The sequence below is a fragment of the Sphingorhabdus sp. EL138 genome (genome assembly GCF_945862485.1).
GTDB lineage: Bacteria > Pseudomonadota > Alphaproteobacteria > Sphingomonadales > Sphingomonadaceae > Sphingorhabdus_B.
The window spans coordinates 1-57,671 of record NZ_CAMAYF010000002.1 but is presented as its reverse complement, the minus strand read 5'-3'; the positions used below and the strand labels follow the sequence as shown (position 1 = coordinate 57,671).

Annotated in this window: 47 protein-coding genes and 3 tRNA genes (1 of these 50 running past the window's edge); 25 read left to right on the top strand and 25 right to left on the bottom strand. The window is 53.6% G+C overall.

Annotated features, from left to right (window positions below):
* From gspF to Q0O33_RS01400, 7 genes are all read right to left on the bottom strand, one after another.
* Positions 1-926: the 5' portion of a type II secretion system inner membrane protein GspF gene (gene gspF / locus Q0O33_RS01430; RefSeq protein ID WP_295495078.1), read on the bottom strand. It extends 292 nt beyond the left edge of the window; 926 of the gene's 1,218 nt are visible here — the first part of the coding sequence; it begins with the start codon at positions 924-926; the stop codon falls past the left edge of the window.
* Positions 919-2,475, bottom strand: a complete 1,557-nt coding sequence (gspE, locus tag Q0O33_RS01425; protein ID WP_295495075.1) for a type II secretion system ATPase GspE — start codon at positions 2,473-2,475, stop codon at positions 919-921. The genes gspF and gspE overlap by 8 nt, the downstream gene beginning before the upstream one ends.
* Positions 2,475-4,658 carry a type II secretion system secretin GspD gene (gene gspD, locus Q0O33_RS01420; protein ID WP_295495329.1) on the bottom strand — a complete coding sequence of 728 codons (2,184 nt, stop codon included), beginning with the start codon at positions 4,656-4,658 and terminating at the stop codon, positions 2,475-2,477. Before gspD ends, gspE begins: the two co-directional genes overlap by 1 nt.
* 2 nt (positions 4,659-4,660) lie before the next feature.
* A complete protein-coding gene (locus Q0O33_RS01415) occupies positions 4,661-5,410 on the bottom strand; it encodes a type II secretion system protein N (protein ID WP_295495072.1) in 750 nt (249 codons plus the stop codon).
* A 245-nt stretch (positions 5,411-5,655) separates the two neighbouring features.
* Positions 5,656-8,337, bottom strand: a complete 2,682-nt coding sequence (locus tag Q0O33_RS01410; protein WP_295495068.1) for a TonB-dependent receptor — start codon at positions 8,335-8,337, stop codon at positions 5,656-5,658.
* Positions 8,338-8,417: 80 nt separating this feature from the next.
* The gene (locus tag Q0O33_RS01405) at positions 8,418-9,998 is read right to left on the bottom strand and encodes a hypothetical protein (protein WP_295495066.1); all 1,581 of its coding nucleotides are present in this window, start codon (positions 9,996-9,998) and stop codon (positions 8,418-8,420) included.
* A gap of 283 nt (positions 9,999-10,281) precedes the next feature.
* On the bottom strand, positions 10,282-10,761 hold the full coding sequence (locus Q0O33_RS01400; RefSeq protein WP_295495063.1) for a hypothetical protein: 480 nt from the start codon (positions 10,759-10,761) through the stop codon (positions 10,282-10,284).
* Between the two features lie 121 nt (positions 10,762-10,882).
* On the opposite strand from Q0O33_RS01400, the gene Q0O33_RS01395 reads away from it, so the two are divergent.
* From Q0O33_RS01395 to Q0O33_RS01380, 4 genes are all read left to right on the top strand, one after another.
* Positions 10,883-13,096 (top strand): TonB-dependent receptor, encoded by a 2,214-nt coding sequence (locus tag Q0O33_RS01395; RefSeq protein ID WP_295495060.1) that lies wholly within the window; start codon positions 10,883-10,885, stop codon positions 13,094-13,096.
* Entirely contained in the window at positions 13,096-14,430 is a 1,335-nt protein-coding gene (locus tag Q0O33_RS01390; RefSeq protein ID WP_295495058.1) for an ectonucleotide pyrophosphatase/phosphodiesterase, read from the top strand. The genes Q0O33_RS01395 and Q0O33_RS01390 overlap by 1 nt, the downstream gene beginning before the upstream one ends.
* A 246-nt stretch (positions 14,431-14,676) precedes the next feature.
* Entirely contained in the window at positions 14,677-15,447 is a 771-nt protein-coding gene (locus tag Q0O33_RS01385; protein ID WP_295495326.1) for a UDP-2,3-diacylglucosamine diphosphatase, read from the top strand.
* The gene (locus Q0O33_RS01380; RefSeq protein WP_295495056.1) at positions 15,444-16,502 is read left to right on the top strand and encodes a glycosyltransferase family 1 protein; all 1,059 of its coding nucleotides are present in this window, start codon (positions 15,444-15,446) and stop codon (positions 16,500-16,502) included. The genes Q0O33_RS01385 and Q0O33_RS01380 overlap by 4 nt, the downstream gene beginning before the upstream one ends.
* 77 nt (positions 16,503-16,579) lie before the next feature.
* Here Q0O33_RS01380 and Q0O33_RS01375 read toward each other — a convergent pair.
* Positions 16,580-16,656 (bottom strand) — tRNA-Pro (locus tag Q0O33_RS01375).
* A gap of 65 nt (positions 16,657-16,721) precedes the next feature.
* Positions 16,722-16,798 (bottom strand) — tRNA-Ile (locus Q0O33_RS01370).
* 278 nt (positions 16,799-17,076) lie between these two features.
* Here Q0O33_RS01370 and Q0O33_RS01365 point away from each other — a divergent pair.
* On the top strand, positions 17,077-17,553 hold the full coding sequence (locus Q0O33_RS01365) for an Lrp/AsnC family transcriptional regulator (protein WP_295495053.1): 477 nt from the start codon (positions 17,077-17,079) through the stop codon (positions 17,551-17,553).
* A gap of 47 nt (positions 17,554-17,600) precedes the next feature.
* On the opposite strand, the gene Q0O33_RS01360 is transcribed toward Q0O33_RS01365, so the two are convergent.
* A complete protein-coding gene (locus Q0O33_RS01360; RefSeq protein ID WP_295495050.1) occupies positions 17,601-18,929 on the bottom strand; it encodes a hypothetical protein in 1,329 nt (442 codons plus the stop codon).
* A gap of 128 nt (positions 18,930-19,057) precedes the next feature.
* Between Q0O33_RS01360 and Q0O33_RS01355 the strand changes: the two genes are divergently transcribed.
* Together Q0O33_RS01355 and gyrA are read left to right on the top strand one after the other, a co-directional pair.
* Complete coding sequence (locus Q0O33_RS01355; RefSeq protein WP_295495048.1) at positions 19,058-19,753, top strand: SDR family NAD(P)-dependent oxidoreductase; 696 nt, start codon at positions 19,058-19,060, stop codon at positions 19,751-19,753.
* A 125-nt stretch (positions 19,754-19,878) separates the two neighbouring features.
* Positions 19,879-22,605, top strand: a complete 2,727-nt coding sequence (gene gyrA, locus Q0O33_RS01350) for a DNA gyrase subunit A (protein WP_295495046.1) — start codon at positions 19,879-19,881, stop codon at positions 22,603-22,605.
* Between the two features lie 83 nt (positions 22,606-22,688).
* Here the strand turns inward: gyrA and Q0O33_RS01345 are convergent, their stop codons facing one another.
* Positions 22,689-23,372: a lysoplasmalogenase family protein gene (locus Q0O33_RS01345; protein ID WP_295495043.1), complete on the bottom strand. Its 684-nt coding sequence runs from the start codon at positions 23,370-23,372 to the stop codon at positions 22,689-22,691.
* On the bottom strand, positions 23,365-24,204 hold the full coding sequence (locus tag Q0O33_RS01340) for an NAD(P)H-hydrate dehydratase (RefSeq protein ID WP_295495039.1): 840 nt from the start codon (positions 24,202-24,204) through the stop codon (positions 23,365-23,367). Before Q0O33_RS01340 ends, Q0O33_RS01345 begins: the two co-directional genes overlap by 8 nt.
* 58 nt (positions 24,205-24,262) lie before the next feature.
* Between Q0O33_RS01340 and trmFO the strand changes: the two genes are divergently transcribed.
* Positions 24,263-25,600 carry a methylenetetrahydrofolate--tRNA-(uracil(54)-C(5))-methyltransferase (FADH(2)-oxidizing) TrmFO gene (trmFO, locus tag Q0O33_RS01335; protein ID WP_295495036.1) on the top strand — a complete coding sequence of 446 codons (1,338 nt, stop codon included), beginning with the start codon at positions 24,263-24,265 and terminating at the stop codon, positions 25,598-25,600.
* Here the strand turns inward: trmFO and Q0O33_RS01330 are convergent.
* The 6 genes from Q0O33_RS01330 to eno form a co-directional block, all read right to left on the bottom strand.
* Entirely contained in the window at positions 25,597-26,061 is a 465-nt protein-coding gene (locus tag Q0O33_RS01330) for a hypothetical protein (protein ID WP_295495033.1), read from the bottom strand. The two genes, trmFO and Q0O33_RS01330, sit on opposite strands and share 4 nt — an antisense overlap.
* A gap of 43 nt (positions 26,062-26,104) precedes the next feature.
* Entirely contained in the window at positions 26,105-26,704 is a 600-nt protein-coding gene (locus tag Q0O33_RS01325) for a hypothetical protein (protein WP_295495029.1), read from the bottom strand.
* A 75-nt stretch (positions 26,705-26,779) separates the two neighbouring features.
* Complete coding sequence (locus Q0O33_RS01320) at positions 26,780-28,138, bottom strand: pyruvate dehydrogenase complex E1 component subunit beta (RefSeq protein WP_295495026.1); 1,359 nt, start codon at positions 28,136-28,138, stop codon at positions 26,780-26,782.
* Positions 28,138-29,214: a pyruvate dehydrogenase (acetyl-transferring) E1 component subunit alpha gene (gene pdhA / locus Q0O33_RS01315; RefSeq protein WP_295495023.1), complete on the bottom strand. Its 1,077-nt coding sequence runs from the start codon at positions 29,212-29,214 to the stop codon at positions 28,138-28,140. Before pdhA ends, Q0O33_RS01320 begins: the two co-directional genes overlap by 1 nt.
* Before the next feature lie 119 nt (positions 29,215-29,333).
* Positions 29,334-29,615, bottom strand: a complete 282-nt coding sequence (locus tag Q0O33_RS01310) for a septum formation initiator family protein (RefSeq protein WP_295495020.1) — start codon at positions 29,613-29,615, stop codon at positions 29,334-29,336.
* Between the two features lie 76 nt (positions 29,616-29,691).
* Positions 29,692-30,966, bottom strand: coding sequence for a phosphopyruvate hydratase (gene eno, locus Q0O33_RS01305; protein WP_295495016.1), 1,275 nt, complete (start codon positions 30,964-30,966; stop codon positions 29,692-29,694).
* A gap of 201 nt (positions 30,967-31,167) precedes the next feature.
* On the opposite strand from eno, the gene Q0O33_RS01300 reads away from it, so the two are divergent.
* The 5 genes from Q0O33_RS01300 to Q0O33_RS01280 are packed head-to-tail and all read left to right on the top strand — an operon-like array spanning position 31,168 to position 33,175.
* On the top strand, positions 31,168-31,677 hold the full coding sequence (locus Q0O33_RS01300; RefSeq protein WP_295495013.1) for a hypothetical protein: 510 nt from the start codon (positions 31,168-31,170) through the stop codon (positions 31,675-31,677).
* A 51-nt stretch (positions 31,678-31,728) separates the two neighbouring features.
* Entirely contained in the window at positions 31,729-32,130 is a 402-nt protein-coding gene (locus Q0O33_RS01295; RefSeq protein ID WP_295495010.1) for a phage holin family protein, read from the top strand.
* Positions 32,111-32,446 carry a hypothetical protein gene (locus tag Q0O33_RS01290; RefSeq protein WP_295495007.1) on the top strand — a complete coding sequence of 112 codons (336 nt, stop codon included), beginning with the start codon at positions 32,111-32,113 and terminating at the stop codon, positions 32,444-32,446. Before Q0O33_RS01295 ends, Q0O33_RS01290 begins: the two co-directional genes overlap by 20 nt.
* A gap of 14 nt (positions 32,447-32,460) precedes the next feature.
* On the top strand, positions 32,461-32,946 hold the full coding sequence (locus tag Q0O33_RS01285; protein ID WP_295495004.1) for a hypothetical protein: 486 nt from the start codon (positions 32,461-32,463) through the stop codon (positions 32,944-32,946).
* 10 nt (positions 32,947-32,956) lie between these two features.
* Positions 32,957-33,175, top strand: a complete 219-nt coding sequence (locus Q0O33_RS01280) for a DUF4170 domain-containing protein (protein ID WP_295495001.1) — start codon at positions 32,957-32,959, stop codon at positions 33,173-33,175.
* A 19-nt stretch (positions 33,176-33,194) separates the two neighbouring features.
* Here Q0O33_RS01280 and Q0O33_RS01275 read toward each other — a convergent pair whose 3' ends face one another.
* The 4 genes from Q0O33_RS01275 to carA form a co-directional block, all read right to left on the bottom strand.
* Positions 33,195-33,857 (bottom strand): rhomboid family intramembrane serine protease, encoded by a 663-nt coding sequence (locus tag Q0O33_RS01275; protein WP_295494998.1) that lies wholly within the window; start codon positions 33,855-33,857, stop codon positions 33,195-33,197.
* Between the two features lie 36 nt (positions 33,858-33,893).
* The gene (gene greA, locus Q0O33_RS01270) at positions 33,894-34,370 is read right to left on the bottom strand and encodes a transcription elongation factor GreA (RefSeq protein WP_295495323.1); all 477 of its coding nucleotides are present in this window, start codon (positions 34,368-34,370) and stop codon (positions 33,894-33,896) included.
* Positions 34,371-34,468: 98 nt separating this feature from the next.
* Entirely contained in the window at positions 34,469-37,789 is a 3,321-nt protein-coding gene (carB, locus tag Q0O33_RS01265; RefSeq protein WP_295494995.1) for a carbamoyl-phosphate synthase large subunit, read from the bottom strand.
* A gap of 109 nt (positions 37,790-37,898) precedes the next feature.
* Positions 37,899-39,056 carry a glutamine-hydrolyzing carbamoyl-phosphate synthase small subunit gene (gene carA, locus Q0O33_RS01260; RefSeq protein WP_295494992.1) on the bottom strand — a complete coding sequence of 386 codons (1,158 nt, stop codon included), beginning with the start codon at positions 39,054-39,056 and terminating at the stop codon, positions 37,899-37,901.
* 210 nt (positions 39,057-39,266) lie between these two features.
* On the opposite strand from carA, the gene Q0O33_RS01255 reads away from it, so the two are divergent.
* The 5 genes from Q0O33_RS01255 to Q0O33_RS01235 all read left to right on the top strand — a co-directional run bounded on the left by Q0O33_RS01255 (position 39,267) and on the right by Q0O33_RS01235 (position 45,941).
* Positions 39,267-39,719, top strand: a complete 453-nt coding sequence (locus Q0O33_RS01255) for a GatB/YqeY domain-containing protein (RefSeq protein WP_295494989.1) — start codon at positions 39,267-39,269, stop codon at positions 39,717-39,719.
* A gap of 1 nt (position 39,720) precedes the next feature.
* Positions 39,721-41,586: a DNA primase gene (gene dnaG, locus Q0O33_RS01250; protein WP_295494986.1), complete on the top strand. Its 1,866-nt coding sequence runs from the start codon at positions 39,721-39,723 to the stop codon at positions 41,584-41,586.
* A gap of 18 nt (positions 41,587-41,604) precedes the next feature.
* Positions 41,605-43,665, top strand: a complete 2,061-nt coding sequence (rpoD, locus tag Q0O33_RS01245; RefSeq protein ID WP_295494983.1) for an RNA polymerase sigma factor RpoD — start codon at positions 41,605-41,607, stop codon at positions 43,663-43,665.
* Positions 43,666-43,847: 182 nt separating this feature from the next.
* Positions 43,848-44,693, top strand: a complete 846-nt coding sequence (locus tag Q0O33_RS01240) for a MoxR family ATPase (protein ID WP_295494980.1) — start codon at positions 43,848-43,850, stop codon at positions 44,691-44,693.
* A 63-nt stretch (positions 44,694-44,756) separates the two neighbouring features.
* A complete protein-coding gene (locus tag Q0O33_RS01235) occupies positions 44,757-45,941 on the top strand; it encodes a VWA domain-containing protein (protein ID WP_295494978.1) in 1,185 nt (394 codons plus the stop codon).
* Here Q0O33_RS01235 and Q0O33_RS01230 read toward each other — a convergent pair.
* Both Q0O33_RS01230 and Q0O33_RS01225 read right to left on the bottom strand, forming a co-directional pair.
* Positions 45,938-47,137 (bottom strand): DUF1343 domain-containing protein, encoded by a 1,200-nt coding sequence (locus Q0O33_RS01230; RefSeq protein ID WP_295494975.1) that lies wholly within the window; start codon positions 47,135-47,137, stop codon positions 45,938-45,940. The genes Q0O33_RS01235 and Q0O33_RS01230 overlap by 4 nt on opposite strands.
* Positions 47,134-47,694, bottom strand: coding sequence for a DOMON-like domain-containing protein (locus Q0O33_RS01225; protein WP_295494972.1), 561 nt, complete (start codon positions 47,692-47,694; stop codon positions 47,134-47,136). The genes Q0O33_RS01230 and Q0O33_RS01225 overlap by 4 nt, the downstream gene beginning before the upstream one ends.
* A gap of 32 nt (positions 47,695-47,726) precedes the next feature.
* Between Q0O33_RS01225 and tyrS the strand changes: the two genes are divergently transcribed.
* Positions 47,727-48,953, top strand: a complete 1,227-nt coding sequence (tyrS, locus tag Q0O33_RS01220; protein WP_295494969.1) for a tyrosine--tRNA ligase — start codon at positions 47,727-47,729, stop codon at positions 48,951-48,953.
* A 10-nt stretch (positions 48,954-48,963) separates the two neighbouring features.
* Here the strand turns inward: tyrS and recG are convergent, their stop codons facing one another.
* On the bottom strand, positions 48,964-51,024 hold the full coding sequence (gene recG / locus Q0O33_RS01215; protein WP_295494967.1) for an ATP-dependent DNA helicase RecG: 2,061 nt from the start codon (positions 51,022-51,024) through the stop codon (positions 48,964-48,966).
* A gap of 60 nt (positions 51,025-51,084) precedes the next feature.
* Here recG and Q0O33_RS01210 point away from each other — a divergent pair, with 60 nt between their 5' ends.
* The 6 genes from Q0O33_RS01210 to Q0O33_RS01185 all read left to right on the top strand — a co-directional run.
* Positions 51,085-51,372 carry a succinate dehydrogenase assembly factor 2 gene (locus tag Q0O33_RS01210; RefSeq protein WP_295494964.1) on the top strand — a complete coding sequence of 96 codons (288 nt, stop codon included), beginning with the start codon at positions 51,085-51,087 and terminating at the stop codon, positions 51,370-51,372.
* Entirely contained in the window at positions 51,369-54,839 is a 3,471-nt protein-coding gene (gene mfd / locus Q0O33_RS01205; protein ID WP_295494962.1) for a transcription-repair coupling factor, read from the top strand. The genes Q0O33_RS01210 and mfd overlap by 4 nt, the downstream gene beginning before the upstream one ends.
* Positions 54,840-54,967: 128 nt before the next feature.
* On the top strand, positions 54,968-55,954 hold the full coding sequence (gene moaA / locus Q0O33_RS01200; protein ID WP_295494959.1) for a GTP 3',8-cyclase MoaA: 987 nt from the start codon (positions 54,968-54,970) through the stop codon (positions 55,952-55,954).
* The gene (locus Q0O33_RS01195) at positions 55,951-56,727 is read left to right on the top strand and encodes an NAD kinase (protein WP_295494956.1); all 777 of its coding nucleotides are present in this window, start codon (positions 55,951-55,953) and stop codon (positions 56,725-56,727) included. Before moaA ends, Q0O33_RS01195 begins: the two co-directional genes overlap by 4 nt.
* A 74-nt stretch (positions 56,728-56,801) precedes the next feature.
* Positions 56,802-56,876: transfer RNA gene (locus Q0O33_RS01190), tRNA-Asn, on the top strand.
* 574 nt (positions 56,877-57,450) lie between these two features.
* Positions 57,451-57,671: hypothetical protein (locus Q0O33_RS01185; protein WP_295494953.1), on the top strand; the 221-nt coding region annotated here is incomplete at its 3' end.

The window sequence follows — 57,671 nt, the reverse complement described above, 5'->3', positions numbered from 1 at the left end:
CCGTCATTGGCCGCAGATAACACTTTATTGCGAATGGTGCCGCCTGTCAGGCGTAAGCCTTCCAACAAGGGCAAGCGGCTTGCAACCATTGTGGCAAGTGTCCGCGCCATGCGCGCGGCATGCAGGTTGCGCAAAAGCTTTCCAAGCACCGGAATGCGCAGGATATTGCGGTCGACCGCCAGACGAAAAGCGGGTTGCTTCAACGCTTGCGCAAAGACGATTGCACCAAGCACAAAGACAATGATCAGCACCCAATAATAGCTCGCCAAAAATGCCGAAATGCCAATCACCACCCGCGTGATCAAAGGCAGTTGTTGATCCACATTGTCGAATTGTTCGACCACGCGCGGCACGACAGACACCATCAACCCCATCACCACCAGCATCGCGACGAGCGACAAAATTGCCGGATAAGCAAGCGCGCCAATCAACTTACCGCGCATCTCCGCTTGCCGTTCGAGCAACACAGCAAGCCGTTCGGTGATCAGCGGCAATGTACCAGCGCCCTCACCTGCCGCGATCATTGCGCGATACAAGGGTGGAAAGCTGTGGCTTTCGCGTCGCATAGCGTCGGACAAGCGCTGGCCTTCTACCACGCCCGTGTGAACACCGATCAATATTTGACGTACATGGGGTTGTTCGCTTTGCCGGCTAATTGTTCGTAGCGCCTCTTCCAAGGGCGATACTTGCGCCAATGAGGACAATTGCCGCGTGAACAACGTTAGCTGCTTTGCGTTCAACCGTGGCTGCCGTTTCAGCGGCAGACTAGCAAAGGCCGACGCACGCACTTCGGCAGGCGCAACATGAACAATATAAAGTTTTTTTGCCACTAAGGCTTCGCGCGCCAGATCATCATTGGCGGCGGATATCCGTCCGTGCCGCTCGCGCCCGTCAGGATCAATAGCGTGATAGGCAAATTCAGGCATCAACAATGTCTTCACGGCGGGAAATGCGGATAGCCTCCTCTGGGGTTGTGTCCCCGCTACGCACCAATTTGCGCGCGGCGGCACTCAAATTGGGTTGGTTCACAAAAGCATGTCGCGCCAATATGGCTTCATCACCGCCGTCATTGATTAACCGGCGGATGGTGTCGTCTACACGAACGGCCTCAAACACACCGATGCGGCCCAAAAAGCCAGTGTTGTTGCATTCAGGGCAACCGACTGCTTTGTAAACAGCCGTGCCCTTATCAAAACCAAGCAAGGATGCTGCGTTGCCATCTGCCTGAACCGTCTGGCGGCAATGCGGACACAGGCGGCGCACAAGCCGCTGCGCGATGACGGCACGCAGGGTCGAGGCCAGCAGGAAGGGCTCCACCTTCATATCGCGCATACGCGTGATGGCACCCAGCGCATCATTTGTGTGCACCGTTGTCAGTACCAAATGGCCGGTAAGCGCCGCTTGCACGGCAATATCGGCGGTTTCACGGTCGCGGATTTCGCCGACCATGACGACGTCAGGATCCTGCCGCAAAATCGCCCGCAGACCAGCGGCAAAGGTCATACCGACTTTCGCATTCACCTGCGTCTGGCCAATGCCTTCAACGGCATACTCCACCGGGTCTTCGACCGTCAAAATGTTGCGGGAACCGTCATTGAGCCGCTTCAGGCCAGCATATAACGTGGTAGTCTTCCCCGATCCGGTGGGGCCCGTAACCAAGATGATACCATTGGGTTCAGCCAATGCCTTGCGCAAGATTTTTAGGGTCTCGTCGGACATGCCCAGCAAATCGAGCGAAATCCCGGCATTTTCATTATCCAAGATACGCATGACGACGCGCTCGCCAGCGCGACTGGGTAAGGTCGACACACGCACATCAACCATCTTTCCGCCAAGCGTCAGCCCAATACGACCGTCTTGCGGAATGCGGCGTTCGGCAATGTCCAAACGTGCCATGACCTTGATGCGGCTGACGACCACAGGCGCAACATTGGCGGGGAGCCGAAGCCGTTCCTGCAACACGCCATCGGCGCGCATGCGTATCACAAGGCCCGTTTCATACGGCTCGATATGAATATCCGAAACACCTTGCCGTACAGCCTCTGCAATGACGCCGTTAATCAGCCGAATAACCGGGGCGTCATCTGCGCTGTCGAGCAAATCATCGACACTTGGTAACATATCGGACAGAAGATCGCCGTCGTTAGGGCCGATCGAACCAGCCATGGCCGCTGCGCTTCCGTCCATGGCATAATGGTCGGACAGATACCGGTCAAAGGTCTGGTTATCGACTATTTCAACATCGAATGGCATGGCCAAATAGCGCCGCACTTCGAGCAGCATGACCGGATCTGCACCTTCGCGCATCGCGACGATTAAACGGTCATTGCTCTCATGACGCAAAACCAAGCCATACGCCTTGGCAAAGGCATAAGGTAGGTCCAGCAACGGCGTGACTTGGGCAACAGTAACGGGCGCGCTGGGTTCGGCGCCAGTCGCGCCCTGTCGTTCCAACGTTCCTTGCGAACCTGTCATTATTGCCCATCCCCAATATTAGCCGATATGGCGCTCGCAGGCACATCTGAGGGTTTAAGCGGCCCATCTGCTGCCGGCCGCATCAGATTGCCGTCTGCGCCGATCATAATGTCGCTTGCCCGCGCATTTGGGTCCGTTGGCGGGGTGGCGCCCATATAGTCGCGCAGCAACTCATCGATGCTCGGCTCCATATCCGGATTACGCAGCCGTTGCATGTCGCGCACATAATCATAACGGCGCCCGGTCAATCGATCACCATCTTGCCGGCTCCGCAAGATTGTAGGCCGAATGAACACCATTAGGTTGGTTTTGCTGCGGCTGCGGCTGCGCGACTTAAACAGCTCCCCAATAAGGGGAATGTCGCTGAGCAATGGAATACGCTCAATCGTGCGGCGCTCGTCATCGTTAAGCAGCCCGCCTATCGCCAACAATTGGCCGTCGCCGACAGTCAATGTCGTCTCGAATTCGCGTTTGTTGAGGACAAGGTCGTTAGAGCGCGAAGATACAGGTCCAGCAACGCTGGACACTTCTTGCTTGAGGAACAGCTTCACATCGCCTTGCGCATTGACCTGTGGCGTGACCTCAAGCTTGATGCCGACTTCCTGCCGCTGCACGGTGCGGAATGCATTTTCGAAGTTGGCGGACAATTGTTCGCCCGTGCTGACTGGCACTTCCTGACCGACCAGGAACTTCGCCTTTTGATTGTTCAACGTCACAATATGCGGCGTCGCCAAAAGGTTGGATTCCGTATCCGCTGCAATTGCGTTGATGATTGTGCCAAAAATCGCATTTTTACCGATATCTAGCGCAAAGCCGCCAAAACCGCCCGTTGCGTTCAAAATAGATGCTGCAGCGGCTTGCTGCAAACCATCGCCCAATGCACTGTTAGTAGCGGTGGTGGTGGTATTGCCATTAATAGTCGTCGTTGTCCGCGTCAGCTCCTCAGCTCCAACGGCCCCTGCTATGGTCAGGATGTTGGGCGTAGCATTCGTGTAATTGGTTGCCGCAAATGGGGCATCCTTGCCGCCTACAAGGAATTGAACGCCAAGCTTTTTGGCAGCCTCATTGCCGATTTCCACCACAATGGCTTCCACCAGAACCTGTTCAGGCCGTGTGTCCAATTGCCGGATCAATTCGCCCAAGCTTCGCTGCACGTCCGGATTGGCAGCGACGATGAGGGCATTTGTACCTTCATAACGCGTCACAACAATAGGCCCGCGTCCGCCAATGCTGTTTGTGCCACCGCCCGTGGATGTCGCAACGATTGGTGCGGATGAAGCAGCTGGCGCTCCGCCATTTGCAGGTGCAGCCACGGACGGCATGTCGCTGCCCCGCGCACCACCGCTTTGTCCGCCAATCAGTGACTGGACCGTTTCTAGCAAAGTTTCGGCGTTCGCATGCTCAAGCCGGTACACCCGAATTTCCGACCCTGATTGCGCACGGGCATCTAATTGCTTCGCCATCTCGGCAAAGCGAGCAACGGATGTCGGGTCGCCGCGCAACGCTATTGCGTTACTGCTGTCGATAGCCGCGATGGAGACAGACGTGCGCGCGCCTTCGCCGCCGCCTTGGCCAGCCAATCCTTGCAATGCCGTCGCAATTTCGCGTGCGCCTGCATTGTCTAACGTCACAATCTGGGTGGCCGCACTGTCGCGGTCAATTTGGCGGATAAGATCGCGGATCCGACGGATATTGTCGGCATAATCCGCCACCACAAGGCTATTTGCGCTGCGGTTCGCCGTTAGCGAGCCTTCCCGGCTGATTAATGGACGCAACGTTTCTACGGCTGTGGCCGCGTCAATCGACCGCAAGCGGAACACTTCGGTTACAAACTGGCTGGCAGACTCGGCCCGGCTGCCTACGCGCGTTGGCTGCGTTGCGGCGCCATCGGACGGCTGAATGCGATATCCCCCCCCGCGCATGGGAATGGCGACAAGGCCATTTGCACGCAAAGTCGACAAAAACACTTCGAAATATTCCGAACGCGACAATGGACGGTCGGTCACAACCGAAACCTTACCCGTAACGCGGCCATCGACGATGAACGTTTGCCCAGTGACGCGCGCGGCGTCTTGCACAAAAGCGCGGATGTCGGCGTCGCGGACATTCAATGTCTGCTGCGCGGCCACTGGCGTGGTAAAAATAAGCGTGCTGCACGCCAACCATAAGGAGAATTTACGGATCACTATTGTTCCAGATTTAAAGCGATGGGGACTTTTGAACCGCCGCGTTCGATTTCGACGCTTATCCGCGCTCCGGGGCGAAATTGGGCGATGACATCCGTGGCGGATGAGACGGGACGACCATTGACGGCAACAACGATATCGCCAGCTTGAAATCCGGCGAGCTTAAGCATTGTCCCATCATCCTGGGCTTTCAAAACAAGGCCGGTTACCCTGCCCCCTTCGTTACGGGGCGCAAAGCCAATGGCTTTTTGCAGCGTTTGGGCATTCAGTCCTCCTGTATCGGACGCAGCGGGTGCGGCCTGCGGCGTTACTTCAGACGGGCTCACCGTTTCCGCTGGAACAGACTGATCCAAATACAGCGATTCCTTCACGCCGCCGCGCGACAATATCACATGGTCAAAGGCAATAGCGTCCAAAGTCACGCCCGGCGCGACTTCTTCACCCATGGCAAAACTATTCTGGACACCATCCTCACCGGCAATAATGGCGGATCCGCCGCCCGAGCTTTCATTGGTGCGCACGCCGAACAAAACCAGATTTAACGATGTGACATTTTGCGTGGTCGCAGCGGACGTATCGTTGCGGTAAAAAGGATCAAAACCGCTAAAAAGCGCAAGTCGACCGGACTGTGAAACAATATTGACCGACGGCGCACGCCATCCGGCAAGCGGACCAACCGGTGTAACAACGACCCAAAAAAGACGGGCGACTTGAATAGCCAAAAGGATAAACATAAGTGCAATAAGCACATTGCCGATTGGCGGCAGAGAAAACGCACGAGATTGCGCCCTTACCCTTTCAGCCAATGATCCAGCCACAAAACCCCCTTGGCGATTCCGCCCTTTGATGTCGGACTAAGACGGCGTTGTGACTTAAAAGTGAATTTAAAATGACAGTTTCGTGACACTCAAGCCCAACAGCATGTACGATACATAAAACAACGGCGGCACGTTGAATACAACATGCCGCCGAATATCAGGGGCCAGTAAATCCCTTAAAAGTTCAGTTCGACGCCAATTGAGGCACTGATACCCTGCTTGTAGCGGTTGTAGAAAATCACGTTTTTACCGCTTTCCTGCCGCTCCTGATACCTTGTGTTGGTTAGGTTGCGCAGTTCAAACTTCAATTCGGCTTCCTTGCCACCAAGCTTGAAGCCTTCACGCGCAACAAAATCTAACTGGATGCCAGGGCGTTCCTTGATGTCGGGTTGTCCCGATGCGCCTCGGCTGGTGACTCGGTCGGTTGCGTATGTTAACAATATGGTCTGCTGTGACAAACGTTCGGTGTCTTCCAACCCAAATTGCAGATTGACAAGATGATCTGACTGGCCAGTCAACGGCGAACCATCAGTGAAGTAGTCGAGCGCGCTTGTTGAGGTTGAGTTGAACACAGCAACGGGGTCGCCTGTCTTCACGCTCAGCTTTGACTGTGTGTAGGTGTAATTCGCGATAGCCACAACGCGGCGGGTCGAGAAGAAACCCTCTTCACCTAAGCCTGACAGGTCGAAATATTTCTGCGTTTCGATTTCTACACCGTACAAATCAGCCTTTGGCGCATTGGCAAAGCTGGTTACGACCGAGTTATCATCAAAACTAGAGAAGGACTCGATGGGACTGTCAATTCGTTTGAAGAATGCCGCAACTGTAAAGCGTTGGTCACGATCGAAATACCATTCGTACCGCGCTTCTGCGTTATACAATTGGCTGTCAGTCAAAAACGGGTTCCCGCGGAACAAGCGGTTGGAATCGGTGTCATAGAAATTCTGGAAAATCAGTTCGCGGAATTGCGGACGGGCAATTGTCTTTGACCCGCTTACACGGAATTTCATTTGGTCATTAATGTCCCACGTCAATGTCGCGGCGGGCAACCAATATGCACGGTCAAGATTGGTGGAGGCTAACGACGCCGTAGGCACAGTGAAAACCTGAACCGGGGCAACAGATTGCGTCGCCTTTTCGTAACGTACACCGATGTTCAGGCTGATTTCAGGCGTAATGAATGCCTGAATCTGGCCATAACCAGCATGGGTAAGCAATCCGGCATCAAATACCGGGTTTGCTTCGTTGGTGTCGATCAGTGCGATATTGTAAAAATTTATCACATCCGGCTGCAGCAAGAAATCCGGACGGAACAGTGCCGAAACGATTGGTGTCCCACCTGGCGCAGTAAACAAAAAGTCACGACGCTCGGTCCGACGTTTGGTATCAGCATAAGCATAACCAACCGTACCAGTCATATCAGGCGTAATCTTGAACGACAAATCGGCACTTCCCGACCAAAGATCCTCTTCTAGGTAAGAATAACTTACCTCAGCACTACCCTGCTGTCCGTTGTTCAGCCGGTTGATGAAAACCTGTCCAAAAGGATCTGACGCTTGGTTACTGCGATAATATTCAAAACTGAATTCATCAGGCGCTTCCCGCTTTGAATTGGCAAAGCCGGCACGGAAGCTGAAGTTCACCTCAGGCGATAGCTTGAATTCGCCAACAAGTTGCGAATTAATCAACTGCCGCTCATACCATGCCGTGTCCTGCTGCAACAATGTAGCAGTAGGCGATGTCGTCTGGCGTGTACCAATCCCTAACCGCGCTTGTTTCAACGTGTCGCGGATAAAGACATTGGTCCAACGGACCTTTTGCTCGCCCGCTTCAATGCCAAAGCCAACCAGACCGTTAACAACGAGGCGGTTGTCCGTTATAACTTTCTGAAAATCAGCTTCTTTCTGGCTCAAATCAGCCGTCGACGCGGTTTGCTGCAGCGTGTCGCGTGTGCGCCATTTGTTACTGTAGCCTGCGTTGAATAAGATACCCAATGTGGCATCGTCACCGATTTCGAAATTGGTGCCACCAGTAATATTTGCAGAACCATTAGCTGGCAGATTATTGTCGCGCTGCACTACGGCATTGCGTCCTGTCACCAACTGGCCTGCGATGGCCTTCGTATCCACGCCGCCGGTACTGATGCGATTTCCGCTGGCGAGATAACCCGCCAAGGCTGGCTTCAGATCACGATTCCCATTGTCAAAGCCGCTCCAATCGGATGAGCTACCATAATATGTGTAGCCGAGCTGATTGGTTGTTTCGCCGTTGCCGCTAGCGTCCGCACTCACCGTCAGAAATGTTTCGCGCGGAATAGCCTTAGTGGTCAGGTTGATAACACCACCGCCAAATTCGCCAGGGAAGTTGGCGGAATAGGTTTTCTGCACAAGTGACGAAGCAATTACGCTGGTCGGGAACAGATCAAGGGGAACAACGCGTTTCAGAGGTTCAGGGCTCGGCAATGGCGAACCGTTCAGCAATGCCAAAGAGTAGCGATCTCCCAAACCACGCACATAAACAAAACCGCCGCCAACGACGCTCAGCCCGGTTACGCGGGAGAGAGCACCGGCAATATCGCCTTCGCCCGTCCGTTCAATATCTGCGGATGACAGAACCGACACAACTTGCGCTGCATTTTTTGAGATATTGCGATCCAAATATCCACGGACAACAATTTCCTCACCACCGAAGGAGACATCAACTTCTTCTTCCACCGGCTCATCTGCGGTTTCCGTGGCTGCGCCTTCTGGCGTTGGTTCTGATGCCGCAGGCTCAGCGCTTTGCGCGAATGCCATCGATGGCGAAACAAGTGCGGACGTTAAAAGCAACAGGCTGATTGCCCCGAATGGCTTCAACATTTTCATTCCCTTTTTATGATGTAAAAATGGGGTGGGGTGCTTGGACAAGCCTGCACCCCACCCCAATCCATGACTGCCTATCAAAAGGTAGGGAGCGAGGTGCAAAGACCAGTGACGCTGGTACCAAGAGAGGCGGTAGCACTGTTGCAAGTCCAACCCGCGTACCAAGTGTCGTTCGCATCTTTCACAGCACCAATATAGGTTGTAGCGTCGAAATAAGATGCGATGGTGCTTGCGTTGAATGCCGCCACTGCCGTTTCACTTGCACCGTTGATGAACAACGATGTGAGAGTTGGCGTGAACGCGCTGTTATTGCCGTTGCTACCCGAACCGAAGATAGCACTGACTTGAGCCTCAGTTACGGTATTTGCCCCTGCAAAGGCAGGCGTTCCGCATTGCATCACCACTGAACGAAACACTGGTGCGCCAGCCTCATCAATCGAGGCATCGGCTGTGGTTGCGGCCGTTTGAGCTCTACTGATACGCAAACATGTAACCGATGGGCTGACTACAACGCCATTGAACATGCTGTAATCTGTACCACCGCGAAGCAACATTGAAACCCCGTTACCGGTGTTGTTGCGCTGAATGAAAGTAAAGTTCGACAGGCGTGTGTTCTGACGTGGCGTATTCCCATCGACCGTGTTGTCTGAGTCAGCTTCAATCATCGAGTCGCCGGCACCCTGACGTTGAACGGCCAACACATATTGGAAGTTCGCCTTAACGCCAACATCGGTATCGAGATTGTCATCGTCAGCGCCAATAGACACGAAATACTTCATGTTCACAGTGCCACCGAAGAACTCGGCACCATCGTCGGAGCTGTTGAACGACTGGATATTGTTCAGAATGGTACCTGAGCCGGTCCCACCAGTCGTGAGCGACTGAAGTTCGGAGTTACCCGAAAGCACAAATCCAGAGAAACGAATTTGGACAAAGCTCATCCGACCGCTGTTATCTGTCGATGTTGCACCACCGTAGCGAGCAGGATCAACTGCGCCCTCAACTTGACGTTCGCAATCAATCGTGCCGGGCGTAGCAGCCGGAGCCGCACAATCAGTAATTGGAGCACGACCGTTAAGAACTACGCCGCCCCACTGACCAATCGAACTGTCAGAGTTGAGACCAAGCACGTTGTCGCGACTGGTAAAAACGATCGGGAGCGCAGCCGTGCCAACCGCACTGATACGGTTGCCGCGGTTTACATTCAACCATGACACGCCGGTCCCGCCGTAAACGACTACGCCGGGTGCAATTGTCAGCACTACATCGGTTGGATCGGTGGTTTCTTCGGTTGGTCCTTGGTCCGTTCCGACATCAACGCGACCGCCAAGGCGATACAACAGGCCTGGAACCTTCGTGAGCGTGGAGCTTGCTGTTAGAACTGAGGGCAACGTGCAAACACGATATGTGCCCGTTGGGCCAGTGATCGTGCCATCGTCAGTCAACTGAACTGTGTTACCAATCGTGGGGCAACCTGTTGCAGCCGTAACACCTGCTGGTGGCGGCGGTGGGGGTGGGGGCGGAGGAGGAGCGGCTGGGTTGTTGATGGTGATGTTACCACCGGTGCCTGGCGACGCGATATCATCAGCGCCACAACCAGTTACAAGGACGGCTGCTGCTGTCGCATATACGATCCCGCGCAATTTTGGGTTTAACATTCTTAATCTCCGCAACAAATATGACTTGCCCGATTATAGGCAGATGCAACGGACCAGCGACGAATCAACATAGGCCCCACCCGTTGACACTGCGGGAGTTAGAAGCCCCCTGTGACATGACTGTGCGTATCGCATTGCAGTTGGAAGAAAGTTTTGCGTCTTTAATATTACAAAATGTAAAAAGGCCATTATTTCGGCCATGGCGCTAAGATAACAAAAAAAGCGAGCCAATATGGCTCGCCTATCTTTGGTGTTAACAATTGTAAATTACAGCGACGGTAACTTAGCGCGTTGCCACCCGCGTTTGCAAATTTGCGTACGCCTCGCGTGCAGCATCCTTGGAATTCATCACGCGGCCATCGGCTAGAACCAATTCCACGCTTTCACGCGCCTGCATTGCGGCCTTGAAATATCCCGCGGCTTGATCGGTTTGCCCCATCCGTGCATAAGCGAGTCCAAGATTGAGCAGTTTTGCGGGGTCATGCTTGCTAACCTGCTCGCTTGCCATGATTTGAGAGATTGCCCGCTGATTATCACCGCGCATCAGGGCCTCATATCCAATCGAGCCCCGAGGGTATGAAATTTCGCCGGCAATGCCCGGCGCCGCCTGTGCTGTAACTGAAATAGTTCCTGCGACTAATGCGCCCAACAACATCATTTTCATAGCATCTCTCCTTATCCTGAATTCAATATTACACTTTAATGACACTCTTGCTATATTAATGTCATAAAATTGTAATGAAATAAAAAATGCCGGGATCATTTGTAAAAAGCCGCAATATTTCAGACATATATTTATTACAAAAACCACATAATAACCGCATCAAAACGCCACGCGGCTTCCCTAATGCGCCAGTTCAAACACAATCAGGGAAGGAAATATCATGCGTAAATTGTCAGTAACTCTTTTGGTAGGCGTCGCCATTGGGTCAGTACCCGCCATGGCACAACAAACCACTGCACCCATTGCAGCCGACTCGGACGAAACAGAGATTGTTGTATTCGGCAAAGGTGAAACACGGCAGGTACAAGAAGTTGGCAATAAAGAGCTTTTGATACTCGCCCCTGGCACAAGCCCGTTGAAGGCAATTGAGAAACTTCCCAGCGTCAATTTTCAGTCCGCTGATCCCTTCGGCACCTATGAATGGTCAAGCCGCGTATCGATCCGCGGGTTCAACCAGAACCAGCTTGGGTATACTCTGGACGGCATTCCATTGGGTGACTCGTCGTACGGCAACAACAACGGTCTACATATCGGCCGTGCGATCATTTCGGACAATATCGGTGTGACTCGCGTGTCGCAGGGCTCGGGGTCCATTGGAACACAAGCAACAAATAACCTTGGTGGTACGCTTGAATTCTTCTCCGCAGATAACAGTGACGGTTTTGGCGTTGACGGCAACGTGACATATGGCTCGTCGAACACAATGCGCGCCTTTGGCCGCGTCAATTTTGGCGAAGCAGGCGGTATCCGTGGTTTTGTCTCGGGCGTCTATCATAATGCCGAAAAGTGGAAGGGTGGCGGTGACCAACGCAGCACGCATCTAAATGCCAAGGCGATCGTCCCGGTAGGCGAAGCAGAATTTGATGCGTATTTTTCATACTCTGACCGCGCTGAGCAAGATTATCAGGACCTCTCACTCGCGATGATCAAGCGCCTTGGCTACGACCATGACAATTATTTCCCTGATTATGCCAAGGCAATCGCAGCGGCGCGTGGCGTCTTTGTGGCCCCCATCAACAATCTGGATGACAGCTATTATGATGCATCGGGACTTCGCAAGGATACGCTTGGTGCTTTCGGCTTAACTACTCCACTGGCCGATGGCGTGACGTTTAAGGTTAAGGCTTATTATCATGATAACACCGGCCAAGGGACCTGGGGCACGCCCTATGTTGCGAGCCCGAATGGCGTTCCAATGTCTGCACGAACCACCGAATACGATATTCAGCGCGGCGGCGTATTCAGCTCGCTAAATGCCCAAGTCGGTGATCATGAGATTACCGTCGGCGGCTGGTATGAGCATAATGATTTTACCCAAGCGCGGCGTTTTTATGCCTATGAAAGCAACACCAAGCCAGGGCTTGATCACAGCAAGTTCCTTCGCAACCCATTCTTCACGCAATGGCTATTCGATTTTAACACGGACACGTTGCAATATTATGTGCAGGACAAGATCAGTTTTGGCGATTTGACCGTCAATCTTGGTTGGAAGGGCTTTCAGGTCAATAATGAAGCAAACCCTCGCGTGAAAGGGTCGCTGTCCGCTGGCACAATCAAGTCACAGGATTGGTTCCAACCGCATGTCGGCGCCGCCTTTAAGTTGAGCAATCAGGCAGAGGTCTTTGGTGGCTTTACCCAAGTCACGCGTGCCTTTGTGTCATCAGCCACGAGTGGCCCTTTTTCAACGACCCAAGCCGGATTTGATGCGCTTATCGCGCGCGGTTTAAAGCCAGAAGGTTCGGACACATTTGAACTTGGTGCCCGTTATAACGACAATGTCTTCAACGGCGTCATCGGGGTTTATTATGTCAATTTCCGTAACCGTTTATTGGGTGTACAAACGGGTGCAGGTATCGTGGGCAATCCTGCCATTTTGCAGAATGTCGGCAGCGTGCGGTCCATCGGTTTTGAAGCTGCTGGTGACGTTCGTCTTGGTGGCGGTATGACATTGTTTGCGTCATACAGCTATACCGGCGCAACATACCAAGACAATGTCGTCACGCCAACGGCTACCATCGCCATTAAGGGCAAGGACGTTGTTGATACGCCAAAGCATTTGCTACGCAGTGAAGTTGCCTATGACAGCGACACATTTTTTGGTCGCCTCGGCGCCAATTATATGAGCAAGCGTTACTTTACATATCTCAATGACCAATCGGTGCCGGCACGCGTCCTGTTTGATGCAACATTGGGCTATCGCTTTGATGCTGGCATGCGCGTTCCGCTTGAACTGCAATTGAATGCAACCAACTTGCTCGACAAAAAATATGTCTCCACCATTGGTTCAAACGGTTTTGGCAATAGCGGCGATAACCAAACATTGCTGGCGGGCGCACCGCAGCAATTCTTTGTAACCTTGAAGGCTGGTTTCTAATGAAATCAGCTTTGTTGATCGGCAGCGCGCTCCTAATGGGTGCGCTGCCGTCAGCAGCTTTGGCTGAGCCCGTGCTGCTGATCTCCATCGACGGGCTACAGCCAGATGATGTCATTGAAGCGGAAAAGCGCGGGATCGATATTCCAAACCTGAAACGCTTCATCACGCAAGGCAGCTATGCCCAAGGCGTGCGCGGCGTCCTGCCAACGGTAACATACCCAAGCCACGCCACATTGCTCACGGGCGTCAGCCCATCGCGGCACGGAATTGTCGCCAATAACAGTTTCGACCCCCTGCAAATCAACCAAGGCGGTTGGTATTGGTATGCCAGCGATTATAAAGTGCCGACCTTATGGGATGTCGCGGCAAAGGCAAAATTGACCACTGCTAATGTGCATTGGCCTGTCAGCGTCAACGCCAGCACTATAAAATGGAACATCCCGCAAATCTGGCGCACCGGCCATTCGGATGATGCCAAGCTGATGAAGTCACTTGCAACCCCGCGTCTTATTGAATCGTTGGAAAGCGAATTAGGCGACTACGCCCCCGGCATCGATGAAAGTATAGAAGGAGATGAGACCCGTGGCCGCTTTGCAACGGCACTCATTACGCGTGAAAAGCCGTATTTCACGACCGTTTATCTGACGGCGCTTGACCATGAGCAACATGAAAAAGGTCCCGATACGGCGGCTGCGCATGCGGTACTGGAGCGGATCGACGCTATCGTAGGAAAGATAATCGCAGCACAAATTGCGACCCAGCCTGATAGCGTTATTGCTATTGTTTCCGACCATGGTTTTTCAAAGGTGGATACCGAGGTAAATCTGTATCGGGCATTCATTGACGCGGGTTTGATTGTCCTCGACGCCAACGGCAAAATCAAAGATTGGGAAGCCAGTCCATGGAATTCGGGCGGATCATCGGCGATCGTTTTGAAGCGACCATCCGACCCATCGTTACGCGCACGCGTTTCAGGGCTTTTAGCACAGTTAAAGGCTGATCCTAAGAACGGCATAGCCGAAATAGCCATCGAATCGAAAATCGCCGAGTACGGAGCGAATCAGCAGGCAAGCTTCTACGTCGGCTTTGTTCCAAATGCCTATGCTGGCAGTTTCAAAGGCGCAGCGGCACCTTTAGTCAGCCCGTCAGCCAGTAAAGGCACGCATGGTTATTTTCCTGACAAGCCGTTCATGCGGTCAAGTTTCATGATTATGGGCGCGGGCATTGAAAAAGGACGCAATTTAGGCGAAATCGACATGCGCGCGATTGCCCCTACCCTTGCCAAAGCCATGGGGTTGACACTTCCGGATGCAGAGGTTCCAGCCATCAATTGACTGCGTTGATATAAAATTGACTGCGTTGATATAAGGTCGATGGCAAGAAAACTGTCATCGATCTGCAACGCACCTGACCCATCGGACAGCTACCCAAAATACATCTGATGGGGGTATAAACAGATGACTCATACTGCATTTAGCGATTCTGTCACGATTGACGCGCCGCGCCTTGCGCCGGATAATAAAACGCCAAAGCTGCCAACCTGGTTCGACAAACCTGAGCCGCGAAGCTTTCAGCCAAAGATGAAGTTACGCACGGTTTGGATATCGGACGTCCATCTTGGCACGGCGGGATGTCAGGCCGGATTGCTCAGCGATTTTCTTCATTCGGTTGAGTGCGAAACGCTGTATCTGGTTGGAGACATTGTTGACGGTTGGCGCTTGCGTAAGGGCTGGTATTGGCCAGACCAGCATAATGAGGTCATTCGACGGGTGTTGAAAATGGCGCATCGCGGTACCCGTGTCATCTACATTCCTGGAAATCATGACGAGATGTTTCGCGATTATGCGGGCCTCAGCTTTGGTGGCGTTGAAGTGCAGTTGGAAGCAATTCACACCACTGCTGACGGGCGAAATTTGCTTGTCACGCATGGCGACGCTTTTGATGGTATTGTCCTATATGCTCGCTGGCTCGCATTTTTGGGTGATCAGGCTTACACATTACTGTTGAAGGCTAATATCGTCCTCAATGCAGTCCGGCGCAGGTTCAACATGCCATATTGGTCGCTTTCGTCTTACCTCAAAAAACGTGTTAAAAATGCAGTCCAATATATTGGCCAATATGAAGAAGTTGTGGCGCGTGAGGCATCGCAGCGCGGCGTCGAAGGTATAGTATGCGGTCATATTCACTGCGCGGAAATCCGCCAATTTGGATCCATTACTTACTATAATGACGGTGATTGGGTTGAAAGCTGCACCGCGTTGACCGAAGCCAAGGATGGTACAATGTCCATCATCGACTGGGCAGCCCATGTACGCAATAGCGCCGCGCAACGAGTGGCAGCGGAAGCATGAGACTGGCCATCGCGACGGACGCTTGGGCACCGCAGGTCAACGGCGTCGTCCGCACGTTGACAGAAACAATAAGCCGCCTGAAAGCGCGCGAACATGAGGTCGAGGTTGTTGCACCTGACCGGTTTATGACCATTCCCTGTCCCGGTTATCCTGAAATCCGTTTGGCGCTTGCACCCCGCTTCGGTGTGCGTAAGGCTCTGGGAACATTTAGCCCCGACATTGTCCATATTTCAACCGAAGGCCCCATTGGCTGGAGCGCACGCGCTTGGTGCATAAAGCATAATGTTCCCTTCACCACGGCTTTTCATACCCGGTTTCCGGAATATGTCGCCGCACGCACACGGCTGTCGCCGGACTTCATCTGGCCCATTATGCGCACATTCCACAACGGATCACGCGCGGTCCTAACGGCGACACAAAGCCTGCGGGACGAACTGGAAAGCCGAGGCATTAAGCCAACACAGCTTTGGTCGCGCGGAATTGATCATGCCCTATTCCACCCAGATCAGGCCGATCATCCAAGTCTAAAGCATCTACCCAAGCCAATTTTGTTGTCAGTCGGACGCGTGGCCGTGGAAAAAAATTTAGAGGCCTTTCTTGACGCCGATGTTCCGGGAACAAAGGTCATTGTCGGCGACGGTCCTGCGCGCGCGCATCTTCAAGCACGTTATCCCGACGCCGTCTTCCTAGGCACTCGCCATGGCGCTGAATTGGCAAGCATTTATGCCTCTGCTGATGTTTTTGTATTTCCAAGCAAGACCGATACTTTTGGACTTGTCATGCTTGAGGCGCTGGCAACTGGCGTACCGGTGGCCGGCTATCCCGTGCAGGGACCATTGGACATTATCGGGACGGAGGGTCGCGGTCCGCATGGCACGTTAGACCGAGCGATTGGCTGCCTTAAGCCCGATCTGGCAGAGGCAATTATCGCGGCGCTGGCGCTTGATCGGGCCGATGCTGCACATTATGGGGCCCAATTTTGCTGGGAAAAATGCACGAACCAATTTGTGGACGGTATTACAAAGGCAGGGAATTCAGGAGCACTCGCCGCGTAAGCAAATGGCAAAAAATGCGGTCCTGTTCGGTGGAATGACCGGTTAAAGCCGAGAAATTTAAGTTCACAGTAAGAAAGTGGTCGGGGAGACAGGATTCGAACCTGCGACCCTCTGGTCCCAAACCAGATGCGCTACCAGGCTGCGCTACTCCCCGACATGGGATCACTGGTATAACAATGTCCTCGCGGCTGGCTGCCTGCCAACTTCGCTGTGCGATGCTGGTGGGCCCGGAGGGACTCGAACCCCCGACCTAGCCGTTATGAGCGGCCAGCTCTAACCAACTGAGCTACAGGCCCTAACCGGCTCGCCAACTACCTGCGCGCCGATAGCCGAACTTTAGGAGAATACGCAAGCCTTTATCTGACATAAACGCGGTAAATTTGAAAAGGAAACCATAGCGCCAAAATGTACCAACCGCAGCGAGGCTTCAAGACGGCGGTCAAAGTTCCGAGCTTCCCGCGCGCTACAGCCTCTATATTTGTATCCATTGCTTGCGGGAGATCATGGGACAATTGCAAACCAGCATAATTATATTATAAGCATTGGGCAGAATAGAAATGGAAATTACCAAATCATGGCTAATACGAACCTTGATGCGATAGATATGAAGCTTTTGGCTGAATTGCAGGCTGACGGTCGCATAACCAATGTGGAACTCGCCACCAAGGTCGGCCTTACCGCACCGCCTTGTTTACGCCGTATGCGTGCGCTCGAACAATCGGGTACGATTAAATCCTACCATGCCGATGTAGACGCCAGCGCGTTGGGCTTCACCATTACCGTTTTTGCCATGGTTAGTCTGAAAAGCCAGGCTGAGGATGATCTAAAAGCGTTTGAACACCATGTCCGGGCATTACCCGATGTGCGTGAGTGCCACATGCTCAATGGCGAAATTGACTTTATTCTGAAGATTGTAGCGCGCGACCTTCAGTCATTTCAGGAATTTCTGACCTCGAAACTGACATCCGCACCCAATGTGAGCAGCGTCAAAACATCATTGACGATCCGCACGGCCAAAGATGAACCCGGCGTCCCTATTTCCCAGGTATAAAAAAGGACCCGATTGCGCGGGCCCTTTTTTAACTTTTTTACTGAAACTTAGGTAGTTTGCGCCGCCGCCACCGGCGTGACCACGGCATTTGCCTTATGGTTAATAAACATTAACCAATATTCGGCCATTGCCTTTCTGTTTGCGCCGGTGATCATCCCAAAGTCGGCCTTCGCGCCCGCATAATCGCCAAGCATCGTCTTTGACATCGCAAGGCGAAAACGCGTGCGGTCTGTCTGGTCGCCGCCATCCTTGTCCACAACAGGTGCCTTGCTCAACGCCGATTCATACAGTTCCTTCGCGGTCTTGTAATCCTTATGCGAGAAGAAGGAGTCTCCGGTCAGCGAAGCCAACATACCTTTTGGACTGGCCTTTGCAGGTGCAACTGTGCCAGCCAGTGTGCGTGTGTCTTCTGCAAGGCGCGCCTTCGCTTCGTTATACCGCTCGCTAAACGTCACATTGTTGCGCGAAATTAACCCCTTGGTGAAACCTTCGTCCAGCACAGAAACGGCTTCGGCCGGGTAACGCACACCAATATAGCTGAGGCTATCGAGATATGCCGCATATTCCTGTTGAAAGCGAATACCGTCGGTGGCGCGCATTAAGCGCATGATATCGAGCGTTTCTTCTGGATTGAAGTCACGCGAGCGATCAAAAAAAGCAAGCGCATCATGCCAATAATCCGGGTTATTCTCCGCTACGATCAGATCTTTGTAAAAATTGGCCGCGCCTTCGTAATTCTTGGCCTTGGCCGAAAGGATGGCGGCACGCACGAGATAGGTCTTGTTCACTACACCCGTCGTCTTGCTGCTCTCAATCGCCTTGCCAATCCACGCGACCGCGCCTGCATCTTTGTTCTGTTGCGACATGGCGTTGGAAATGAGGAATTCGATATTGTTGGCGCGATGCCCTAGATTATAGGCGTCGATCATATGTTTTTCGGCATCCGCAAATCGCTTACCATCATATGCAATAGCGCCCTTGCGGAACGTATATTCTTTCTTCAAATCGGCAGGGGTGGTAGCCGATGCAATCAACAAATCGATGCCCTGCTCCTGAAACGCCAGATCCTTCAACGGCGCGCCGATGTTTATGGCCAATATGCCGGCTTCATAACGGTCATCATCATTGCCAATGGCGGCAACGACCTTTGGAAATTCTGCCTTAGCGGCTTCGGCATTCTTTGCTTTGTTCAACAAATCCGACACAGGCATATAAGCCGCGATAAAAGGTTTTGAATAATTTCTCTTGGGAGCGGCAGCCGCTTCCTTACCATTTTTTTCCTTCTTGGGCTTTTCATTGGACTGCGCATACGCGGCAGGTGCGGCTGAAACCGCAACCAACGACAAAGCGAGGGCAAATTTTGAAACTAGTTTCATGTAACTCTCCGCAAATTAATAAGCCTTGGGCCTTCTAAAGCTTGGTTTATAGGACCTTGATATCGTCTGTGCAATTACCATAGCGCGATTGCAGATTTTCCCGTTGAAGGAACCGGAGCAAAAAACAAGTGGGTGAACGCAGTGTAGTAATCATTGGAGCGCGTGGTGGAATTGGCGCGGCGCTTGCAAATGCATTGGAACAAGATCCAAATTATGCGCGGGTTATCCGACTTCATCGTGAAAGCGCCCACCCCCTGGATATATTGGACGAGGCAAGCATTGCGGCTGCCGCCGATTCTCTATCGGGTACATATCCGCCCATAAGCCTAGTCATTGTGGCGACCGGACTGCTGCATTCTGCGCGTAAAGGCCCAGAGAAGAGCCTTCGCGAGCTAGATCCTGACTGGATGATGGAAAACTTCCGCATTAACGCAGTCGGACCTGCACTTGTCGCTAAATATTTCCTGCCGATCATGGCCAAGCAAGGCCCGATCTGCTTTGCGGCCTTGTCGGCGCGGGTGGGCAGCATCTCCGACAATCGCTTGGGTGGTTGGCACAGCTATCGTTCATCAAAATCCGCGCTCAATATGCTCATTCGCAACATCGCCATCGAATGGCAGCGCAAAAATCCGCAATCCGTTGTTGTCGGCCTACATCCCGGCACCGTCGAGACGGCGCTCAGCGCTCCGTTCAAGGGCAATCCTGCGCATGAACGCTTTACCCCCGCCCGCGCAGCTGGAGACATGCTCAATGTGCTTCATGGCCTGAAACCAGAGCAAAGCGGGCAAATTTTTGCCTATGACGGAAGCTTGGTCGCGCCCTAAGTGCCACCAAGGTGTGAATCTGTGGATAAGCTGGTGAAAAATGCGCAATTGGGGCAGTCGCATGTGGCCATTTAGGCCCATTGGGTCTAGGGTTTGGTTATTATAAATATAAGGATTATCGCGGCGTGACCGACGACACAGTTACCTTGGACCCATCGGACATTTCACCTGTCGACATTGTCGATGAAATGAAGTCGAGCTATCTCGACTATGCAATGTCGGTCATTGTATCGCGCGCCCTTCCCGATGTGCGCGACGGTTTAAAGCCCGTTCACCGCCGGATTTTGTTCGCCAGTCAAGAAGGTGGCTTTGTGGCAGGGCGCCCCTATCGCAAATCGGCGAAAATCGTAGGCGATGTGATGGGTAACTATCACCCGCATGGCGACAGCGCGATTTACGATGCGCTGGCGCGTATGACCCAAGATTGGTCGATGCGCGTGCCATTGATCGATGGTCAGGGTAACTTCGGTTCGATGGACCCAGATCCACCAGCCTCGATGCGCTATACTGAGGCGCGGTTGAACAAGGTCGCCAACGCACTTTTGGATGATCTCGACAAGGACACGGTTGATTTCCAACCCAATTATGACGGCAGCCGTGAAGAACCCCAGGTTTTGCCTGCGCGTTTTCCGAACCTGTTGGTCAATGGCGCGGGCGGTATCGCCGTTGGCATGGCGACCAACATCCCGCCGCATAATCTGGGCGAAGTGATCAAGGCATGCTTGGCCTATATCGACAATCCCGCAATTACGATTGATGAACTGATCGAAATCGTCCCTGCCCCCGATTTTCCAACTGGCCCGCTCATACTCGGCACTGGCGGCGCACGCGCGGCTTATCGTGAGGGCAAGGGCTCCATCATGCAGCGCGCGCGGCATGAAATTGAGGAAGGGAAAGGCGACCGCCGCTCCATCGTCCTCACCAGCATTCCATTTCAGGTCGGTAAATCCGCACTTGTTGAGAAAATCGCCGAAGCCGCGAAGGACAAGCGGATTGAGGGCGTGTCTGATATTCGCGATGAATCGAGCCGCAAGGGGGTGCGCATCGTCATCGATCTGAAGCGCGATGCGACAACCGACGTCGTCCTTAACCAATTGTGGCGCCACACGCAGGCGCAATCGAGCTTCCCTGCCAATATGCTCGCCATTCGTGGCGGCCGCCCCGAAGTCCTGAACCTGCGCGACATCATCGAATCCTTCATTCGTTTCCGTGAAGAGGTGATTACCCGTCGGACGAAGTTTGAACTGAACAAGGCCCGCGAACGCGCGCATTTGTTGCTTGGCCTTGTTGTCGCGGTCACCAATTTGGACGAAGTCGTGCGGATCATCCGTGGTTCCGCCAGCCCCGCAGAAGCGCGCGCAGCATTGATTGCGCGCAAATGGCCTATCGCCGAAATCGCGTCCTACATCAAATTGGTGGAAGCCGTCGAAACCGAGATTAGCGGCGACAGCTACCAATTGTCGGAGTTGCAGGTCCGCGCCATTCTTGAATTGCGCCTACATCGCCTGACCGCTCTTGGCCGTGACGAAATTGGCAAAGAACTTCAAGCACTTGCGGAAAGTATCGCGGAGTATCTCGCAATTTTGGGCGACCGGGTAAAGCTGTATGCCGTGCTGCGCGAAGAACTGGTCGCGATCGACACCGAATTTTCCACCCCGCGGCTTTGCGAAATCACCGCAAGTTGGGATGGCCTAGACGATGAAGACCTTATGGAGCGTGAGGAAATGGTCGTCACCGTGACCCATGGCGGTTACATCAAACGTACCGCTTTGGCGACATTCCGTGCACAAAACCGTGGTGGCAAGGGCCGCGCGGGTATGGCGACCAAAGATGAGGACGCCGTTACCGAATTGTTCGTCACCAGTACACATACGCCTGTATTGTTTTTCTCCAACATCGGTAAAGTTTATCGCCTGAAGGTGTGGAAGTTGCCCGAAGGCGGCCCGTCAACGCGCGGTCGGCCCATGGTCAACTTGCTACCATTGGGCGAAGGCGAAGTCATTTCCAACGTTTTGACCTTGCCGGAAGATGAGGCTGAATGGGGCGGCCTCAGCGTCGTATTTGCGACATCCAAGGGTTATGCCCGCCGCAACAGCATGGACGCTTTTGCCAATGTCCCAAGCAATGGCAAAATCGCGATGAAGTTTGAAGGCGAAGATGCCGACGATAAGTTGATTGGCGTGGAACTGTTAAGCGCCGAGGACGATGTCTTGCTCGCGAGCCGCTATGGTAAAGCGATCCGCTTTGCTGCCGACGACATCCGTGAATTCCAAAGCCGCGCGTCGACTGGCGTACGCGCCATGAAATTGGCAAAAGGCGACGAGGTTATGTCGTTATCAATCCTCAAGCGCGTCGGTACGTTGCCAGAGGAGCGCGAGGATTATCTGCGCTTTGCCCCTTGGAAGCCGGAGAAGGAGGGCGAGCCAACCATCTCTGCCGAACGCATCACGGAAATGTCGGAGCGCGAACAGTTCATTCTGACCGTTTGCGCCAATGGCTATGGCAAACTGTCATCTGCCTACGCCTATCGCCGCACAGGTCGTGGCGGCCAAGGCATCACAAATATCGACAATATTGAGCGTAACGGTCCGGTCGTGGCCAGCTTCCCCGCAACGAAGGGCGACCAGTTGATGCTCGTCACCGATCAGGCAAAGTTGATCCGCATGCCGCTCGACAGCTTGCGCGTTTTGGGTCGCGGAACGGCAGGCGTGCGCTTGTTCAATGTCGGTGACAACGAACATGTGGTTGGCGCGGCCAAGATTGACGAAAGCGATGAGGACGACGCCGATATCTCCATTGAGAGCGGTGTCGAAGGCGACGGCGCGGTTACAGATACGCCGATAGCGGAGTAAACAAAGACACCGTCATCTTTGATCGATGCTTCGTAACCCTGAAACAAGTTCAGGTTGATGTCAGGTAGGGTGACCTTGCCAATTTAGTCGCGCTCTTCACCATCGGCAAAATGTCCGCGCTTAACCAATGTCTGCGCTACGCCTACCGTAATCATGAGCACACCGAAATAGTAAAGATACCAGATGGCGATGCCCGTCATGGTGGATCCCGAGAGCGGACCAAGCTCTGCGAAGATCAGCATGTCTGAAACTACAAACAATACCGCGCCCAAACCGACTCGGTAACGCGGAAAATTGCTGCTCCATGCCATGGCCGCCATAGCAGCGAGAATGACGCTGTAAGCAGCTACCTGAATGCCCTCGTCTTGGGTAGGCGGAAGAAAAAATGCAATGACGGGCGAGGCCAAGAATATTATCGCGGCAAGCAACTTTTGAATGAATGCCGGTTTGACGCGCCGGTGACGGAAATAGATAAACAAGGCCACCAAATGTCCGGCGGCAAATGCCAAGGCACCTGCAACCATGCCGAGTTCAATCAACCCGTCCCCTAGTGCATAAAATGCAAGCATTATAGCCAACAGGATAAATTCGCCCTGATGGTGACGGCGCAACGCAAATGGCACCAGCAGTCCGACGGCCGCCATTTTCCAGATAATGGCGTATAACCCGCCATCAATCGGTAGAAACAACCATGTCGCAGGAAAGCTTATTCCGGCAATCAAGCTACCGAGCAAATAAGGGCGTTTATGTGCGAGATCCTCAGCCATGTTCCTGTGCATCGTGCAAACACCCGCGCAAAACAAGCGGAATATGAGCAATCATATTGTCCGCGGTTAGCCCTGGTCCACCGCGCACACCAACATCGCCGTGCAGCCACGCACCCATGCTGGCCGCGTCAAACGCCGTCACCCCCTGCGCCATCAACCCACAAATGAGTCCGGTGAGCACATCACCCGATCCAGCAGTTGCCAACCAAGGCGACGCATGGCGGTTCACCAAAATACGTCCGTCGGGTGCAGCTATCCATGTTTCTGACCCCTTAAGAAGCACAACGCATTGCGCGCGATCGGCTGCTCGGCGCACGGCCTCCGCACGATTATCGATCGTTATATTTTGGAAAAGGCGGCGGAACTCTCCAATATGCGGCGTCATAACGTCCGTCGACCCCGTTGCACCGAACAAAGTGGCGGGGTCGCCTTCAAAGGCGGTCAGCGCGTCCGCATCGAGTATAGTGGGGATATTGAGGCTCAGAACATTGAGGACGGCCTGCCCAACCGATGCCCCTGCCCCCGGACCAATGGCAAAGGCAGTAACGCGATCATCGACACAGGCTAAGGACATATCCGCTTCGCGCAACATGATTGAGGTAACATGCGCGGCGTGTTCAGACAGCGCAGGCCTTTCGCCTATAAGAGTTACCAAACCAGCCCCCACAGACAATGCTGCCTGCGCAGTGAGCCTAGACGCGCCCGTATGCAGGACCGGACCGCTCCACACCATCGCGTGCCCACGACTATATTTGTGGGCGTCAGAGGTCGGCGGAACCAGTAATGGCCGCAAGATCGTCCCGTCGCCTGAAGAGTTAGGTGTAAATCCCATAGCCCATCTTGGCGCTTTGGCCTGTGCAGCGCCAAAGATTTTTGATAGCCGCGCCATCATGATCAAAAATTATGATGTACAGATTATCGGTGGCGGCCTCGCGGGCTGCGAAGCCGCGTGGCAATTGGCGCAGCGCGGTGTCCGTGTGCGGCTGTCGGAAATGCGTGGATCAGGGGACATGACGCCGGCCCATCAAACCGATGGCTTGGCTGAACTGGTATGCTCCAACAGTTTCCGGTCAGATGACGCCGAAAATAATGCCGTTGGCCTGTTGCATCAGGAAATGCGTGATCTGGGCTCACTAATCATGCAGGCGGCTGAAGTGGCCAAGGTGCCAGCGGGCTCCGCCCTGGCCGTCGATCGCGATGTGTTTTCTGAAACCGTCACAAAGCATCTTGAGAACAACGGCAATATCGAAATCGTGCGTGAGCGTGTGGACGTCATTCCGTCCGATCGGCCCGTGATTATCGCCACTGGTCCACTGACGGCGACAAATCTCGCCGAAAGCATCATGGCGAAAACCGGTGAGGACCGCTTGGCTTTCTTCGATGCAATTGCACCCATTGTCTATCATGACAGCATTGACATGGACATTGCATGGTATGCCTCTCGCTGGGACAAGGGCGATGGCAAGGATTATATCAACTGTCCGATGGATGAGGCGCAATATCGTGCCTTTCATCAAGGTTTGCTGGACTCGGATAAAGCGGAGTTCAAGGAATGGGAAACCAACACGCCCTATTTCGAAGGCTGCATGCCGATTGAGGTTATGGCATCGCGTGGATTAGACACGCTGCGCTTTGGCCCTATGAAGCCTGTTGGTCTCGACAACCCCAAAACGGGCCGTTGGGCGCATGCTGTCGTGCAATTGCGGCAGGATAACAAGCAAGGCACGCTGTGGAACATGGTCGGCTTTCAAACAAAGATGAAGCATGGTGCACAGGTAGAACTGCTCCGCACTATACCGGGCCTCGAAAAGGCGGAGTTTGCGCGGCTTGGCGGGCTACACCGCAACACCTTCATCCGCTCGCCCATATTGTTGGACCGTCAGCTTCGGTTAAAATCTGCGCCGCATATCCGCTTTGCGGGGCAAATCACCGGCTGCGAAGGCTATGTGGAGAGCAGCGCAGTTGGTTTGATGGCAGGCATTATGACAGCCGCGGAATTGGCTGGACGTAATGTTACGGCGCCACCATCGACTACAGCGCTTGGCGCATTGCTTGGCCATATCACGGGCGACGCGCTGGCCGAGGATTATCAGCCGATGAACATCAATTTTGGCCTATTCGCCCCGTTGGATGAAAAAGTGCATAAGAAATCGCGCAAAGCAGCGATGACCGGCAGGGCGCGGACAGATTTAAACAGTTGGATAGCGAGCCAAGCCATCGCAGCCTAACAACGACATCCCTGCTTTGGGGGTGCCTTGGGCCGAGTCCGGACGAACTCCTTGCGCGTCAGAAGCAGATCTTTGTTACCATCGGCACTCGCAAAGCGCTGCCCCGTTGCGGCGGCCCATTCCTCAAACGTCAGCAAATTATTGCCATCGGCATCAAGCGCCTTAAACGCCTTTGTTCGGCTACCCATCATTTCGAGCCGCGATACGAGTTCGTCCCTATTGCGGTCATAGCGGTTGAACCGCATTTCTTCGCGACTGGCTTTAGGTGCCTCGGGCGGCGTAGGTGGCGCGGGGCCAAAGGCAGGCGCATCACCCGCGGCTTCAGGCAGCTTGTCGGACAGGACTGTGGGCGGTGGCGGCGCAGGAATCAGCGACGGTTGATTAGCCATGCTTTGCCAGACCAATAATCCGCCGCACGCCATCAGTAAGGCAGCAACGCCGCCAATTAACATACGCTGCATTGCAATCGCCTCCTTGTGGATGCCTCCCGAGCAAATCGTATACCTAGATACCTGTTAATGCATGTAAAATTAACCTGAGACCTGATCCCGTCCGCACCGACATTGTCAAAATAGACAATGGACGTAAGGCCCGCGTCTTTGGCAACGGTGTAGATGGCATAGTGCAGTCTGCAACGCGTTCGGGAAACGCAATGCGCAAGGCTTCAATCGCCCAATTCCGTCCAATAGGTCGCAAATCCTGCGCACAACCTATCCAACCCGCATAGGTCACAAAAATCGCTTCAGCGCGCAACTCGGCATGGGTGTCGATGAGCTCTTGGCTGAACTGCTCATTGCCCAACAGATGCTCCCACGCCGAAGCCAACGCCTCCAATGCGCTTAGCTGAATACGGTCCCCCGCTTCATTGAGCGCCTGCAGCAATGACTCCCCCTTCGGCCGCGCCTCAACTGCGCTTGCAAAAGCTTCACGCCACCACGCCATTTTGATTTGCGCGATCATCGGCTCGCGCGCATTGCGCAATATATCGGCAAAACGATTGTCAATTTGCAGAAGCAGCGCAAATGCAGACCGAACGTCTGACCGCGCATAGGCAATTGCTAGCCGGGCGGGTGGATCCAAATCCAAAACAGCGTTCATAGTCATGTGCGCACTTTTTGTAAGGCAAAGCTATGACCGGCTTCCAATAACCAGCGCCGCGACAATATGGACACAGCCGGACTAGACCCAGAGTATTCGTCGAACGCCAGCCACAATCTTGTCCGCATTCACAAGCATCGCCTTCTCCAGATTTGCAGCATAAGGCATCGGAACGTCTTCGTTCGTGATCCGCAAAACGGGTGCGTCCAAATCGTCGAAGCCTTCTTCCATACATATCGCCAGAATTTCGCTACCAACCGAACAGGTTGGCCAGCCCTCTTCGGCAACGACCAAGCGATTGGTTTTTGCAAGGCTCGCCAAAACCGTCGCCTTGTCGAGGGGACGAATGGTGCGCAGGTCAATGACCTCGGCGCTAATTCCGTCTTCGTCCAGCCTATCCGCCGCCTCCAACGAAAGGCCAACGCCGATGGAGTAGCTAATAATGGTTACGTCGGTTCCTTCACGCATGATACGCGCTTTGCCGATAGGCAGAACATGATCGTCGCCCACGGGAACTTCGTAGCTGCGGCCATACAGTAACTCGTTTTCGAGAAATACGACAGGGTCCTCGCAACGGATGGCTGCTTTCAACAGACCTTTGGCATCGGCAGCGTCATAAGGCGCAATCACAATGAGACCGGGCACGCTGGCATACCATGGCGCATAATTCTGGCTGTGCTGTGCGCCAACGCGCGCCGCGGCACCATTGGGACCACGGAACACAATTGGGCATCGCATTTGACCGCCGGACATGTAGTTCGTCTTGGCTGCCGAGTTGATGATATGGTCAATTGCCTGCATGGCAAAGTTAAAGGTCATGAATTCGATGATGGGTCGTAAGCCGCCCATTGCGGCCCCGGTACCAACGCCAGCAAATCCATATTCCGTTATCGGCGTATCGATGACCCGGCGTGCGCCGAATTCGTCTAGCAGGCCCTGTGTGACCTTATAGGCACCTTGATACTCGGCGACTTCCTCACCCATAACAAACACGCGGTCATCGCGGCGCATTTCCTCGGCCATCGCATCGCGTAAAGCTTCGCGTAAGGTGACAGTTTGCATCGCGCCGTTTGCGGCGACAGAGATGGACGGATTAGGCTTAGTTTCCGGCACGATGGTATTTGGTGCATTCGGTGCCTTTGTCTCAACCGGGTGCGGCGCTACTGGTTTGGGTGAAGGCATAGGCACAGATTCCTCCCCCTCACCTGTAATCAACGCAATCACAGTACCCACCTTGACGCCATCGGTCCCTTCGGCAACCGCAATAGACGAAATCACACCTTCATCGACGGCTTCAAATTCCATCGTCGCCTTGTCGGTTTCGATCTCAGCCAGAATATCGCCAGATTTGACATGATCACCTTCCTTGACAAGCCATTTAGCGAGGGTGCCTTCTTCCATAGTTGGTGAAAGCGCGGGCATCTTCAGTTCGATTGCCATCAATATTGCTCCACCAGTACGTCAGTATATAGCTCGGAAAGATCAGGCTCTTGCGATGTTTCGGCAAAATCGGTCGACTCATTCACAATTTTACGGATCTCTTTTTCAATCACTTTAAGCGTGTCTTCGCTTACTCCCATTTCCGCGAGATAGGCCTTGCAACCTTCAATCGGGTCACTGTTGTCGCGGACCGACTGGACCTCATCACGGCTACGGTACTTAGCAGGGTCGGACATGGAATGCCCCCGATAACGGTAGGTTTTCATTTCCAACAATACAGGTCCCTTATCGCTGCGCACCCAGTCCAGCGCGACTTCTGCCGCACCGCGTACAGCGAGCACATCCATGCCATCGACCTGAATTCCGGGAATGCGGAAGCTTTCTCCGCGGCGGTAAAGCTGGTCTTCGGAAGATGCGCGGTTGACGCTTGTGCCCATGGCATATTGGTTATTTTCAATCACGAAAATGATAGGCAGTTTCCAAAGCTCCGCCATGTTGAAGCTCTCATATACTTGCCCCTGATTGGATGCGCCGTCGCCAAAATAGGCCAGACACACGCCACCATCGTTCGCATATTTGTGCCCGAAAGCGAGGCCAGCGCCGAGCGATACCTGCGCGCCAACAATACCATGCCCGCCGTAAAATTTATGCTCGGTCGAAAACATGTGCATCGACCCGCCCTTGCCCTTTGATATGCCCGCGGCACGGCCCGTCAGTTCGGCCATGATGATATTTGGATCAATACCATAAGCCAGCATATGGCCATGGTCCCGATACCCGGTAATTACGCTATCCTTACCCGGTGTCAGAGCAGATTGAAGTCCAATCGCAACGGCTTCTTGCCCGATATACAAATGGCAAAAGCCACCTATCAGACCCAGACCATACAACTGCCCCGCCTTCTCCTCAAACCGTCGGATTAGCAGCATGTCGCGGTAGAACTTTAAAAGTTCTTCTTTGGTCGCTTTATACGGCACCGGTTCGGTGGGACGCTCCCGATTGGCGCGTGTGGCGTCTTCGCTGACGCTTGACTTCTTGGAAGCAGATTTTTTCTCTGGGGTGGTGGCCAAAATCATTTCCTTTGGTGGAATTTTTATATGCGCGTTGAATGGCGCCTACCCAAATTCGGCAAAGCTGAAAAGCGCTTTTCCGTGACGAAAAGCACTGCATAGCTATTCATCTTTCGGCCAGTGCTTTACTTAAGCGGAACAACAACCTCGTCAGGGGCAACAACGTTCAACTCTTTGCGCATAAGTTCACCTGCAAGATCCGGGTCTACATTGTCTCGGTCCAGAAGAAGTTGCCGGTTACGCAAAGCGTCCCGTTCTTTCTGTAACTTTGCCAATTCAATCTTGCGTTCGCTCAAAGCCGCGCGATAGTCTGTCCATGCGATGATACCCGTCGGGCCGAGCAAAGCATAAGATGCGATACCGAGTAGAGCCAAAAGGCCCAGGGTCGGCCCGACGACTAACATCATGTATTCCGGTTTTTTAGCGCCTCTGACCATTTTCAAACTGAATCATATTTTACAAGATTTGGCAAGGATATCGCGGTCAGCGGAATATAGCCCGACCAGCATATATCGCAGATGCACCGAGCTCCTCTTCAATGCGGATGAGCTGGTTATATTTTGCCAACCGGTCGGAACGCGCGAGGCTTCCCGTTTTAATCTGACCGCAATTTGTTGCCACGGCTAGGTCGGCAATCGTTGCGTCCTCTGTCTCGCCCGAACGATGCGACATAACGGCTGTGTAGGACGCACGGTGCGCCATAGAAACCGCCGCCAATGTTTCCGTCAAAGTACCGATCTGATTGACTTTAACGAGCAAGGAATTTGCAAGCCCCTTGCCAATACCCATCGACAGGCGTTCCGGATTAGTGACGAACAAATCATCACCCACCAATTGTACCTCTTGTCCGATTTTGTCGGTGATCGCTTTCCAACCCTCAAAATCATCTTCGCTCATGCCATCTTCAATCGAAAGAATCGGATAATCCTTGCACAAGGCCGCGAGATAGTCGGCCATTTCATGCGGCGTAAGCGAGAGCCCCTCACCCGATATTTCATATTTGCCATTGCGAAAGAATTCGGTCGCGGCACAGTCCAGAGCCAAAACGACATCTTCGCCTGTCTTGAACCCAGCCTTTTCAACCGATGCCATGATGAAATCCAACGCATCCCGGGTTGATGCCAAATTAGGAGCAAAACCACCTTCGTCGCCTACCGAGGTTGCCAGTCCCTTCTCATGCAGGCCCTTCTTCAACGTATGGAATATTTCGGAACCCCAGCGAACAGCTTCTGCAATGGAGCCTGCGCCGACGGGCATGACCATGAATTCCTGAAAATCAATTGGGTTGTCGGCATGCTCCCCGCCATTGATGATATTCATCATCGGCACTGGCAGGAGATGCGCATTGACGCCGCCCACATAGCGATACAGCGGAAGCCCGCGTGCGTCAGCAGCCGCTTTCGCGACCGCAAGGCTAACGCCCAGTATCGCATTTGCGCCCAAATTCGATTTATTATCGGTGCCATCAAGATCAATCATGACCGCATCGATATTCTCCTGCTCTTCCGCATCCAGTTCAACAAGCGCCTCAAATATGGGACCGTTAACCGCCTCAATCGCGTGAAGCACGCCCTTGCCCATATATTTGGAAATGTCGCCATCGCGCTTTTCAACGGCTTCGTAAGCGCCTGTCGATGCACCAGATGGCACGGCAGCACGGCCGAAGCTGCCGTCCTCCAGTACAACATCGACTTCAACCGTCGGATTTCCTCGGCTGTCAAGGATCTGGCGTGCGTGAATATCGATGATAGCTGTCATAACTAGGGTCCGTTCGTGCGTGTGAGGGATTATGTCAGCGCGTCTATCCTTGTGATTGGGATTTGGCAACGACGCACCGATCATATCGATTTTAAAACTAAATTTGCGGTGCTATAGTTGACTAAGGCACCCGCAGTACAAATATTGATGTGTAGCAAGACAATTTCTTTCGCCCCCAGTTGTATAAAAGGAGTCATTCTTATGGCCGAGACCAAAAAGCCCGCAGCCGCCCCTAAGCCAGCAGCAGTAAGGCCTGCCGCAAAGCCAACCTCCAAGCCTGCCAAGGCCAAGCCGGCGGCACCAAGGGCTGTAGCTAAGGCACAACCTAGCAAGGGCACGACTGATAATACAAAATCAAAAGTCAAATCCAACATGAACGACTTTAAGGCCCAAGCCACCGACACCGTCCGCGCGGCAGCCACCAAGGGCAAGGATCGTGCCACCGAGGCAGTTGGCAGCATCAGCAAACTTATTCGCGATAGCGCTGGCACCATAGACGATAATGTCGGCAAGCAATATGGCGACTATGCGCGCAGCGCAGCCGATATGGTTGAAGGCTTCGCTGGCAAGATGAACGCCAAGGATGTCGATGTGTTAGCCGAAGATGCACGGCAATTTGTCCGCAAAAGCCCTGCCGTCGCTATTGGTGCAGCCGCCGCAATCGGCTTTGTACTAGCAAGGCTAGTCCGTTCGGGTGGGAAAGACTCTTGATTAGTAACACAGGCAGCATTGCAAAATGCTGCCAATGTCCGATAAGCGGGCATGATGAAGATTGAAGAACCACAGGTGGAAGCGTTGGAAGAACTAGCGCCACCGATTGAACCAAGCGCGAGTGAACAGATTGCGTTGGTGATAGAGGACCTGCGTGCGATGGTGAAGGCAGAAATGCGTTATCATCGGTCGCGGCTTGATTACACACGCCACGTATTCCGCTGGTCATTTCGCTATGGAGCAGTCGCGGCATTCGCATTTAGTGGGGCATCGATTGCGCTGGTACTTGGGTTGGTCCTTACTCTTTCGCCGTTAATTGGCCCATTGGCGGCAACTTTGCTCGTCACTATAAGCTTTGTGACCATCGGTATCGTTTTTGCTGCATTTGCCCGAAGATGGATGCGGAAAGTTTACTTCCCGGAAATGCCGAAAAATGTCGACGATATTACCTGAAGAACCCGATGCCACCGACCGGCAAAGCGTGATTTTGTCCAATGCTGAGCGGCGGTATTTACGGCGTAAGCTCAAGAGCAGCTTAGCCGCCACGCGTGACATCCTTGACCCACGTAATCAACTGCGACGGTTCGTCGAACGGCAAACCACACAGGCCAAACAGATCGCAGACGGGACAGTTCAAATTGCGAAGAACAATGCCCCCGTCATTGGTGTTATAGGGGTAAGTGCCTTGTTAATTGCGGCGCGCGGTCCAATTTCGCGTTGGATTTCAACGCTACGACACAGTAAGACTAAAACGCCCTCCAGCAAATGACATAGGAACGATATATGAGCAAGATTGGCGACAGCATCAAATCCGCAGCTGATAATGCGAAAGATAAAACATCACGTTCAAGCGCTATGGCGCGTCAAAAAGCTTCGGTGGTGATTAAAGTAGGCAAAGATGCCGCCGTTACTAAGGTAGAGCAGTCGAAGGTGATTGCCCGTCAGGCAAAAGCAAAAACGATTGAGGGTGTGGATAAAAACCCCTTGGCAATTATATTAGGTGGAATTGCCATCGGCGCGATAGTCGGAGCACTTTTGCCGCGCACCGAACGCGAGACCAAAGTGTTGGGTAAAGCAGGTAAGAAATTGAACAAGAGAGCCCGTAAAATAGCAGAAGCTGCAAAAGTTGCTGGTATGAACCAAGTCGACACGCTTGGGCTAAATGGGGAAGCAATGCGTGCGCAGTTCACAGAGCTTGTCAGCAAGGCCGGTCTCGCTCTAAAGGCCGCGGGTCAGGCGGCTACAGAGGCGGCTAAGGAAAAAAATTAAGGATAGTGGTTTGAGCGATACGAAATTACATCTCGTTTTTGGTGGACGCGTTGACAACCCACAAACGTTAAAATTTACCGACCTCGAAAATTTAGACATCGTCGGGATGTTTCCCGATTATGCAAGTGCTGAAGAAGCTTGGCGCGGAGCGGCGCAGCGCACGGTTGATGATGCTGAAATGAAATATGTTGTGGTGCATTTGCACAAGCTTTTGCAACCCGATAGCTGATAGCAAAAAGCAAACGCAGTTAAGACTGTCTATACCGCCACAGCAATAGTGGTCGCGCTAGCAATAATCCGGCGATAAACCCACCAATGTGCGACCATATTGCGATAGATATTCCCAAACCGGGCCCTACAAAGCCAAGCGCAAGATTTAACCCTGCCCAAGCAATGGTTAACTGCAACGGCCGCGCATATTCTGCAGGAATTGGCCCCCAAGCTTTTGGCTTTTTGTTCGGAAAGAGTAATACATAAGTGCCAATAACACCAGAAATCGCGCCGCTTGCGCCAATGGCTGGGACCATCATGTTCATAGACATGGGCCAATCCATAAATGATGCAAGGCACTCCATAGCTGCTGCGACATATGCCGATCCGATGTAAAGCGCGAGATAGAGCCCACCGCCCAAAACACGTTCCACCATCTTACCGATGAGCAAAAGCATCAGCATGTTCATCACGACATGCGCGATGCCGCCATGCAGGAATGCCGCCGAAAGGGGCGTTAAAAACGCAGGCACGAGGAACCCGATGTCGGGAAATGCAGCACTAGAACTACTGAGGCGGATCGGGGATAGTCCGCCCGATATCACCGCATTTTGCCACCAAGACGGAACCAACAATATTGAAGCGATCACCAAATTGATGGCAACCAATGCATTGGTAACAGGGCCACGGGGAAACTGCATGTCAGGCCGTTAGACGCTTCTCACCGAAGCGCACAATCAGATAAACTCGATTTTCGATACGAGATAATATTTGTCGCCGGACGGCACAGTCAATTCGACTTCGTCTTCGACAACGCGCCCAATCAGTGCGCGGCCTAATGGCGAATTGTACGAAATTCGTCCAGCTTTTGCGTCGGCTTCGGTTTCGCCAACAAGCTGATAGCGCACGGACTTATCATTTTCATCTAGCAAGGTAACGGTCGCACCAAAGACAATCTTGTCGCCCGACAGGGTAGAAGGGTCAATGATCTGTGCACGACCGATCTTGTCCTCAATTTCCGAAATCGCTGCTTCAACCTGCCCCTGACGCTCTTTTGCGGCGTGATATTCGGCGTTTTCCGATAGATCGCCATGCGCGCGCGCTTCCTCGATTGCTTCCACAATCAAAGGCCGCTCGTCACGAAGGCGCTTCAGGTCGGTCGTAAGCTTTTCATAGCCTTCGGCCAACATCGGATATTTCTCAAAACTCGCCATCAGGCAAAAACCCTTCGTCACAAATATATCCCGACCGGACGCGCGTTAACCACCCATCCGATATGCAGTTCAATGGTCGGGGAAAGATACTGCTCTTGTTAATAATAGTCTTGAAGTGGCCGAACTTCAAGTTGCCGTTGTTGCAGCGCGGCAATCGCCTGCGCAACCGCCACACTTCCCGCAGCCGTCGTATATTGCGAAACCTTGCCCGCAAGCGCGGAACGGCGGATTTCTTCGCTGTCTTTCAGGCTTTGCCAACCTTCGGTCGTATTGAATATAAGCTGGATTTCACCATCCTTAATTTTGTCGACAATGTGCGGCCGACCTTGGGCGACCTTGTTAACGCGCTCAACCTCAATGCCCTGCGCCAGCAAATAGTCGGCAGTGCCGCCAGTCGCGCAGACTGTAAAGCCGCATGCGATAGCTTGGCGGACCGCAGGAACAATCACGGGCTTATCGGTGTCTTTCACGGACACGAATAGCTTCCCGCTCATTGGCGGTGGCATACGCGCACCGATTTGCGATTTGGCAAAGGCCGTCGCGAAGTCGCGATCAATGCCCATGACTTCGCCCGTTGATTTCATTTCGGGCGACAGCACGGGATCAACACCGGGGAACCGATCGAATGGGAATACCGCCTCTTTCACCGCAATATAGTCAATATCAAGATTGATGGGCGGCAAGTCTTTCAACATTTCGCCTGCCATAACGCGCGCCGCGATCTTGGCGATGGGTGCGCCGATTGCTTTCGCGACGAAGGGCACGGTGCGGCTTGCGCGTGGATTGACTTCAATCAGATAAACTTCACCGTCTTTCACGGCGAATTGGATGTTCATCAAGCCGCGCACACGTAGGTTAATCGCCAGCAATTCCGTCTGACGGCGGATTTCCGCAATGATATCGGCAGGTAGGCTATATGGCGGGATAGTGCACGCAGAGTCGCCGCTATGCACGCCGGCTTCCTCAATATGTTGCAAGATACCCGCGACAACAACTTCGTCGCCATCGCATAAAGCATCAACATCGACCTCAATCGCATCGCGCAGATAGCTGTCAATCAGCACGGGCGAATCGCCGGATACGATGACCGCCGTCTGGATATAATTTTCCAGTTGGGCTTGCGTGTCGACGATTTCCATCGCGCGACCACCAAGAACATAGGACGGCCGCATCAGTACAGGGTACCCAATGTTATCAGCAACCTTGATCGCTTCTTCGCGGCTGCGCGCGATGCCGTTTTCGGGCTGCTTGAGCTTCAACTTATTGATCAGCGCGGCAAAACGCTCACGGTCTTCGGCCAAATCAATGGCATCGGGTGACGTTCCCAATATTGGAATGCCCGCCGCCTCAAGCGCCTTCGCCAAATTCAGCGGCGTTTGCCCGCCGAACTGAACGATAACACCTTTTAACGTGCCATTCTGTTGTTCAACATGCAGGATTTCGAGGACATCCTCGGCGGTTAACGGTTCGAAATACAAGCGATCGGACGTATCATAGTCCGTCGAAACCGTTTCGGGGTTGCAGTTGATCATGATCGTTTCATAGCCAGCATCCGCAAGCGCAAAGCACGCATGGACGCAGCAATAATCAAACTCGATTCCCTGCCCAATACGGTTTGGTCCACCGCCCAGGATAACGATTTTCTCGCGGTTAGTAGGCGCGCTCTCACACTCCGGCATACCAATGCTTGGCGCCTCATAAGTGGAATACATATAAGGCGTTTTTGCTTCAAATTCGGCAGCACAGGTGTCGATACGCTTGAACACAGGACGCACGCCTAATTTGTGACGCAGCGCGCGCACTTCGTCTTCGGTCACGGCACCCGCCATCGCGCGGGCAGCCTGCATCGCAATGCCCGAACCACGGCGAACTGCCGTTTCCATGCCGGGCCGCATATTGACCGATTCCACCGCCAGATAGGCAAGTCGCTTGTCGGAGAAGCCCATGGCCTTCAAACGGCGCAGCGCCTCTTGGGTATTGGGCAGACCGTTAGTCTTAACATCATTCTCGGCGGCGATGATTTCCTCAAGCCGTTCGAGGAACCATGGGTCAAACTTGGCGATAGCATGGATTTCCGCGACGCTCATGCCCTCACGCAGGGCTTGCGCCGCGACCAGTAACCGGTCGGGTGTTGCACGGCTGAGTTCGGCGGACAACTCGTCCTTAGATGCGCCGCGCAAAGCATCGATATAATTGAAGCCCGACAAACCGGTCTCAAGACCACGAAGCGCCTTTTGCATGCTTTCGTGGATATTGCGGCCAATCGCCATCACTTCGCCTACCGATTTCATAGCCGTATGCAGCAATGGTTCGGCCCCTTTGAACTTTTCAAAGGCGAAGCGCGGGATTTTGGTGACAACATAATCAATCGTGGGTTCAAACGATGCCGGTGTTGCGCCAGTGATGTCGTTGGTTATCTCATCAAGGGTGAACCCAACGGCCAGCTTTGCCGCAACCTTGGCGATGGGGAAACCCGTCGCCTTTGACGCCAGTGCTGAAGAACGCGACACGCGCGGGTTCATTTCGATGACGATAAGTCGGCCATCCTTCGGATTGACTGCGAACTGTACGTTCGAACCACCTGTTTCTACACCAATTTCACGCAAGCACGCGATGCTCGCATTGCGCATAATCTGATATTCTTTGTCGGTCAGCGTCAATGCTGGAGCAACGGTAATGGAATCGCCTGTATGCACGCCCATCGGGTCAACATTTTCAATCGAGCAGATGATGATGGCGTTGTCAGCGCGGTCGCGGACAACCTCCATCTCATATTCTTTCCACCCGAGTAGCGATTCTTCAATCAACACTTCAGTCGTCGGCGACGCATCCAAACCGCCCGTGACGATCTTGATAAATTCATCGCGGTTATATGCAATTCCGCCGCCGGTGCCGCCCATGGTGAAGCTTGGGCGGATAATCGACGGCAAGCCAGTGCGTTCCAGCACTTCGAGCGCCTCATCCATCGAATGCGCGATACCCGAACGCGCCGATTCCAGTCCAATCTTAGTCATGGCGTCGCGGAACTTGATCCGATCCTCAGCCTTGTCGATAGCTTCGGCATCGGCGCCGATCATCTTGACCCCATATTTCGCCAGCGTGCCATCGTTGAACAACGCCAAAGCCACGTTCAATGCTGTCTGCCCACCCATTGTCGGCAAAACCGCGTCGGGGCGCTCTTTCTCGATGATTTTGGCGACAATTTCTGGCGTAATCGGCTCGACATAGGTCGCATCCGCCATATCTGGATCGGTCATGATCGTCGCCGGATTGGAATTGACGAGAATGATGCGGTAGCCCTCCTCGCGCAGCGCCTTACACGCCTGCGTCCCAGAATAATCAAATTCGCACGCTTGCCCAATGATGATGGGGCCAGCGCCGATGATGAGGATGGATCTTATGTCAGTGCGTTTGGGCATTAGGCTACCTGTCGCTTGAGAATACAGGCCGCAGCCAAGATGCTATTCGATAAAATTCCCACATGATGAACAGCTTTATATTCCCATTTTTGTGGAACATTCGGAGCGGTCATCCCATCATCCCCGCGAATTTTTCGAACAGATAATGGCTGTCTTGAGGGCCGGGTGAGGCTTCGGGGTGGTATTGTACCGAAAATGCGGGCTGGTCGGCGAGTTCGAAGCCGCAATTGCTGCCGTCAAATAGGCTGATATGCGTTGCCTTCGCATTGGCGGGTAAGGTCGCTGCGTCCACCGCAAAACCGTGGTTCATACTGGTGATTTCGACCGCACCGTCGCTGAGGCGCTTTACCGGATGGTTCGCGCCACGATGGCCCTGATGCATCTTCTCGGTCTTCGCGCCAACCGCGAGACCAAGCATTTGATGACCAAGGCAGATGCCGAACAAAGGTTTTTTGGTTTCCAACCATTTTTGGATCACCGGCACGGTATATACGCCGGTTGCGGCAGGGTCGCCGGGGCCGTTGGACAAGAATAGGCCATCGGGCGCATGGGCCATGATTTCTTCGAAAGTTGCGGTGGCCGACACCACGGTCACGTCGCAACCTACGTCAACAAGGTTGCGTAGGATGTTGTGTTTGATGCCATAATCAATGGCGACAACTTTTTTGCGGCTCTTGGCTGGTGTTGTATAGCCTGCACCCAGCTTCCAAAGCCCTTGATCCCAACCATAAGTTTGCAACGTCGTTACATCCTTGGCGAGGTCCATGCCTTCTAATCCGGCCCAAGCCTTTGCCTGCGCCAACATGGTGGGCACATCAAAGTCACTACTGGCGGAATGCGCGATCACAGCGTTTGGCGCGCCCGCAATGCGGATCAGCCGCGTCAGCGCGCGGGTATCCACGCCGGAGATACCAATGCGGCCATTGGCCTTCATCCATGCGTCGAAATGCTGCGTGCTCCGGAAATTGGATGGGCCCGTCACATCTTGCCGGACAATCGCGCCCAAGGCATGCGGGTTCAACGCCTCGACATCCTCTGGGTTCGTGCCAACATTGCCAATATGAGGAAATGTGAAGTTGATAATTTGTCCAGCGTATGACGGGTCAGTCATCACTTCCTGATAACCCGTCATCGCGGTGTTGAAGCAGACTTCACCAACGGCTTGCCCCTCGGCACCAAAGCCCCTGCCCCAGATGACTTCCCCAGACGCCAGAACCAATACCCCCGTCGCTCCAGAAGGCGCGCGCGATGAGTTGGGGTCGGCCATGATGGGGTCGCTCCTGATAATCAGATTACAGCAATGTCGCTAAGGCACCGCGCCTAGAGATGACGCGCCTAAGCGTCAATGCGGAAATCGAGAAAGCTGTGGAATGTTTTTGCACGATAAGTCTTCAACTGCCACACCCAACTTGTTTCAGGGTGACGGAATTTGGATGTTCGTCTAACGACATTTAAGTTCAAAATATCGGAAACACATATGATTCGTGATACCATTAAAGCTGCTCAAATCATCGCAATGAAAGCGGGCGATAAAGACCGTTTGGCCGCCGTCCGCCTGATCCTCGCCAAGATCAAAGACCGCGACATAGAGCTTCGCACCGCATCCCAGCAGCCCGATGACGACGCGATGGTGGTTGAGGTGATGCAGAAAATGATCAAGCAACGCCGCGAATCGATAGTCTTATATGAGCAAGGTGGCCGCGCTGAGCTTGCGGAAGTTGAGGCGGCGGAACTGGCAATCATCGAAGATTTTCTGCCTACGCAACTAAGCGACGCGGAAACCAGCGCGGCGATCGAGGGAATCAAAGCCGAGCTTGGCGCAGAAACCTTGAAAGATATGGGCCGCGTCATGGCTATCCTGAAAGAGCGTCATGGCCCACAACTCGACATGAGCAAGGCCAGTGCTCTGGTGAAGGCTGCGTTGGGTTAAGGTGGCACTTACCCCGCAATGGCTGGACGAATTGCGAGCGCGGATCACGCTCTCCGCGCTGATCGGACGCACGGTCAAGGTTACAAAGGCTGGCCGCGAGTTTAAGGCATGCTGTCCGTTCCATAACGAAAAATCGCCCAGTTTCACGATCAACGACGAAAAAGGTTTCTACCATTGTTTTGGCTGTTCCGCGCATGGTGATGCCATTCGTTGGATGACCGACCAGCGCGGCCTGTCTTTTATGGATGCGATAAAGGAGCTGGCAGCAGAGGCCGGCATGGAAGTCCCTGCCCCGGATCCGAAGGCAGCGCAGCGTGCCGAAAAGGCAAACAGCCTATATGATGTAATGACGGCAGCACAGGACTGGTTTGTAACGCAATTGCTTTGTGTTGAGGGTTCCGCTGCGCGCGGATATCTAAAGCAACGCGGATTTACGGAGCAAACTATCCGCGACTTTGGCTTCGGCCTCGCGCCCAACAATCGCACAGGTTTAAAAACCGCGTTGAAGCAATTTGGCGACCAGATGCTGATTGAGGCAGGATTGCTCATTTCGGTCGATGGCAAGGCAGCCTATGACCGGTTTCGTGGACGATTAATGATCCCAATCCGCGATCCACGTGGCCGCGTGATAGCATTTGGAGGTCGGATTTTAGGCGAAGGTGAGCCGAAATATCTCAACTCACCGGACACGCCCTTATTCGACAAGGGCCGAACGCTCTATAATCTCGACAAATGTTCGCCAGCGTCGCGTCGGACAGGCCGCGTAATTGTGGTCGAAGGTTATATGGACGTCATTGCCCTTGCGCAGGCGGGCTTTGCCGACGCCGTCGCGCCGCTGGGCACTGCGCTTACCGAGCAGCAGATCCAGATGCTGTGGCGGATGACCGAAAGGCCTTTATTATGCTTTGACGGAGACTCTGCAGGGCAAAAAGCAGCCATGCGGGCAGCTTTACGCGCCCTTCCATTGTTGAAACCCGGCCATAGTCTTCAGTTTGTGACCTTGCCCGAAGGACAAGACCCCGACGATCTTGTGAAGGCATCAGGAGCCGCTGCGCTTACAGCGCTCCTAGAATCCTCTCAGCCGCTCGTAGAGAGGCTATGGAGGGCGGAAGTGTCTGCTGCCCCACTCGATACGCCGGAGGACCGTGCGGGCCTTAGGCAGCGTCTGGGAGCACATATGGCAAATATTGCGGACGGAGAAATTCGTCGCCATTATGGCGATGCTTTTCGCGAACGGATCGATAATCTATTCGCGCCGCGACGCAGCGCTCCATTTATACCCTCCGGCCCCTTTGTGCGCGGAAGAAAGCCTGGATGGAACAAGACGCAAACATTACCACCAGGCACGGAGACCAAGAGTTTCAACGCCAAGGGTTCCGATTTTCTTGTCCAAGGTGTGCTAGCGGCACTGTTACGCCATCCTGCGCTTATTGCACAACATCATGAGGCGCTGAGCGACTTCGTCCCGCCCGATCCGAATCATGCGGCTTTGCTCAACGTGATGCTCAACGAATCTTTCGGCAAAGAAACGCTTGATACCGAGGGCCTAATTACCATATTGGGTGAGAAGTTGTATAATGTCGCATCTGCATTACTCCACAGCAACGGTATGGTGTTTGCCTTTAACCGTGCAGAGTTTGGTGCGGGGGGCGACGGTTTTTCCAACGCTTCAAAAGATTTGGGTGAAGCAATCAGGCTTATGAAGCAGCGTCCGGCGCTGGAAGAAGCTCTGGAACGCGCCACGCAGTTGGCGGGCTTGGAGATGACTGAAGAGACTTTTGCCGAACAGCAAAGGTTGCGACACGAAAAAAAGGCATTTGACGATCGTATCATCGAATTTTTTCGGCGTGATGCGGATAGTTTGTAAGTTCATCGGGGAATTATTTTGGCAAGTCGCGCGAATGAAAACGAAGAAGATATTGGCGAAAACGGTGATACTCCGCTGATTGATTTAAATGATGCGACCGTCAAAAAACTGCTCGCTAAGGCGAAGCGCCGAGGCTTTCTGACGTATGATGAACTGAATTCAGCGCTGCCGCAGGATCAGATGTCATCCGAACAGATTGAAGATGTTATGTCCGCAATCAACGACATGGGCGTACAGATTGTTGAGAATGACGAAGCTGGCGATGATAATGAAGCTGGCGATGATAATGAGGACGATGTTGAGGAAGAAGTCGAAACCATCGACAATATTTCCGAAAATGACCCCCGCTCGCTAACAAACACTACCAAGAAAACGGGCACTGGCGAACGCACTGATGACCCCGTCCGCATGTATTTGCGGGAAATGGGCGCGGTCGAATTGCTGTCCCGCGAGGGTGAAATCGCTATCGCCAAGAGGATCGAGTCTGGTCGCGACACCATGATTTTGGGCTTGTGTGAGAGCCCTATCACATTCCACGCGATCATTGACTGGTCTAACGCGCTCAATGATGGCGAAATGCAGTTACGCGAAATTCTTGACCTCGATGCCATGCTTTCGAAAGAGCCTGCCCCTGAATCGCTGACCGAAGATGGCGAAGAAGAAGGTGATGGCGAAATCAGCGAGAAAACCGCTGGTCCTACCTATAAAGAGGAAGATGAAGTCGACGACGAACCCGAAGCGGCAAGCGACGACGATGATGAGAACATGACGGAGCGGCGCTCACGTCCTGTTGAGGAAGAAGAAGAAGATAACACCCTTAGCCTCGCGCAGATGGAAGAAGCCTTGAAGCCCGCTGCACTTGAGCGCTTCGCCAAGATCACCTCGCTTTTTAAGAAATTCTCGAACATTCAGCTTGAGCGTATGCGCGCACTGAACGCTGGGGAGGATTTTTCTACAGCTTCGGAAAACAAGTATCACAAATTGCGTGAAGAACTGACTGCCGAAGTTGAAAGTGTTCAGTTCCATGCAAACAAGATCGAATATCTGGTCGATCAATTATACTCCTTCAACCGCCGCCTGACCGCCCTTGGCGGTCAGATGCTGCGCTTGGCCGAACGGCATAAGGTTCCGCGCAAAGCGTTCCTAGACAGCTATATGGGTCATGAGCTGGATGAGAACTGGCTCGCCGAAGTGTCAAATATCGATAAAAAATGGACAGCCTTCGCAACGAACGAAGCCGAAAGCGTGGAGCGCATTCGCAGCGAAATAGCTGACATCGCGGCCAATACTGGCATGTCGCTTGGCGAGTTCCGCCGTATCGTGAACATGGTGCAAAAGGGTGAGCGCGAAGCACGCATCGCGAAAAAGGAAATGGTTGAGGCGAATTTGCGCCTCGTGATTTCCATTGCCAAGAAATATACCAACCGTGGTTTGCAGTTCCTAGACCTTATTCAGGAAGGCAATATCGGTCTGATGAAGGCGGTCGACAAGTTTGAATATCGCCGTGGGTACAAGTTCAGCACTTATGCAACCTGGTGGATCCGTCAGGCGATTACGCGTTCGATAGCGGATCAGGCACGGACGATCCGTATTCCAGTGCACATGATCGAAACGATCAACAAATTGGTGCGTACAAGCCGCCAGTTCCTGCACGAACAGGGCCGCGAGCCTACTCCGGAAGAAATGGCCGAACGTCTTTCCATGCCGCTTGAAAAGGTACGCAAGGTGATGAAAATTGCCAAGGAACCGATCAGCCTTGAAACCCCAATTGGCGACGAAGAGGACAGCCATTTGGGCGATTTCATCGAAGACAAAAACGCGATCATTCCGGTGGATGCGGCAATTCAAGCCAATTTGAAGGAAACAGTGACACGCGTTCTGGCGTCTCTGACCCCACGCGAAGAACGCGTCCTGCGTATGCGTTTCGGCATTGGCATGAACACTGACCACACGCTTGAGGAAGTCGGGCAGCAATTCAGCGTGACGCGTGAACGTATTCGCCAGATTGAAGCCAAAGCCTTGCGCAAACTCAAGCATCCAAGCCGCAGCCGCAAAATGCGCAGCTTCCTAGACCAATAATACCTATTTTTATTTTTAGAAATGGGCCTCTTCTTAAAATCAGGAAGGGGCCCTTTTTCTATAGACGAATAACATGTGCACACCGCTACAACATCTTGTGCCGTGTCGCGTAATATAATGTTGCATATCCCGATTGGCGCACTTAACGAATTAACCGTTCGATTAACAAAAAGGGTTCGTCCATGCGCTTTGAAGGCACCGATAATTACGTCGCCACCGATGATCTGAAGGTCGCCGTTAACGCCGCCACAAAATTGCGTCGGCCTTTACTAGTCAAGGGTGAGCCGGGTACCGGCAAAACCGTTCTAGCTCAGGAAATTGCGACAGCGCTTGGTGCCCCGCTCATCGAATGGAATATCAAGTCCACGACCAAAGCGCATCAGGGCCTATATGAATATGACGCCGTAGCCCGCCTACGCGACAGCCAATTGGGCGATGAGCGCGTACATGACATCAAAAATTACATCAAAAAAGGCAAACTGTGGGAGGCCTTTACTGCTCCCCAATTGCCCGTGTTGTTGATCGACGAAATCGACAAGGCCGACATCGAATTTCCAAACGATTTGTTGCAAGAACTCGATCGCATGGAATTTTTCGTTTACGAAACGCAAGAGACCGTCAAAGCGGTCGAGCGCCCCATCGTCATAATCACATCCAACAATGAAAAAGAGCTACCGGACGCTTTTCTGCGCCGCTGCTTCTTCCATTACATCAAATTCCCCGATCGTACGACGATGCAGGCGATTATCGACGTCCACTTTCCCGGTATTCAAAAAATGCTCGTTTCGAAGGCGATGGACATTTTCTACGAAGTCCGGGATGTGCCAGGTCTCAAGAAGAAGCCAAGCACAAGCGAATTACTCGACTGGCTGAAGTTGTTGCTGCATGAGGATATGCCATTGGATGTGCTTCAGTCGCGTGACCCGACCAAGGCAATCCCGCCTTTGCACGGTGCGCTGCTCAAAAATGAACAAGATATCATGTTGTTTGAGCGGCTTGCATTCATGGCCCGCCGCCCCAACAACTAGGATTCCGCTAGCGCCGCTCGTTCGCCAAAAGCCTAATCGGTCACTTTAGACAGGATCCAACCGATGTTTTTCTCATTTATGGAAGAGTTGCGGTCTGCCGGCATCTCGGCATCACTGAAGGAACATCTGGCCCTGCTTGCGGCGTTAGATGCTGACGTGATTGGCCAAAGCCCAGAAGAGTTTTACTATCTGGCGCGCGCGACGCTTGTGAAAGACGAAGCGTTGCTTGACCGTTTTGACCAGGTGTTCGGCAAAGTGTTTAAGGGCGTCTTTACGGAATATGGACAAAATCCAGTCGATGTCCCTGCGGATTGGTTAAAGGCTATTGCCGAAAAATATCTCTCGCCCGAAGAAATGGCGAAGATAGAGAAAATGGGCAGCTGGGACGAGCTGATGGAGACGTTGAAAAAGCGGCTCGAAGAACAGGAAAAGCGCCATCAGGGTGGTAATAAATGGGTCGGCACTGGCGGCACATCACCTTACGGCAATTCAGGCTATCACCCTGAGGGCGTACGGATTGGAGGCGAATCCAAGCATAAGCGTGCGGTCAAAGTGTGGGACAAGCGTGAGTTTCAGAATCTCGACAACACTAGAGAGCTTGGGACACGAAACATCAAAATTGCCATGCGCCGCCTGCGCCGATTTGCCCGCGATGGAGCGGTAGAAGAGCTAGATATTGATGGCACTATCAACGGCACAGCGCGGCAGGGCTGGCTGGACATCAAAATGCGTCCGGAACGGCGCAATGCCATAAAAGTGCTGCTGATGCTGGACGTTGGCGGGTCGATGGATCCGTTCATCAAGCTTTGCGAAGAATTATTCAGTGCGGCCACTAGTGAATTCAAAAATTTAGAATTTTTCTATTTCCACAACTGCCCCTATGAAGGCGTTTGGAAAGACAATAAGCGCCGGTTCAGCGAACGCACACAAATGTGGGACGTACTCCACAAATTCCCCCACGATTATAAGGTGGTGATGGTTGGCGATGCCTCCATGAGCCCTTATGAGATCACCCATCCGGGCGGTTCGGTTGAACATTTCAATGAAGAATCGGGCGCGGTTTGGATGAACCGTATCACCAGCACCTATCCTGCGACGGTTTGGCTGAATCCTGTGCCGGAAAAGCAATGGGGCTATTCGCAGTCGACAAAGATCATCAAGGAACTGGTCAATGACCGCATGTATCCGCTGACGCTAGAGGGTCTGGATGACGCAATGCGCGAACTCAGCCGCAAGCACGGGCATTAATATAGCAAATTTTTGCGCCGTTCTTCGATCCAATCACGCTCATCGATAGACGTTAAGTCATCAAATTCCTCTGGTGTACTATCTACAGCATCAACCCATTCGCGCAAAGCTGGCCCGCCATTGATGACATCAATGGCTAGCTTGCCCAGTTCATACTCGTATGGAAAATCGCGCCAAAGATCATAGTCCGGATACAAGCGCCGGATGGCCTTGAATGCCAATGTCTGCAAGCGCCAAGGCCGGAAGGCCTCATGATCGTAGCATGTTCCTTCGGCATGGATATGCACGCCATGGCAAAGCTGGTGCACATGTTTGTGGAATGTTGGTTCAAACCAGATTTCGCGCAAGCTGCAGCCTCTCAGCCATGAAGGTGCGAAGCTATGCATTTCAGCGATCACGGCGCGCGCATCCATATCAGGTGCACCAAATATCTCGAGCGGACGCGTTGTGCCCCTGCCCTCGGACAAGGTCGTGCCTTCCAGCAAAACGGTCCCCGCATAAGCCCGCGCCATATTGACGTTCGCAGCATTAGGGCTTGGGTTGATCCAAAGCCGGTCCGCCGGCCAACCGAACCCAGGAGCAGCGTCCGGGGCATAGCCCTCCATCGCGATAACGTGATAATCGACATCAATCTTATAATAATCGATGAACCATTTTCCCATCTCGCCCAGCGTCAGGCCATGCCGCATAGGCATAGGCCCTGCTCCGACAAAGCTTTCCCATCCCAAACGCAGCGTAAGGCCCTCTACAGGGCGTCCGGCGGGGTTTGGGCGGTCAAGTACCCAAACCGACTTTCCATGCGCAGCAGCAGCCTCCAGCATGTACAGTAACGTGGTGATGAACGTGTAAATACGGCACCCCAGATCCTGCAGATCAATGAGGAGGACATCGAAGGTCTCCATAGAATCTGCGGTTGGACGACGCACTTCTCCATACAGGCTGAACACGGGTATGTTGTGCGTGGGATCCATGAAATCTGGAGATTCCATCATATTGTCCTGCTTGTCACCGCGCAGGCCGTGTTGGGGGCCAAAAGCGGCCGTGACATTTACGTCTTCCAATACCGCGAGTGCGTCCAGCGAATGCGTAAGGTCCGCCGTAACGGAAGCGGGGTGCGCCAACAAAGCAACGCGCTTGCCTTTCAAGGGCGCGCGCAGCTCGGGTTCTGCCAAAAGGCGATCAATTCCAAATTTCATGCCGCGCTTCGTGCCTCCAGTTGCACGGCAAAGCAATCCTTATGATGAAAATCCGGCTTGCCCGCAGGGTGCGCTGCAGCCCAATATGAGATATCACCAGTTTTCGTAGCAATAACTGCGCTGATGCCTGCCCGCAGGCTGCGGCCCTGCCACGCATCGGGTAATATGATTGTCGCCATAAGCGTAAGCGCATCGGCCGCTTGCGCGACTGTGATGATTGGAGCATCTATGCCCAAATTAACCATCTTAGAGCGATAGCTGGCAAATTGATATGCGGCCCATTGGCGCGACGGCGAAAAATTAAATTCTAAATAACTATCATCTTCAAAATTTCCGATAAATACCTCAAAACAAGTGCTTTTCCATAATCCATCCATGCGATCCGGATTTGATTGGACCGGTATTTCAAGTGCGCTGACTTCGCCAGATACGCGATAGGCCAATAAATGTTCGCCGTTTTCCGCACGCGTAAACGTGACACCAATATCCTCAATGCCGCCCGAATCCGACTGCGCGTGACAAATCAACGGCACTTCAGTCATTGAAATATTGGCCAATGTCGAAACTCCATGCTAGGCGCGAACGCGTTATGACTGCTTATAAATCCGATCTCCTCCGCCTGCTCGATGCACGTGGTTATATTCACCAAACAACCGACGCTCCGGCGCTGGACGCATTGGCATCACAAGCGATTGTGCCTGGCTATATAGGCTTCGACGCGACCGCGCCATCGCTTCATGTCGGCAACCTTGTCTCGATCATGCTGCTGCGACGTCTGCAGCAAGCTGGCCACAAGCCAGTGGTCGTTATGGGCGGCGGAACAACCCGGATTGGTGATCCAACGGGCAAAGACGAAGTCCGCAAGATGCTGACCGACGACACGATCGAAGCGAATATCCTTTCGATCCGAACAGCATTCGAGAAATTTCTAACATTTGGCGACGGCCCAACGGACGCCGTGATGGTCAACAACCATGATTGGTTGGGGCAATTGGGATATATTGAACTGCTGCAGCAGGTTGGTACGCATTTCACCATCAACCGCATGCTGGCATTCGATTCGGTGAAGCTCCGCCTTGACCGCGAACAGCCGATGACCTTCCTCGAATTCAACTATATGATCTTGCAAGGCTATGACTTCCGGCATCTGAGCAAGACTATGGGCGTTCGCCTGCAAATGGGTGGGTCGGACCAATGGGGCAACATCATTAACGGTATGGAACTCGCCCGCAGAATGGATGGTGCGGAGGTGTTTGGCCTAACAACCCCGCTGATCACCAAGGCCGACGGTTCAAAAATGGGCAAGTCTGTGTCTGGCGCGATTTGGTTGAACCGTGATCAGTTGCCTGACTATGACTATTGGCAATTTTGGCGGAACACGGACGATCGTGACGTTGGGCGGTTCCTGCGCTTGTTCACTGACATATCTTTGGACGAAATTGCGCGGCTTGAATCGCTGGGCGGTTCGGAAATCAATGCGGCGAAGATTGCATTGGCAAACGCCGCGACCGAGTTGTGCCGTGGCGCCGATGCGGCTATACTTGCTGCAGAAACAGCGCGAAAAACATTTGAAGAAGGCGCATCCGGCGGCGATTTGCCCAGTATTGATGCATCGGGTGAGATTTCCGTCATTGATGTGTTGGTTGCCCTTAACTTCGTTGCGTCAAAGAAAGAGGCGCGTCGTATGATTCAAGGCGGCGGCGCGCGGGTTGATGGTGACGCGGTAACTAACGAAGACGCGGTCATCGCGACGCAGGCGGGCCCAGTCAAAATCTCGGCGGGGAAGAAAAAACACGGGCTAATCAACTTCGTATAGGCCACGGCGGCTAACCGCCGCGCAACGTCGCTACGCCTGCGTCTCGTTCAAACAAATATAGCGCCACCCGCGCCGCTTGACCGCGTGCGCCATCAAGCCCGCCGTCGCGGTCAAGCAATAGACGCGCATCATCGGCGGCAACGCCGATCAGCGCACGCACCTGTTCGGGTGTCGCGACGCGAAACGGGTTTTCGCCCGACTGTCTTGTGCCCAGCAATTCGCCCGCACCGCGCAATTTCAAATCTTCCTCCGCGATGCGAAAACCATCATTTGTCTCACGCATCAATGCCAAGCGCGCCCGCGCCGTTTCCCCAATTTGCATGCTGCGCACCAATATGCAGATGGATTTTTCCGATCCACGGCCAACGCGTCCACGCAATTGGTGGAGCTGCGCGAGGCCAAAGCGGTCTGCTGCCTCAATCACCATGAGGCTCGCATTTGGCACATCAACACCGACTTCGATAACCGTTGTGGCAACCAACAAGCGGGTTTCTCCAGCCACAAAACGTTCCATGACCGCGTCTTTTTCAGGCCCACGCATCCGTCCGTGCACCAACGCGACCTGATCACCAAAGCGCAAACGCAAATGTTCAGCGCGTTGTTCGGCAGCGGCAAGGTCACTTTTGTCGCTTTCCTCCACCAATGGGCACACCCAAAATGCTTGTTTTCCAGCGGCAAGATGCCGCGCGACGCCATCGACCAACTCCGCCAGACGGTTTTGCGACATCACGCGGGTTTCAACCGGCGTTCGCCCTGGAGGAAGCTCGTCGAGGATCGAGCTATCCATTTCGCCATAAGCCGCGAGCGCAAGGCTGCGCGGGATTGGGGTTGCGGTCATGACCAACAAATGCGGCACGCCCTTGCCCTTGCGGGAAAGCATCAGACGTTGCGACACGCCGAAGCGGTGCTGCTCATCAATCACCGCAATCGCCAGCGCCTTATAGGTCACAGCTTCTTGAAAGATGGCGTGAGTGCCGACCAAGATATGGATCGACCCATCGGCCAACCCCATCAAAGTTGCCTCACGTAAGCTACCTTTTTCGCGCCCGGTAAGAATCGCGATGTTGATTGGCAGCCCCGAAAGTAATTTTTGCAGGCTAGCATAATGTTGCCGCGCCAAAATTTCGGTGGGGGCGAGCATTGCCGACTGCATCCCTGCCTCAACACCGCGCAAAAGCGCCATTAAAGCGACCATCGTCTTGCCGGCGCCGACATCACCTTGCAACAGGCGGAGCATGGGCCGAGACTGCGCGATGTCGCCCTCAATCTCCGCAATCGCGCGCTGTTGCGCCCCTGTAAGCGCAAAGGGCAATGCTAGTTTTGACACCAAAGACCCGTCGCCGCATATCGGCATCGCGGCGCGTTTATCCATCGCCGCACGGATTAAACGCATCGCAAGTTGGTTGCTTAATAGCTCATCATAAGCCAGCCTATCCCGCGCGTCTTGGTCATCCTTGTTGTGTAGTAGGTTGATTGACTTCGACCAACTTGACCATCCCCGACTGGATATCAAAGTCGGTTCAATCCACTCCGCCAAATCCGGCACAGCTTGTAAAGATGTCGCCACCAATTGGCCCATACGCTTGTTTGTCAGCCCATCGGACAAGGGATAAATTGGTTCGGCCAACCCCGGCGACGAGTTACTGTCGAGGGGGACAATATGGTCGGGATGCACCATCTGAAGTTCGTCCCCATAACGGTCCAATTTGCCCGATATGATGCGTTTTTCCCCAACAGGAAGCTGTTTTCGCGCCCAACCGCCATTCCGGCCAAAAAAGGTCAGCGTAATGTAATTGCCTCCCGCGTCCGCCGCAAAGATGCGTAATGGCGCGCGCGGACTATTCCCGCCCCGATGATCCATGACTGTAACAGTTAGAATGATGTTTTGGCCCACATCGGCCGCATCCAAACAGGACACAGACTTGCGATAGGTCCAACTGCTAGGAAAATGGTACAGAACATCCTTCACCCGTTCCAACCCAAGCCGCTCTAACGGCTTGGCAAGACCAGGACCGACCCCCTTTAGGGCACGTATGTCTGTAAATAACGGATTGAGTATATCGGGGCGCATGACTAGGGCCGCTTATAACCCGATAATCATATTCCACCACAAGCTTAAAGGACGCGCGCCATGGACGCTGACCCCTATCGTCGTAAATTGCATTATCGCGCGCACCACCGTGGCACGCGTGAAGCCGACGCTATGGTCGGTGGATTTTTCGATCATTGTTCTGCCGAATGGGGCGAAGAGGAATATGCATGGTTTGAGCGTCTGCTGGAGGAACAGGATGTCGACATCATGGCATGGGCGCTTGGCACGGCGGAGCCCGACCCCTCCTTTGCTGGCCCGTTAATGGATCAGTTGATGCAACTGGATTTCATTACGCTTCCGGAAGGGCTTAGCACCCATAAGTCATGATTGACCTGCAGCGCATCATTAGCAGCCGCCAAGCGATGACGCTGGCGTCGGTTCCCAATGGCTTTGCGCCGTTGTTGCTGGCGGACCTGACGCGGGCGGCGAAAACCCGCGCGCTCTTTATTGCGCCCGATAAATCGGCGATGCGCGCCATTGCCGATGCGGTGCCTTTTTTTGCGCCGGAAATCGAAATCCTTATTCTGCCGAGTTGGGACTGCCTGCCTTATGACCGCGCCTCGCCATCCGTCGCGGTCACATCACAGCGTATGTCGACTCTGCAAGCGCTGCAGCAACCTGCGAAAAAGAAGCAGCTTGTGGTTACGACCGTCGGCGCGGTTATTCAAAAATATGTGACGCCTTTTCGCATTCGCCAGACAGGCGAGCGATTAACTGCTGGCCGCGAGATTAGCCGCGAACGGCTTGCGTCTTTGCTGCAATCCAACGGCTATTTCCGCGTCGAGACCGTCGCCGACGCTGGCGAATTCGCGATACGCGGCAGCATTGTTGATCTGTTTCCCGCTGGTAGCGAAGTCGGCCTTCGCCTCGATTTCTTTGGCGATGAAATTGAAAGCATCCGGCGTTTTAATCCAGCAGACCAGCGCAGCATTGATCAAGTCGAACATTTCGACATCCTACCTGCCGTCGAAGCTTTAATGGATGAAGAGGCGATTAAGCGCTTCCGTGTCGGTTACCGCGAACGTTTTGGCGTAACCGCGACAGGCGACCCAATATATCAAGCGGTCTCCGAAGGCCGCAGACTGTCCGGCATGGACCATTGGTTGCCTTTGTTCGAAGAGCGCATGGCGACGATATTCGACCATGTTGGCGCAGACGCACTGGTTATCCGCGACAGCGGCGCAATCGCCGCGGGACAGTCGCGGCTCGATTCCATCACCGACTATCATGAAAATCGCTTGAAAGCACAAGCGGCGGAGCCGGGAAGCTATCGCCCGCTCCCGCCGGAAATGTTGTATCTCAGCAGCGATGAGCTTGAGCAATTATTTGCGGATAACGCAGCACATCTGATCACGCCGTTCGCGCAGCCGGACACGGCAAACATCATCGACTTTGGCATTGGCGCCGCGCGCGATTTTGCACCGGAACGGGCACTAAAGGCCAATGTGTATGAAGCGGTAGCCGCGCACCTTAAATCGCTGCATGCCGCCAAAACCAAAACGGTCATCGCCAGCTACTCCGGCGGCGCGCGTGACCGACTGAAGAGTTTGCTGGCGGATCATAAGGCGCCCACGATTGTCTCAGTCGACAGTTGGCAGCAAGCCTTGGGCGTCGCTGCCGGCCAGACCGCCATTGTCGTCCTACCTCTGGACCATGGCTATACGACACCAGATCTTGTCGTATTGAGCGAGCAGGACATGCTTGGCGACCGTTTGGTGCGGCGTCAGAAACGGCGCAAGTCGGCGGACGCATTCCTCGCCGAATTGGCGGCGCTAACGCCCGGTGACCTTGTGGTGCACCAAGACCATGGTATCGGACGCTATGATGGCTTGATTTCCATCCCTGTCGGTAACAGCCCACATGACTGTGTGGCGCTGACATATTCAGGCGGCGACAAATTATATGTCCCTGTTGAAAATATCGACGTGCTGTCGCGTTATGGTTCGGACAGCGAACATGTCGCGCTCGACAAATTGGGCGGCGAAGCGTGGCAGCGGCGCAAGTCAAAGCTGAAAGATCGCATCCGTGCCATTGCTGGCGAGTTGCTCAAAACCGCCGCCGAACGCGCATTGCGGGCGGGTTCGGTTATTGAAGTTGATGGCCCTGCTTATGCGAGCTTTGTCGACCGCTTTCCTTATGAGGAAACCGAAGATCAACTTCGCGTGATTGAAGAAGTGCTGCAGGACCTATCCGCGGGCAAGCCTATGGACCGTCTGGTCTGCGGCGATGTTGGTTTCGGCAAGACCGAAGTAGCCATGCGTGCCGCCTTTGCCGCCGCCATGGCCGGTCTTCAGGTCGCGGTCATTGCGCCAACCACCTTACTGGCGCGGCAGCATTATGCGAACTTTGCCGAACGTTTCCGTGATTTGCCTTTGAAACTGGGTCGCCTGTCGCGGCTTGTGCCCGCGGCAGAGGCCACGCAAACGCGTGAGGGCCTTGCCGATGGGACCGTGGACATTGTGATCGGGACGCATGCCGTGTTGGCAAAATCGCTCGCATTCAAGCGCCTTGGCCTTGTCATCGTGGACGAAGAACAACGCTTTGGCGTTAATCACAAGGAACAACTCAAGGCACTCAAAACAGACGTCCATATGCTCACGCTCACCGCGACGCCCATCCCGCGCACATTGCAAATGGCGATGTCGGGCTTGCGTGAGCTGTCGGTCATTCAAACCCCGCCCGTCGACCGTCTGGCCGTGCGGACATATGTCATGCCGTGGGATCCCGTTGTGCTGCGGGAAGCCTTGCTGCGCGAACATTATCGCGGCGGGCAAAGTTTCTTCGTTGTACCGCGCATTACCGATTTGACCGAAATCGAAGAATTTCTGCGCACCGAAATACCCGAAGTGAAATCTGTCACCGCGCATGGTCAAATGTCGCCCACCCAAGTCGAGGAACGGATGAGCGCTTTCTATGAAAAGCGGTACGATGTTCTGCTTTCAACGACCATTGTCGAAAGCGGCCTCGACATTCCAAGCGCCAATACTTTGATCATCCACCGCGCCGACCGTTTCGGCCTTGCACAATTATATCAACTTCGCGGCCGTGTGGGGCGCTCCAAAACGCGTGCTTATGCCTATCTGACTCATGAACCGAACCGTGTGCTTACCGAGACAGCGGAGAAGCGCCTGAAGGTGCTAGGCGACCTCGATAGCCTGGGCGCGGGTTTCCAGCTTGCAAGCCATGACCTCGACATTCGTGGCGCAGGCAATTTGGTCGGTGATGAGCAATCCGGCCATATCAAAGAAGTCGGCTTTGAATTATATCAATCGATGCTGGAAGAAGCGATATTGGAAGCACGCGCTGGCGCGCAAGGACTGGCGAAACCGCGGGGCGGATTCTCGCCGCAAATCACCATCGACGCGCCCATCCTCATTCCGGACGACTATGTCCCCGACCTGTCGGTCCGCATGGCGCTGTATCGCCGCTTAAACGATCTCGAAGAGGGTCAAGACGTCGAAGGCTTCGCTGCGGAAATGACGGATCGCTTTGGCCCAATTCCCGAACCCACGCAAAATCTGCTTAAACTTATCCAGATTAAGCAAAACGCCCTTATCGCGCAGGTCGCCAAAATTGAGGTCGGCGCGCGCGGGACATTGGTTAGCTTCCATCAGGATACGCCGCCCAATGTCGCGGGCTTACTCGCTTATGTCGACAAGCTTGGCCAAACGGCGAAGTTGCGCCCCGATAGCAAGCTCGTGATTAACCGCGTTTGGGGCGACCCTGCGGCGCGGCTCAACGGGTGTTTACAACTGTCACGCGGCCTCGCCAGTCTGGCGCGTAAATCGGGCTAATCCTTGCGTGGAGTCAATCGTCGAGACACTTGACGGTAAATTCCATGCCTAACGAATAATCTTGCCCCCAATATGGCCGCTGTTGGATTCAGCTTTCGTCCGCAGGCTTTTGCGCTTACATCGCAGAAATGATCGACGGTTTCGGACGCAATATCGACTATTTACGGATATCGGTGACCGACCGTTGCAATTTTCGTTGCACCTATTGCATGCCGGAAAAGCAAAGCTTTCTGCCGCATAGCGACCTACTGACCTATGACGAAATCATGGTTCTTGTGGAACGATTCATCGCGCACGGCATCCGCAAAATCCGCCTTACTGGCGGCGAACCGCTTGTGCGGCGCGATATCCAAATCTTGATCGACGCGCTGGGTCAGCATGTCCGCAACGGCAAGCTCGACGAACTGACCATGACGACCAATGGCAGCAGACTGGATCAATTTGCGCCGTTGCTCGCATCGGCGGGCATGAAAAGAATAAATGTCAGCCTCGATACGTTAGATGCAGATGCTTGTCGTCGTATCAGCCGCGGCGGCGACCTCGACACAGTATTAGCCGGCATCCATGCGGCGCGCGTGCACGGTTTGGATGTCAAAATCAACATGGTCGCGCTGAAGCAGCAGAATGAAGACGCGCTATTGCCGATGGCGCATTTCTGCGCCGAACATAAGCTTGATCTTACGTTGATAGAAACCATGCCCTTGGGCGCTGGTGTTTTGGAACGCGAAGAGAGCTACATATCGCTCGATGATTTCACAGTGCCGCTTCGTGAGCTTTATGATCTCCATTCTTTAGCCCATAAGAGCGCCGGCCCTGCCCGCTATTGGCGCGTTGAACCATTGGGCCTTCGCCTTGGTCTCATCACACCCATGAGCCATAATTTTTGCGATCATTGCAACCGGATCCGCCTGACCACCGATGGCAAGATTTACATGTGCCTCGGCTCCGAACTGCACGTCGATTTACGCAAAGCGCTGCGTGAAGACACGCTGGCCGATGTCGATTATTTGCTTCAAAAGGCTTTGCGGCTTAAACCCCAACGCCATGAATTCGAAACCCAGCTTGCGCAGCCCGATTTGCGGCTCGCGCGGCATATGAATGCAACAGGTGGATGAACCCGAATATGCAACTTGCGATCATCTCGTCGGCAACACCGCAAGCGCGTGAAGCCGAAGCACTTTTGCGCGAAGTGCATGAATTTGTGCCGCTCGACAGCGCCGATGCGGTCATCGTGCTTGCTGGTGACGGACACATGCTTCAGGTCTTGCACCAATTACTGGAAAGCCGTCGCGACATTCCCGCTTATGGCATGAATCGCGGGACAATTGGCTTTTTGATGAATGGTTGGGATGTGCATGACCTTCCCAGACGCTTGCAACGCGCCAAGTCCTTTTCTGTCCATCCGTTGACGGCAGAGATAACCACAATCAGCGGTCAAAAATTCACATTGCCCGCGATTAACGAAGTGTCGCTGCTGCGCGAGACGCGTCAGGCGGCCAAGCTAGAGATTTCGGTCAACGGCAGAGCCGTCATCCCCGAACTGATCTGCGATGGCATATTGGTTTCAACACCTGCGGGGTCCACCGCGTATAACTTATCCGCCAATGGCCCTATTCTACCTTTGGACTCCTCGTTGCTTGCTTTGACGCCCATCAGCCCTTTTCGGCCGCGACGTTGGAAAGGCGCAATTTTACCTGACCGTTATGTCATCCGGATCAAAATATTGGAGGCCATTAAAAGGCCGGTGAGCGCCGTCGCAGATCAACGCGAAATTCGCGACATTGCGCAGGTCGAAGTCGCCCTGGACCGCAACCGTGCACTGACTTTATTGTTCGATCCAGAGCATGCTTTGGATGATCGTATTGCGATGGAACAATTTATTGTCTGAACGGGCAATGGGCGCTTGCCAAAAGCAAAAAAGCGCTGCTATAGGCGCGCCTCTGCCCGAGAATATCGGGCTGTTCCCTGGTAGCTCAGTGGTAGAGCAGTTGACTGTTAATCAATTGGTCGGGGGTTCGAATCCCTCCCGGGGAGCCATTAATGCCTGTCATGGCATTGAATAATATAAATATTATTAGTTTCCAGATTCTTGGTATACACTTTGTATACACTTTTTGCTAAGCTGAGGTCCTATCGCCTTATTCTGGTTGATGGCCCCCACTGTTCCTCCTTAAATATTATTCAGCTCAAGGTGTTTTCGGGAATTTACTACTGGACGAACTACAACCGAGGGTTAAGTTCGTGACATGTCGCACCGCAAGCTCTCAATTGGTCAAATTCTCCGATACCCGCGTGAGTTTTCACCAACCAGTCCCATGATAGATGGGGTTACGAATTTTTGGCATATCACGCACTTAGATAGCTTCGCTCGTCCGCAGTTAGAAAAAGGTATAAACCCAATAGCCCCCGTCAAAACGGCAACAGGAAGTCGCAGGCCGGCAATCCGCGAACGCCCTTTGGCTTTGCGGGCAGTACCCGCTTCATATCAGCAATAGGCACAAGGCATCTTCCAACGTCCACAGAGGCCAGCTATACCGATGGTAATTCTTTTGGCAGATCGCCATAAAAGGACAGCTGGGCTTCAGTATTTCTGGAGCTGAGGGAGAGACAAATGAAAAAATTATTGGTTAACGCCTGGAATTTCATATTTAACAGCGATGTTAGTCCGCTCCGGCATATTCCTGATGTCTCAACGCGGCACTATGTTCTGCAAGCGTTAGGCGCCATGTGGGTTCTCGCATTTAGCCTTGCAATCGGCAGCTATACATTCTTTGCTTTCAATCTGATCGGGCACGTCGTTTTGATCGGTGCCGCTGCCATTACGATTGCGAC

What these genes read in the sequence shown, in the direction of transcription:
- moaA (WP_295494959.1), top strand. Translation starts at nt 54,968, where the DNA reads ATGATCGACGGTTTCGGACGCAATATCGACTATTTACGGATATCGGTG.
- trmFO (WP_295495036.1), top strand. Translation starts at nt 24,263, where the DNA reads ATGATCAAAAATTATGATGTACAGATTATCGGTGGCGGCCTCGCGGGC.
- Q0O33_RS01235 (WP_295494978.1), top strand. Translation starts at nt 44,757, where the DNA reads ATGTTTTTCTCATTTATGGAAGAGTTGCGGTCTGCCGGCATCTCGGCA.
- greA (WP_295495323.1), bottom strand. Translation starts at nt 34,370, where the DNA reads ATGGCGAGTTTTGAGAAATATCCGATGTTGGCCGAAGGCTATGAAAAG.
- Q0O33_RS01295 (WP_295495010.1), top strand. Translation starts at nt 31,729, where the DNA reads ATGATGAAGATTGAAGAACCACAGGTGGAAGCGTTGGAAGAACTAGCG.
- Q0O33_RS01255 (WP_295494989.1), top strand. Translation starts at nt 39,267, where the DNA reads ATGATTCGTGATACCATTAAAGCTGCTCAAATCATCGCAATGAAAGCG.
- Q0O33_RS01195 (WP_295494956.1), top strand. Translation starts at nt 55,951, where the DNA reads ATGAACCCGAATATGCAACTTGCGATCATCTCGTCGGCAACACCGCAA.
- Q0O33_RS01405 (WP_295495066.1), bottom strand. Translation starts at nt 9,998, where the DNA reads ATGTTAAACCCAAAATTGCGCGGGATCGTATATGCGACAGCAGCAGCC.
- Q0O33_RS01395 (WP_295495060.1), top strand. Translation starts at nt 10,883, where the DNA reads ATGCGTAAATTGTCAGTAACTCTTTTGGTAGGCGTCGCCATTGGGTCA.
- Q0O33_RS01380 (WP_295495056.1), top strand. Translation starts at nt 15,444, where the DNA reads ATGAGACTGGCCATCGCGACGGACGCTTGGGCACCGCAGGTCAACGGC.
- tyrS (WP_295494969.1), top strand. Translation starts at nt 47,727, where the DNA reads ATGACTGCTTATAAATCCGATCTCCTCCGCCTGCTCGATGCACGTGGT.
- carA (WP_295494992.1), bottom strand. Translation starts at nt 39,056, where the DNA reads ATGGCCGACCCCAACTCATCGCGCGCGCCTTCTGGAGCGACGGGGGTA.
- Q0O33_RS01240 (WP_295494980.1), top strand. Translation starts at nt 43,848, where the DNA reads ATGCGCTTTGAAGGCACCGATAATTACGTCGCCACCGATGATCTGAAG.
- carB (WP_295494995.1), bottom strand. Translation starts at nt 37,789, where the DNA reads ATGCCCAAACGCACTGACATAAGATCCATCCTCATCATCGGCGCTGGC.
- Q0O33_RS01310 (WP_295495020.1), bottom strand. Translation starts at nt 29,615, where the DNA reads ATGATGTTAGTCGTCGGGCCGACCCTGGGCCTTTTGGCTCTACTCGGT.
- Q0O33_RS01345 (WP_295495043.1), bottom strand. Translation starts at nt 23,372, where the DNA reads ATGGCTGAGGATCTCGCACATAAACGCCCTTATTTGCTCGGTAGCTTG.
- Q0O33_RS01290 (WP_295495007.1), top strand. Translation starts at nt 32,111, where the DNA reads ATGTCGACGATATTACCTGAAGAACCCGATGCCACCGACCGGCAAAGC.
- Q0O33_RS01330 (WP_295495033.1), bottom strand. Translation starts at nt 26,061, where the DNA reads ATGCAGCGTATGTTAATTGGCGGCGTTGCTGCCTTACTGATGGCGTGC.
- Q0O33_RS01340 (WP_295495039.1), bottom strand. Translation starts at nt 24,204, where the DNA reads ATGGGATTTACACCTAACTCTTCAGGCGACGGGACGATCTTGCGGCCA.
- Q0O33_RS01285 (WP_295495004.1), top strand. Translation starts at nt 32,461, where the DNA reads ATGAGCAAGATTGGCGACAGCATCAAATCCGCAGCTGATAATGCGAAA.
- Q0O33_RS01410 (WP_295495068.1), bottom strand. Translation starts at nt 8,337, where the DNA reads ATGTTGAAGCCATTCGGGGCAATCAGCCTGTTGCTTTTAACGTCCGCA.
- mfd (WP_295494962.1), top strand. Translation starts at nt 51,369, where the DNA reads ATGATTGACCTGCAGCGCATCATTAGCAGCCGCCAAGCGATGACGCTG.
- recG (WP_295494967.1), bottom strand. Translation starts at nt 51,024, where the DNA reads ATGCGCCCCGATATACTCAATCCGTTATTTACAGACATACGTGCCCTA.
- Q0O33_RS01230 (WP_295494975.1), bottom strand. Translation starts at nt 47,137, where the DNA reads ATGAAATTTGGAATTGATCGCCTTTTGGCAGAACCCGAGCTGCGCGCG.
- Q0O33_RS01390 (WP_295495058.1), top strand. Translation starts at nt 13,096, where the DNA reads ATGAAATCAGCTTTGTTGATCGGCAGCGCGCTCCTAATGGGTGCGCTG.
- eno (WP_295495016.1), bottom strand. Translation starts at nt 30,966, where the DNA reads ATGACAGCTATCATCGATATTCACGCACGCCAGATCCTTGACAGCCGA.
- Q0O33_RS01275 (WP_295494998.1), bottom strand. Translation starts at nt 33,857, where the DNA reads ATGCAGTTTCCCCGTGGCCCTGTTACCAATGCATTGGTTGCCATCAAT.
- gspE (WP_295495075.1), bottom strand. Translation starts at nt 2,475, where the DNA reads ATGACAGGTTCGCAAGGAACGTTGGAACGACAGGGCGCGACTGGCGCC.
- Q0O33_RS01400 (WP_295495063.1), bottom strand. Translation starts at nt 10,761, where the DNA reads ATGATCCCGGCATTTTTTATTTCATTACAATTTTATGACATTAATATA.
- Q0O33_RS01360 (WP_295495050.1), bottom strand. Translation starts at nt 18,929, where the DNA reads ATGAAACTAGTTTCAAAATTTGCCCTCGCTTTGTCGTTGGTTGCGGTT.
- Q0O33_RS01210 (WP_295494964.1), top strand. Translation starts at nt 51,085, where the DNA reads ATGGACGCTGACCCCTATCGTCGTAAATTGCATTATCGCGCGCACCAC.
- pdhA (WP_295495023.1), bottom strand. Translation starts at nt 29,214, where the DNA reads ATGATTTTGGCCACCACCCCAGAGAAAAAATCTGCTTCCAAGAAGTCA.
- Q0O33_RS01365 (WP_295495053.1), top strand. Translation starts at nt 17,077, where the DNA reads ATGGCTAATACGAACCTTGATGCGATAGATATGAAGCTTTTGGCTGAA.
- Q0O33_RS01300 (WP_295495013.1), top strand. Translation starts at nt 31,168, where the DNA reads ATGGCCGAGACCAAAAAGCCCGCAGCCGCCCCTAAGCCAGCAGCAGTA.
- Q0O33_RS01385 (WP_295495326.1), top strand. Translation starts at nt 14,677, where the DNA reads ATGAAGTTACGCACGGTTTGGATATCGGACGTCCATCTTGGCACGGCG.
- Q0O33_RS01320 (WP_295495026.1), bottom strand. Translation starts at nt 28,138, where the DNA reads ATGGCAATCGAACTGAAGATGCCCGCGCTTTCACCAACTATGGAAGAA.
- Q0O33_RS01325 (WP_295495029.1), bottom strand. Translation starts at nt 26,704, where the DNA reads ATGACTATGAACGCTGTTTTGGATTTGGATCCACCCGCCCGGCTAGCA.